This is a genomic window from Acinetobacter sp. YK3 (genome assembly GCF_001729365.1).
GTDB classification, from domain to species: Bacteria; Pseudomonadota; Gammaproteobacteria; order Pseudomonadales; family Moraxellaceae; genus Acinetobacter; species Acinetobacter vivianii.
The window spans coordinates 1-57,671 of sequence record NZ_LZPJ01000076.1 but is presented as its reverse complement, the minus strand read 5'-3'; the positions used below and the strand labels follow the sequence as shown (position 1 = coordinate 57,671).

At 40.8% G+C, this 57,671-nt stretch carries 55 protein-coding genes and 1 pseudogene (1 of these 56 running past the window's edge); 33 read left to right on the top strand and 23 right to left on the bottom strand.

All coding sequences use genetic code 11. The annotated features are described in order from the left end of the window. Positions 1–1,581 carry the 5' portion of an AAA family ATPase gene (locus tag A9Z07_RS07375; RefSeq protein ID WP_069577811.1) on the bottom strand. 132 nt of this gene lie to the left of the window's left edge, so 1,581 of the gene's 1,713 nt are visible here — the first part of the coding sequence; it begins with the start codon at positions 1,579–1,581; its stop codon lies beyond the left edge, outside the window. Between the two features lie 195 nt (positions 1,582–1,776). On the opposite strand from A9Z07_RS07375, the gene A9Z07_RS07370 reads away from it, so the two are divergent. After that, entirely contained in the window at positions 1,777–2,742 is a 966-nt protein-coding gene (locus A9Z07_RS07370; protein WP_069577808.1) for an alpha/beta hydrolase, read from the top strand. A gap of 20 nt (positions 2,743–2,762) precedes the next feature. Here A9Z07_RS07370 and A9Z07_RS07365 read toward each other — a convergent pair whose 3' ends face one another. Further along, on the bottom strand, positions 2,763–3,941 hold the full coding sequence (locus A9Z07_RS07365; protein WP_069577807.1) for a transcriptional regulator: 1,179 nt from the start codon (positions 3,939–3,941) through the stop codon (positions 2,763–2,765). A gap of 122 nt (positions 3,942–4,063) precedes the next feature. Between A9Z07_RS07365 and A9Z07_RS07360 the strand changes: the two genes are divergently transcribed. From A9Z07_RS07360 to A9Z07_RS07340, 5 genes are all read left to right on the top strand, one after another. Then, positions 4,064–5,575, top strand: a complete 1,512-nt coding sequence (locus A9Z07_RS07360; protein WP_069577806.1) for an aldehyde dehydrogenase family protein — start codon at positions 4,064–4,066, stop codon at positions 5,573–5,575. Between the two features lie 262 nt (positions 5,576–5,837). Then, positions 5,838–7,268, top strand: a complete 1,431-nt coding sequence (gene eat / locus A9Z07_RS07355) for an ethanolamine permease (protein ID WP_069577805.1) — start codon at positions 5,838–5,840, stop codon at positions 7,266–7,268. 23 nt (positions 7,269–7,291) lie between these two features. Then, positions 7,292–8,677 (top strand): ethanolamine ammonia-lyase subunit EutB, encoded by a 1,386-nt coding sequence (locus tag A9Z07_RS07350; RefSeq protein ID WP_069577804.1) that lies wholly within the window; start codon positions 7,292–7,294, stop codon positions 8,675–8,677. Positions 8,678–8,687: 10 nt separating this feature from the next. Continuing rightward, the gene (gene eutC, locus A9Z07_RS07345; RefSeq protein WP_069577803.1) at positions 8,688–9,500 is read left to right on the top strand and encodes an ethanolamine ammonia-lyase subunit EutC; all 813 of its coding nucleotides are present in this window, start codon (positions 8,688–8,690) and stop codon (positions 9,498–9,500) included. 118 nt (positions 9,501–9,618) lie between these two features. Then, positions 9,619–10,332, top strand: coding sequence for a glutamine amidotransferase (locus tag A9Z07_RS07340; RefSeq protein WP_069577802.1), 714 nt, complete (start codon positions 9,619–9,621; stop codon positions 10,330–10,332). Positions 10,333–10,807: 475 nt separating this feature from the next. Here the strand turns inward: A9Z07_RS07340 and A9Z07_RS07335 are convergent, their stop codons facing one another. Continuing rightward, entirely contained in the window at positions 10,808–12,535 is a 1,728-nt protein-coding gene (locus A9Z07_RS07335) for a glutamine--tRNA ligase/YqeY domain fusion protein (protein ID WP_047432556.1), read from the bottom strand. A gap of 168 nt (positions 12,536–12,703) precedes the next feature. Between A9Z07_RS07335 and A9Z07_RS07330 the strand changes: the two genes are divergently transcribed. The 4 genes from A9Z07_RS07330 to nfsB all read left to right on the top strand — a co-directional run bounded on the left by A9Z07_RS07330 (position 12,704) and on the right by nfsB (position 15,515). Further along, positions 12,704–13,213, top strand: coding sequence for a peptidylprolyl isomerase (locus A9Z07_RS07330; protein ID WP_004771615.1), 510 nt, complete (start codon positions 12,704–12,706; stop codon positions 13,211–13,213). A 21-nt stretch (positions 13,214–13,234) separates the two neighbouring features. Continuing rightward, positions 13,235–13,951: a UDP-2,3-diacylglucosamine diphosphatase gene (locus A9Z07_RS07325; RefSeq protein ID WP_069577801.1), complete on the top strand. Its 717-nt coding sequence runs from the start codon at positions 13,235–13,237 to the stop codon at positions 13,949–13,951. Between the two features lie 332 nt (positions 13,952–14,283). Next, entirely contained in the window at positions 14,284–14,619 is a 336-nt protein-coding gene (locus A9Z07_RS07320) for a hypothetical protein (RefSeq protein WP_069577800.1), read from the top strand. A gap of 242 nt (positions 14,620–14,861) precedes the next feature. Beyond that, positions 14,862–15,515, top strand: coding sequence for an oxygen-insensitive NAD(P)H nitroreductase (gene nfsB, locus A9Z07_RS07315; RefSeq protein WP_069577799.1), 654 nt, complete (start codon positions 14,862–14,864; stop codon positions 15,513–15,515). Positions 15,516–15,549: 34 nt separating this feature from the next. Here nfsB and A9Z07_RS07310 read toward each other — a convergent pair whose 3' ends face one another. The 5 genes from A9Z07_RS07310 to tsaE all read right to left on the bottom strand — a co-directional run bounded on the left by A9Z07_RS07310 (position 15,550) and on the right by tsaE (position 20,367). Continuing rightward, positions 15,550–16,407 carry an EamA family transporter gene (locus A9Z07_RS07310; RefSeq protein ID WP_069577798.1) on the bottom strand — a complete coding sequence of 286 codons (858 nt, stop codon included), beginning with the start codon at positions 16,405–16,407 and terminating at the stop codon, positions 15,550–15,552. An 81-nt stretch (positions 16,408–16,488) separates the two neighbouring features. Beyond that, positions 16,489–16,911, bottom strand: coding sequence for an RNA chaperone Hfq (gene hfq / locus A9Z07_RS07305; protein WP_047432533.1), 423 nt, complete (start codon positions 16,909–16,911; stop codon positions 16,489–16,491). A gap of 92 nt (positions 16,912–17,003) precedes the next feature. Beyond that, positions 17,004–17,948 carry a tRNA (adenosine(37)-N6)-dimethylallyltransferase MiaA gene (gene miaA / locus A9Z07_RS07300; protein ID WP_069577797.1) on the bottom strand — a complete coding sequence of 315 codons (945 nt, stop codon included), beginning with the start codon at positions 17,946–17,948 and terminating at the stop codon, positions 17,004–17,006. Positions 17,949–17,954: 6 nt separating this feature from the next. Beyond that, positions 17,955–19,901 (bottom strand): DNA mismatch repair endonuclease MutL, encoded by a 1,947-nt coding sequence (gene mutL, locus A9Z07_RS07295; protein ID WP_047432528.1) that lies wholly within the window; start codon positions 19,899–19,901, stop codon positions 17,955–17,957. Further along, positions 19,891–20,367: a tRNA (adenosine(37)-N6)-threonylcarbamoyltransferase complex ATPase subunit type 1 TsaE gene (tsaE, locus tag A9Z07_RS07290; RefSeq protein ID WP_004771605.1), complete on the bottom strand. Its 477-nt coding sequence runs from the start codon at positions 20,365–20,367 to the stop codon at positions 19,891–19,893. Before tsaE ends, mutL begins: the two co-directional genes overlap by 11 nt. Positions 20,368–20,483: 116 nt before the next feature. On the opposite strand from tsaE, the gene A9Z07_RS07285 reads away from it, so the two are divergent. The 3 genes from A9Z07_RS07285 (at position 20,484) to A9Z07_RS07275 (ending at position 22,352) form a co-directional block, all read left to right on the top strand. Next, positions 20,484–21,392 carry a pseudouridine synthase gene (locus A9Z07_RS07285; RefSeq protein WP_069577796.1) on the top strand — a complete coding sequence of 303 codons (909 nt, stop codon included), beginning with the start codon at positions 20,484–20,486 and terminating at the stop codon, positions 21,390–21,392. 109 nt (positions 21,393–21,501) lie between these two features. Then, entirely contained in the window at positions 21,502–21,810 is a 309-nt protein-coding gene (locus tag A9Z07_RS07280; RefSeq protein ID WP_004771601.1) for a type II toxin-antitoxin system RelB/DinJ family antitoxin, read from the top strand. 98 nt (positions 21,811–21,908) lie between these two features. Next, positions 21,909–22,352, top strand: a complete 444-nt coding sequence (locus tag A9Z07_RS07275) for a GNAT family N-acetyltransferase (RefSeq protein WP_047432521.1) — start codon at positions 21,909–21,911, stop codon at positions 22,350–22,352. Here the strand turns inward: A9Z07_RS07275 and A9Z07_RS07270 are convergent, their stop codons facing one another. After that, the gene (locus A9Z07_RS07270) at positions 22,353–23,066 is read right to left on the bottom strand and encodes a pseudouridine synthase (RefSeq protein WP_069577795.1); all 714 of its coding nucleotides are present in this window, start codon (positions 23,064–23,066) and stop codon (positions 22,353–22,355) included. Positions 23,067–23,312: 246 nt separating this feature from the next. Between A9Z07_RS07270 and A9Z07_RS07265 the strand changes: the two genes are divergently transcribed. Further along, positions 23,313–23,810 carry a glycine zipper 2TM domain-containing protein gene (locus A9Z07_RS07265; protein WP_004771597.1) on the top strand — a complete coding sequence of 166 codons (498 nt, stop codon included), beginning with the start codon at positions 23,313–23,315 and terminating at the stop codon, positions 23,808–23,810. 144 nt (positions 23,811–23,954) lie between these two features. Then, on the top strand, positions 23,955–24,956 hold the full coding sequence (locus A9Z07_RS07260; RefSeq protein ID WP_171258956.1) for an LLM class flavin-dependent oxidoreductase: 1,002 nt from the start codon (positions 23,955–23,957) through the stop codon (positions 24,954–24,956). A 43-nt stretch (positions 24,957–24,999) separates the two neighbouring features. Here A9Z07_RS07260 and A9Z07_RS07255 read toward each other — a convergent pair whose 3' ends face one another. Together A9Z07_RS07255 and A9Z07_RS07250 are read right to left on the bottom strand one after the other, a co-directional pair. Continuing rightward, complete coding sequence (locus A9Z07_RS07255; RefSeq protein WP_069577793.1) at positions 25,000–25,716, bottom strand: hypothetical protein; 717 nt, start codon at positions 25,714–25,716, stop codon at positions 25,000–25,002. 77 nt (positions 25,717–25,793) lie between these two features. Then, positions 25,794–26,630 carry a pyruvate, water dikinase regulatory protein gene (locus tag A9Z07_RS07250; RefSeq protein WP_004771591.1) on the bottom strand — a complete coding sequence of 279 codons (837 nt, stop codon included), beginning with the start codon at positions 26,628–26,630 and terminating at the stop codon, positions 25,794–25,796. Between the two features lie 158 nt (positions 26,631–26,788). Between A9Z07_RS07250 and ppsA the strand changes: the two genes are divergently transcribed. From ppsA to alr, 13 genes are all read left to right on the top strand, one after another. Continuing rightward, on the top strand, positions 26,789–29,167 hold the full coding sequence (ppsA, locus tag A9Z07_RS07245) for a phosphoenolpyruvate synthase (protein WP_004771590.1): 2,379 nt from the start codon (positions 26,789–26,791) through the stop codon (positions 29,165–29,167). Positions 29,168–29,235: 68 nt separating this feature from the next. Then, on the top strand, positions 29,236–30,000 hold the full coding sequence (locus A9Z07_RS07240; protein ID WP_069577792.1) for an RDD family protein: 765 nt from the start codon (positions 29,236–29,238) through the stop codon (positions 29,998–30,000). Positions 30,001–30,298: 298 nt separating this feature from the next. Further along, entirely contained in the window at positions 30,299–31,366 is a 1,068-nt protein-coding gene (gene cyoA / locus A9Z07_RS07235; protein WP_004771588.1) for a ubiquinol oxidase subunit II, read from the top strand. Positions 31,367–31,369: 3 nt separating this feature from the next. Next, complete coding sequence (gene cyoB / locus A9Z07_RS07230; protein ID WP_004771587.1) at positions 31,370–33,361, top strand: cytochrome o ubiquinol oxidase subunit I; 1,992 nt, start codon at positions 31,370–31,372, stop codon at positions 33,359–33,361. A gap of 4 nt (positions 33,362–33,365) precedes the next feature. Then, positions 33,366–33,986, top strand: a complete 621-nt coding sequence (cyoC, locus tag A9Z07_RS07225; RefSeq protein ID WP_004771586.1) for a cytochrome o ubiquinol oxidase subunit III — start codon at positions 33,366–33,368, stop codon at positions 33,984–33,986. Next, on the top strand, positions 33,986–34,315 hold the full coding sequence (locus A9Z07_RS07220; protein ID WP_004771585.1) for a cytochrome o ubiquinol oxidase subunit IV: 330 nt from the start codon (positions 33,986–33,988) through the stop codon (positions 34,313–34,315). Before cyoC ends, A9Z07_RS07220 begins: the two co-directional genes overlap by 1 nt. Before the next feature lie 10 nt (positions 34,316–34,325). After that, positions 34,326–35,204, top strand: coding sequence for a heme o synthase (gene cyoE, locus A9Z07_RS07215; RefSeq protein WP_004771584.1), 879 nt, complete (start codon positions 34,326–34,328; stop codon positions 35,202–35,204). A 383-nt stretch (positions 35,205–35,587) separates the two neighbouring features. Continuing rightward, a complete protein-coding gene (rpsF, locus tag A9Z07_RS07210) occupies positions 35,588–35,971 on the top strand; it encodes a 30S ribosomal protein S6 (RefSeq protein ID WP_004638540.1) in 384 nt (127 codons plus the stop codon). Between the two features lie 11 nt (positions 35,972–35,982). Further along, entirely contained in the window at positions 35,983–36,210 is a 228-nt protein-coding gene (gene rpsR / locus A9Z07_RS07205; protein ID WP_000090661.1) for a 30S ribosomal protein S18, read from the top strand. Between the two features lie 12 nt (positions 36,211–36,222). Then, a complete protein-coding gene (rplI, locus tag A9Z07_RS07200) occupies positions 36,223–36,669 on the top strand; it encodes a 50S ribosomal protein L9 (protein WP_004771583.1) in 447 nt (148 codons plus the stop codon). A 115-nt stretch (positions 36,670–36,784) separates the two neighbouring features. After that, on the top strand, positions 36,785–37,084 hold the full coding sequence (locus A9Z07_RS07195) for a TM2 domain-containing protein (protein WP_069577791.1): 300 nt from the start codon (positions 36,785–36,787) through the stop codon (positions 37,082–37,084). Positions 37,085–37,268: 184 nt separating this feature from the next. Continuing rightward, positions 37,269–38,714 carry a replicative DNA helicase gene (dnaB, locus tag A9Z07_RS07190; protein ID WP_004771579.1) on the top strand — a complete coding sequence of 482 codons (1,446 nt, stop codon included), beginning with the start codon at positions 37,269–37,271 and terminating at the stop codon, positions 38,712–38,714. A 59-nt stretch (positions 38,715–38,773) separates the two neighbouring features. After that, a complete protein-coding gene (gene alr, locus A9Z07_RS07185) occupies positions 38,774–39,844 on the top strand; it encodes an alanine racemase (RefSeq protein ID WP_069577790.1) in 1,071 nt (356 codons plus the stop codon). A gap of 48 nt (positions 39,845–39,892) precedes the next feature. Here alr and A9Z07_RS07180 read toward each other — a convergent pair whose 3' ends face one another. Continuing rightward, positions 39,893–40,627 carry a proteasome-type protease gene (locus A9Z07_RS07180; protein ID WP_047432498.1) on the bottom strand — a complete coding sequence of 245 codons (735 nt, stop codon included), beginning with the start codon at positions 40,625–40,627 and terminating at the stop codon, positions 39,893–39,895. Between the two features lie 202 nt (positions 40,628–40,829). Here A9Z07_RS07180 and A9Z07_RS17950 point away from each other — a divergent pair, with 202 nt between their 5' ends. Then, positions 40,830–41,840, top strand: coding sequence for a helix-turn-helix transcriptional regulator (locus A9Z07_RS17950; protein ID WP_069577789.1), 1,011 nt, complete (start codon positions 40,830–40,832; stop codon positions 41,838–41,840). Between the two features lie 328 nt (positions 41,841–42,168). On the opposite strand, the gene A9Z07_RS07170 is transcribed toward A9Z07_RS17950, so the two are convergent. From A9Z07_RS07170 to A9Z07_RS07145, 6 genes are all read right to left on the bottom strand, one after another. Beyond that, positions 42,169–42,486 (bottom strand): putative quinol monooxygenase, encoded by a 318-nt coding sequence (locus A9Z07_RS07170; protein ID WP_069577788.1) that lies wholly within the window; start codon positions 42,484–42,486, stop codon positions 42,169–42,171. 78 nt (positions 42,487–42,564) lie between these two features. Continuing rightward, a complete protein-coding gene (locus A9Z07_RS07165) occupies positions 42,565–43,884 on the bottom strand; it encodes an adenylosuccinate synthase (RefSeq protein WP_069577787.1) in 1,320 nt (439 codons plus the stop codon). Between the two features lie 58 nt (positions 43,885–43,942). Continuing rightward, positions 43,943–45,109 (bottom strand): ATP phosphoribosyltransferase regulatory subunit, encoded by a 1,167-nt coding sequence (locus tag A9Z07_RS07160; protein ID WP_004771570.1) that lies wholly within the window; start codon positions 45,107–45,109, stop codon positions 43,943–43,945. Positions 45,110–45,286: 177 nt separating this feature from the next. After that, complete coding sequence (locus A9Z07_RS07155) at positions 45,287–46,381, bottom strand: hypothetical protein (protein WP_069577786.1); 1,095 nt, start codon at positions 46,379–46,381, stop codon at positions 45,287–45,289. Positions 46,382–46,450: 69 nt separating this feature from the next. Next, on the bottom strand, positions 46,451–46,768 hold the full coding sequence (locus A9Z07_RS07150; protein ID WP_069577785.1) for a hypothetical protein: 318 nt from the start codon (positions 46,766–46,768) through the stop codon (positions 46,451–46,453). A gap of 37 nt (positions 46,769–46,805) precedes the next feature. Beyond that, entirely contained in the window at positions 46,806–47,834 is a 1,029-nt protein-coding gene (locus A9Z07_RS07145) for a type I glyceraldehyde-3-phosphate dehydrogenase (RefSeq protein ID WP_069577784.1), read from the bottom strand. Between the two features lie 257 nt (positions 47,835–48,091). Here A9Z07_RS07145 and alaS point away from each other — a divergent pair, with 257 nt between their 5' ends. From alaS to csrA, 3 genes are all read left to right on the top strand, one after another. After that, entirely contained in the window at positions 48,092–50,782 is a 2,691-nt protein-coding gene (gene alaS, locus A9Z07_RS07140) for an alanine--tRNA ligase (protein WP_171258955.1), read from the top strand. Positions 50,783–50,848: 66 nt separating this feature from the next. After that, complete coding sequence (locus A9Z07_RS07135; RefSeq protein WP_004771564.1) at positions 50,849–52,129, top strand: aspartate kinase; 1,281 nt, start codon at positions 50,849–50,851, stop codon at positions 52,127–52,129. A gap of 237 nt (positions 52,130–52,366) precedes the next feature. Beyond that, positions 52,367–52,630 (top strand): carbon storage regulator CsrA, encoded by a 264-nt coding sequence (csrA, locus tag A9Z07_RS07130; protein ID WP_004771563.1) that lies wholly within the window; start codon positions 52,367–52,369, stop codon positions 52,628–52,630. Positions 52,631–52,686: 56 nt separating this feature from the next. Here the strand turns inward: csrA and rnhB are convergent. Further along, positions 52,687–53,259, bottom strand: a pseudogene (gene rnhB / locus A9Z07_RS07125) (ribonuclease HII); the annotation flags it as partial. A 36-nt stretch (positions 53,260–53,295) separates the two neighbouring features. Next, a complete protein-coding gene (locus tag A9Z07_RS07120) occupies positions 53,296–53,679 on the bottom strand; it encodes a hypothetical protein (protein ID WP_004771561.1) in 384 nt (127 codons plus the stop codon). Between the two features lie 226 nt (positions 53,680–53,905). Here A9Z07_RS07120 and A9Z07_RS07115 point away from each other — a divergent pair, with 226 nt between their 5' ends. Beyond that, complete coding sequence (locus tag A9Z07_RS07115) at positions 53,906–54,463, top strand: cytochrome b (protein ID WP_004771560.1); 558 nt, start codon at positions 53,906–53,908, stop codon at positions 54,461–54,463. A 45-nt stretch (positions 54,464–54,508) separates the two neighbouring features. Here A9Z07_RS07115 and A9Z07_RS07110 read toward each other — a convergent pair whose 3' ends face one another. From A9Z07_RS07110 to A9Z07_RS07100, 3 genes are all read right to left on the bottom strand, one after another. Continuing rightward, a complete protein-coding gene (locus A9Z07_RS07110) occupies positions 54,509–55,507 on the bottom strand; it encodes an adenosine deaminase (RefSeq protein WP_069577782.1) in 999 nt (332 codons plus the stop codon). 112 nt (positions 55,508–55,619) lie between these two features. Next, positions 55,620–56,939, bottom strand: a complete 1,320-nt coding sequence (locus A9Z07_RS07105) for an NCS2 family permease (RefSeq protein ID WP_004771558.1) — start codon at positions 56,937–56,939, stop codon at positions 55,620–55,622. Between the two features lie 329 nt (positions 56,940–57,268). Continuing rightward, positions 57,269–57,454 carry a hypothetical protein gene (locus A9Z07_RS07100; RefSeq protein ID WP_004771557.1) on the bottom strand — a complete coding sequence of 62 codons (186 nt, stop codon included), beginning with the start codon at positions 57,452–57,454 and terminating at the stop codon, positions 57,269–57,271. Positions 57,455–57,671 lie beyond the last annotated feature (217 nt).

The window sequence follows — 57,671 nt, the reverse complement described above, 5'->3', positions numbered from 1 at the left end:
CTTATAAATCTTGCGTACTTCTTCAACCACTTCCTCACCAGGATTAGCCACCGAAATATCCAGTCCCTGTTCTTTATGAAGTCGTGCCAGATGGTTGATAATCGTAGCTGGTGTTAAACCTCGCTCATGCGCAATGTCTTCAATTTCATAACCGCCTTCGAATAAAGCACGAGTTTCATCTAAAGTCGCAGCAGCGTAATTCTGTTTGCCACCTTTGGCAATTTTCTTCTCATTGCGTGCAATTTCAGTCGCGTTGAGCGTACCGCCGCAATGACGAATAAAGGCATTGTGCTGGGTGGTGAGATCGATATTTTCAAAGTTGACTTCCGCTTCGGCCGATAACTCCTGAAAACGACGATCTGCTTTAATAGCCAAGCTATCCAGTTCTAAGGCCTGCTCATTAAAGCCTAGTAATTTCAGTCCCGTCAGTGACTTTAATCGGGATAAAGCAACATAGCCCTGACCTTTCTCGAAGGTATGGCTTAAATTGATTTCTGCCGCCTCCAGCGTCATGCCCTGACTTTTATGAATGGTAATAGCCCAAGCTAAACGTAAAGGAATTTGCTGATAACTGGCAATCACCTTACCTGCTTCATTTTCGATTGACCATGTTTCAGGCTCAACCAGAAAAGTGGTGCCATCAGTCAGTTTTACTTTAGGTAAAATGCCTTGCTTATCATCTTCTTCAAAGCCAATGACTTCGCCCAAGCTGCCATTGATATAGCCCATATCAAAGTTATTTTTTACAAACATCACTTTGGCATGTTTTTTCAGGGTCAACTCTTCGGGGGCACGGACTGAAGATTTCAGTGTTTCAATTAACTTTTCATTACCATCTAACACTGCATTAAATTGATGGCTTTCATTGTCAATTTCATTGAGATGCTGATAATTAATATTATCTACATCCATATTATGTGTGTACAAACGGGTAAATGTTTCACCAATATCATGCTGGCGTGACTGATGTAATGCCGAGATATGATTATCCTGAATACTTTGCGCCCGAATCGCATTTAGGATCTGGTTGAGAATCTCATCATCCTGACGATGCTGTTCAGTTAAATAGCAAACACGGAATTTGGCTTCCACCCAAGCATCGGACATAAAACAGAATTTATCACGATTGTTTTCATCTTTTCTGCCCACAGGCGGTAACTGGAAAAAATCCCCTGCCACAATAACTTGAATGCCACCAAAGGCTTCATCACTTTCTTTAAAGTATTTTAAAACCTGATTCACCAGATTTAGTTGCTTAGCATGCAACATGGAAATCTCGTCAATAATCAGGACTTGGGCATTTTCCAAATGCTCTTTTAAATATTTACGCTCTTTCATACGCTTGAGGTCATCATCGCTCAAGCTGTCTTTAATGCCGATACCTGCCCACGTATGAATTGTCATCCCATTCATATGCGTCGCCGCAATACCAGTCGATGCCGTAATTGCAACGGGAACTTTGCGTGCTTTTAAATAATGAATGTACTGATTAAGCGTATAGGTTTTTCCTGCACCAGCTGAACCCGTCAAAAAAACATTTTCCCCAGCTTTAAGTAACTTCAGTGCAGTCTCTTGTTTCATAATTTCTTCAGTCAAAAACAACAGCACATAGCTTAACGATTTTTTGGCAAAAATAAAAATGCAATCCAGTACCAATCTGCTCTCTAACATCAAATGACGATCAGTGATTCAACTGGTGCGATCGTATATTTACGTTGACATCCAGATGTTTTCATTTAAGGTATTTATTAATGAATTCAGACTTGATCTATAAAAATGACTACTTCAAATCTTTATACTTATCAGCCAGATATACTAGGTGAAGATTATCAGCAACTGACCTTAAATTTCGCTGATGATTATGATGGAAAAGTTGTAGCCACTTTGGTACGAAAGAAGGCCGCTCAAACCACAAAAAAAGCAGTTTTATACATTCATGGTTTTGCAGATTATTTCTTCCAAAAAGAAATGGCAGAACAATTTAACCAGCATGGTTATGACTTTTATGCGCTCGACCTAAGAAAATATGGGCGTTCCAGACTGCCCCATCAGAAATTCTACTACGTGCTTGATTTACGCGAATACGATGCCGAAATCAGCAAAGCACTAGAAATTATTGGACAAGAAAATCATCAACAGGTTGTACTGGCTGGACATTCGACGGGCGGTTTGATTGCAACACTTTATGCTGCACATTATCCAGATCACCGTTTAATTAAAGCAGTTTGGGCCAACAGCCCTTTTTATGATTTCTACAAAAGTACCATCGAGAAAAAACTCGGCATTCCCTTGCTCAGTGAAGTTGGTAAACGACTACCAAAAGCGAAGTTCCCAAGTGGTCTCAATCAATGGTATACCCCAAGCTTACATAAGGATTTCTATGGGGAATGGGATTTCAATTTAGACTGGAAACCAAAAACCATGCCATTTGTGAATTTAAGTTTTGTGACGGCAATTCATGAAGCACAAAAAGAAATTCATCAAGGTGTGACCTTAAGTGTTCCCACCTTGATCATGCACTCACATCAATCCAACAATCCAAGAAAATGGGGTATTGATGCACAGCAAAGTGATGTCATTTTGGATGTAAAAGATATGACTCATAATGCTAAAAAAATGAAAGGTGATGTACAAACGCTAGCAATTCACAATGGTTTACATGACCTTGTGCTTTCAGCCCCACCCGTACGGAAAAAAGTTTATCAAGGACTTTTTGACTGGCTGGCAGAAAAACTTAAATAATCACCATGTCCTTTCGATGCTCAACCGTCTTGATAGCGTTTGAGCATCTGCTCGGCGGGATGATCTATAGGTAATAATTCCATCAACCTCTCCACAGCATCAATTGCTTCAGGGCTATATGCCAGATGCTTTAATAAAATATCACTTTCCTGCGCCTGAAAAATAGCATGACTCAACCGCGATTCGATGCAGTCACGCCATGTACACAAAAATGGACTCTCGGTTTTCGCTAGAAAAATGCCTGTATAACATTGTAAAGCGGTATTTAGATAACCCGCATCCAGTGCCTGCTCCAGTTGCAGAAAATCCGCTTCAACTGGAATTTTCAACTGATAAGGTCGTGAACCTAAGGCATTCCCTAATCTCTCTCTCAGATGGGACATCTCAGCCTTTAAAGTTCCAATACTGACTTTGCGCTCGCCATATAGGGCTTGATGCAGGTGATCGAGGCTCATACCTTGGGGACATAACGCTAAAATCGTCATAATTTCAATCTGCCTCGGGGTCAGCATCAGATTTTTACCATTCAATGTGGCTTGAGGAGCAGAAAAAGTACGTAAATAAAGCGATTGCTGTTGTAACTCCTGTATAGCCATTTGAATAATTGAGGCACAACGTTCAACAGCCAGTAGACCTAGACTATTATGATTTTTCCAAGTCGTTGATAAATCCACTACACCTAAAATCTGTTTGGAATGAGGATCAATCACAGGGGCGGCATAACAAACCCAGTCATGTACGGAAGCCATGTAATGCTCATTAGAAAATACACAACTGGATTGACGTGTTTTCAAAGACAATGCCAGTGCATTGGTTCCAACCAATTCTTCCTGCCACTGCCCACCTGCAACAAAATGCACCCGTTCAGCAGCATTGCGCATTTGCGCACTGGATGCCGTCCAGATAATGGTACTTCCCGCATCACCAACTGCCAGCACCATCGACGATTGTTCTGCAATATGCTTCAGATCTTCTTTGCAATATTCCAATGCCTGCATTAATGAACTTTTACTTTCAGCACTTTGATCTTGTAAAGGCGCAGCATCGCGCTCTTTCGGAATATTGGCTTGAGTTGAACGCTCCCAAGAGCTTGCAATGCTTTGTCCGAGTTTCTCTGCATGTTGCGGATTTAAAACACTTTGTGTACGACATTGCTCGACCAGCATCCGTTGCTGGATTAGCTCTTTTTTTGTGAACATTTGTAATTTCCTTGTTCATTCACAGGCGATTCCAACCTTTTCCCAACCTAGGGTTATTTAAGCTCTGTTCAATAACGTACTTGGTACTTTATTCAAAATTACACACATAAAGGAATATGTTTATGCGCTATATCGATCCTAACCAACCTGATTCCAAAATACACTTTAAAGCCCAATATGAAAACTTTATTGGTGGACAATGGGTGGCACCAGTCAAAGGAGTGTACTTTGACAATATTTCCCCTGTCGATGGCAAAAGCTTTACTCGCATTCCACGCTCAAGTGCAGAAGATATTGAACTGGCACTTGATGCTGCGCATAAAGCAAAAAAAGAATGGAATAAATCATCTCCAACCACCCGCTCAAATCTGTTACTGAAAATCGCAGACCGCATGGAAGCCAATCTGGAAATGCTGGCTGTTGCTGAAACGTGGGACAATGGCAAACCAGTCCGTGAAACACTTGCAGCAGATATCCCCTTAGCCATTGATCATTTCCGTTATTTTGCTGGCTGTATCCGTGCTCAAGAAGGTGGAATTTCTGAAATTGACGAAGATACCATTGCCTACCATTTCCATGAACCACTAGGCGTTGTTGGGCAAATCATTCCCTGGAATTTCCCTATTCTCATGGCCGCATGGAAGCTGGCTCCTGCTTTAGCAGCAGGTAACTGTGTAGTGATCAAACCTGCCGAGCAAACGCCTGTTGGCATATTACTGGTTGCAGAACTCATTCAGGATCTATTACCAGCTGGCGTATTAAATATTGTGAATGGCTACGGCGCCGAGGTGGGCCAGCCACTGGCAACCAATCTACGTATTGCCAAAATTGCTTTTACAGGTTCTACACAGGTGGGGCAACTGATCATGCGTTATGCGACTGAGAATATCATTCCAGTCACCTTAGAACTCGGTGGGAAATCACCAAATCTGTTCTTTGCCGATGTGATGGATCAGGATGACGATTTTCTGGATAAAACCCTTGAAGGTTTTGCCATGTTTGCCCTAAATCAGGGCGAAGTGTGTACCTGCCCGTCTCGTGCTTTGATTCAGGAAAGTATTGCTGATCAATTTATGGAAAAAGCCATCGAACGAGTGAAACGCATTAAACTTGGACATCCGCTTGATACAGAAACAATGGTGGGCGCGCAAGCGTCATTGGAACAGCAGCAAAAAATCTTACGTTGTATTGATACAGGTCGACAAGAAGGTGCCGAAGTACTGCTAGGTGGTCATGACCGTAAAGAGGTTGGTAATGGTTATTACATCGAACCAACGATTTTTAAAGGCCATAACAATATGCAGGTCTTTCAGGAAGAAATTTTTGGCCCTGTCCTCTCTGTAACGACATTTAAGGATTTCGATGAAGCCATTCAGATCGCCAACGACACCATGTATGGTTTAGGCGCTGGTGTCTGGTCACGCTCCACCCATACAGCCTATCGTGCTGGCCGTGCAATTGAAGCTGGTCGCGTCTGGACAAACTGCTACCACATTTATCCTGCCCATGCTGCTTTTGGCGGCTATAAAAAGTCAGGTGTAGGTCGAGAAAATCACAGAATGATGCTTGATCATTATCAACAAACGAAAAACCTTTTGGTGAGTTATTCAACCAAAGCAATGGGCTTTTTCTAAGCGATATATTCTTCATATCCACATAAAACAGCGAGCATAGGTTTCTTGTTAAAGACCTACGCTCGCTGCGGAAGTAAAAGTCACTTTGCCCAGACTTATCAATCCCTTTTTCTTAAACAAGCATCTTTTGAAACAGAGAATTCCCTTTGATTGATATGACAACAGATTAAAACACAAACATTCACAATCGAGTTTTGCACAGGGTGTGTAAATCGGCATTGCTTTTGCATCTTGCTGATTAAACGAATACATGGAGCTTTGTATGAACAATCAAGAACCCATTTCTGCATTGTCAGCATCCCCAACCTCTTCTGAGGATTATTTTGCCCAAAGACAGCTCAAGCAAGGTGCAGTTAGCTGGTTATTACTCATCGGGCTGGGTGTGGCCTATGTAATTTCTGGCGATTTTGCAGGCTGGAATTTCGGTATCACTCAAGGTGGCTGGGGCGGTATGTTTGTCGCGACCACGATTGTCGCCTTTATGTATTTATGTTTATGCCTTTCTATGTCGGAAATGGCGACCATGTTGCCAACAGCCGGTGGCGGCTATAGTTTTGCCCGTACGGCATTTGGCCCTTTGGGTGGCTATTTAACAGGTACGGCAATTTTGATCGAATATGCAATTGCTCCTGCTGCAATCGCCACCTTTATTGGTGCTTATTGTGAATCACTATTTGGCATCGGTGGCTGGCAGGTCTATTTGGGATGCTATCTCATTTTTATGGGTATTCACCTTAAAGGTGCTGGAGAAGCACTTAAAATTATCTTTGGTATTACACTGGTTGCAGCCATTGCACTGGCTGTTTTTATTGTTGCCATGTTTCCGCATTTTAGTCTACAGAACCTGTTTGATATTCCCGCGGGTCAACAACGCGGCGCCAGTGCTTTTCTACCGCACGGGTATCTCGGAATTTGGGCTGCTGTTCCCTACGCAATTTGGTTTTTTCTGGCTGTTGAGGGTGTCCCTCTTGCTGCCGAAGAGGCCAAAGATCCAGCCAAGTCACTACCTCGCGGCCTGATCGGTTCCATGTTGATTTTAACAGCCTTTGCCATGCTGATTTTATTCTTGGGTGCAGGAGCTGCTGGTGCAAGTTCATTGCAACATTCTGGCGCACCACTGGTCGATGCCTTAGTAAAAGTTTACGGTCAAGGCACATGGCTCGCCAACTTTGTAAATTTTGTGGGACTTGCAGGACTGGTAGCCAGCTTCTTCTCGATTATCTATGCCTATTCAAGACAGATCTTTGCCTTATCCCGTGCTGGTTATTTGCCAACTTCACTCTCACTCACCAATCAGAATAAAGCCCCTTATTTGGCCATTATTATTCCAGGCATTATCGGTTTCTTACTGTCTTTAACTAAGGAAGGTGATTTACTGATTTTAATTGCTGTATTTGGAGCAACCATTTCCTATGTATTGATGATGCTTTCACATATCAAATTACGTCTATCCCGCCCACTTATGCATCGTCCTTATAAAACGCCTGGTGGCATTTTCACTTCAAGCATTGCTTTGATACTTGCTGCAATCGCTGTGATTGCTGGCTTTCTAGTCAACCCTAAAGTCTGGTGCATAGCCGCAGCAATCTATGCACTATTTATTGGCTATTTCATGTTTTACAGTCGTCATCATTTGATACAAGGCACCCCAGAGGAAGAATTTGCTCATCTTAAAGCCGATGAACAGAAATAAATCATCAGATTAAGGAGAATCTAATGCGCTATCGTCAAATCGTGGCTCAACAACAATACAATTTTGCCGACTTGAAAACCTTAATGGCTAAAGCCACCCCTTTACGCTCTGGTGATCAGTTGGCGGGTGTTGCAGCACAAGATGCCACTGAACGCGTCGCTGCACAAATGACACTTGCGGAAGTACCACTCAAGAATTTTTTAAACGAAACGGTCGTGGACTATGAAACGGATGAGATTACCCGACTGATTATGGATGAACACCGGTCAGATCTCTTTGCACCTGTTGCACATTTTACTATAGGTGACTTCAGGAACTGGCTCTTAAGTGAAGATGCAACAACAGAAAAACTGCAACAGCTTGCTGCTGGTTTAACACCTGAAATGGTTGCTGCTGTCAGTAAAATCATGCGCAATCAGGATTTGATTTATGTTGCCAGTAAATGTGAAGTGATTACCCAATTTCGCAATACCATTGGTTTAAAAGGTCATTTATCCACCCGCCTGCAACCTAATCATCCAACAGATGATGTACTCGGTATTTCTGCCAGTATTCTGGATGGATTAATGTATGGCAATGGTGATGCTGTCATCGGTATTAATCCAGCAACAGACAACCTGCATAACTTATCTGAACTGCTCAAACTCATCGATCATGTTATTCAGGAATATCAAATTCCTACCCAGTCTTGCGTCCTGACTCATATCAGTTCAGGTATCCAACTGGCAGAAAGAAATGTCCCGATTGACCTGATGTTTCAATCCATTGCTGGTACACAAAAAGCCAATGAAGGTTTTGGTATTTCTTTAGCCATGTTGCAAGAAGGCTATGAAGCCACGTTGGCTTTAAATCGAGGCAGCATTGGAAATAACGTGATGTACTTTGAAACGGGTCAAGGCAGTGCTCTGTCTAGCAATGCACATCATGGTGTTGATCAACAGACTATCGAGACACGTGCTTACGCCGTTGCACGTAAATATAATCCTTTACTGGTGAATACGGTCGTCGGCTTTATTGGCCCCGAATATCTTTACGATGGCAAACAGATTATTCGTGCAGGCTTAGAAGATCATTTTTGTGGAAAATTACTTGGCGTTCCGATGGGTTGTGATATTTGCTATACCAACCATGCCGATGCTGATCAAAATGATATGGATGTGCTGTTAACCTTATTTGGAACAGCAGGCATTAATTTTATTATGGGAATTCCAGGTTCAGATGATGTCATGTTGAATTATCAAACCACCTCTTTTCATGATGCGCTTTATCTGCGTCAACTACTTGGACTAAAACCTGCACCTGAATTTTCACACTGGTTAGAACAACAAGGGATCCTACGACAACAGCAGCATCATATTCATTGGGCAGAGCAAGTGCCCGCCCAATTTTCTAAACTGTTTATGCACTAAGGAAGGCCGAATGAAACTTTCTAAAGATATTCAATATCCTGCTCAGTCTCATCAAGATCAGTGGGAAACGCTAAAACAGTTTACTGATGCCCGCATTGCGATTGGACGTGCAGGATGCAGTATTCCGACTCGTGCATTGCTCGATTTTCAATTGAGCCATGCTCAAGCAAAAGATGCAGTTTTCCAGTCTTTAAATGTCGAATTGCTGGCTGAGCAGCTACAACAACTGGGATTAAATCCAATCCATGTAAAAAGTCAGGCTGAGCATAAAGAGCTTTATTTAAAGCGGCCTGATTTAGGTCGTCTACTCTGTAGTCACTCTATTGAACAACTTCAGAAAATTAAAACAGATCAACAGCACTATGATGTCTGTATCGTGATTGGCGATGGTCTATCGGCCCGCGCCATTGAAGAAAATGCTCTCCCTTTTATTCAGGCACTTATTCAGCCCTTTGCAGAGCAACAATGGTCTGTAGCACCTATTGCAATCGCTACAGGTAGTCGGGTTGCCTTGGGAGATAAAATTGCTGAGATTTTTAAAGCACGCATGCTCATTATGCTAATTGGAGAACGTCCTGGACTGAGCTCTCCTGACAGTATGGGACTTTATTACACATGGGAAGCCCATAGTGATTGTCTGGACTCACAACGTAACTGTATTTCAAATATTCGTCCTGCAGGTTTAAGTATTCCTATCGCAACCCAACGCTTAATGGCGTTAATGCATAATTCCAAGCAATTGGGTCGTTCGGGTGTCGATCTCAAAGATGAGCATGTCGTCCCTGTATTAGAAGAGTCTCAAAACCGTAAGCTACTATTTTAAAATGATTTTTAAACAATAACGTGCTCTTCTTTATTCAACTTAGGTCAGGATTAAGACATTGACTGTATAAATGCTTTAAGATGCGGTATTTTCCTATATCAATCATGGGTACACGATAATGACAAAGTCCACCTTTATGAAAACAGTCAATGTTATTCAACACCTTGCTTTTGAAGATCTGGGTTCTTTAGAAGATGTTTTTTATCAGCTCGGTTTTCGCGTACGTTATTTTGAAGCTGGTGTCGATGATCTGAGTCCCGCCCTGAATTATGAAGGGCTCACAGTGATATTAGGTGGGCCTATTGGCGTATATGAAACAGAGGACTATCCATTTCTCGTAGATGAAATTGCTGGACTTAAACAACGCCTTAAAGCCAATAAACCAACCATCGGCATTTGTTTAGGTGCACAATTGATTGCACATACATTAGGTGCAAAAGTCTATGCAGGACACCAAAAGGAAATTGGCTGGAGTCAGTTAGAGATTAAAGCAGTTGAAAATAATCCATTAGCAGCCCTCGAAAATGTAGAGGTTTTACACTGGCACGGCGATACTTTTGATCTGCCAAGCAATGCCACCTTACTTGCCAGTTCAGCCATTTACCCAAATCAGGCCTTTTCTATAGGAAACAATATTCTTGCCTTACAGTTCCATCTTGAAATCACTGAACAAAGCTTTGAGAAATGGTTAATTGGTCATACCTGTGAAATACGTCATGCAGGGCTGTCGATTCCGCAGTTAAGAGCGGATAATTTAGCTTACGCAACGCAACTGGAAGATCAGACTGCAAAAGTCATCCAACATTTCCTTGCGCATTTAGAGCAAGAATAATTTTCAAAGACTTAAAAGAAATTCTTATTTCCTGTGCTTTAATGATTTAAAGCACTTCTTTCTACGCCTAAAAATAAGACAATATGAATGAGAACGCATAAAGAAATACACTTTAGGTAGCAAAGGAATACGCTTTAGGACAAATACTGTCATCCAATCACTGAAATATTGAAAGAAAATCTAATTCATTCTACTGTTCAAAGAATGTGCAGCACATTGCAAAGTGATTAATAATATTTTTGTGATTGAGAAAAATGGTTATTTTAAAATTTATCAAAAGTTTTCATACGCTGAATACGTATTTAGTTCTGTCTGCTCTTGTACTGATGGTTCTCTTAATCTATTTCTATCAAATCAATCCTCTTTAACTGGAAAATATGAAAATTCCATCATAAGAGAATCATAGTCTATGATTTTTCTAATTGTATTTTTATTTAAAGAAAAAGGGCCTAATTTATATTAGGCCCTTTTCGTATTACTTCTTGTCTGCTTTAAAGCTGTCTTTCAGATCAAGGATACGGTTAAACACAGGTTTTTCCGCTTGATGATCATACTGATCCGCAACAAAATAACCTTCACGTTCAAACTGGAAACGATCTTCAGGTTTTGCTTGAGCCAAAGCAGGTTCAATCACCGCTTGAACGATTTTTAATGATTCTGGATTCAGATGTGCAAGGAAATCATCATCTGCATCAGGCGCAGCTTCATTAAATAAACGGTCATAGATACGAACTTCAGCAGGTACGCCCTTGCTCGCCGATACCCAATGCACAACTCCTTTCACTTTACGCCCTTCAGGGTTCTTACCTAAAGTTTCAGGATCAATTGAACATTTAAGCTCAATCACTTCACCATTGGCATCTTTAATTACTTCATCGCATTTGATGACATAGGCATGGCGTAAACGCACTTCACCATCAGGAATCAGACGTTTAAAGCCTTTAGGGGGCACTTCTTCGAAATCTTTACGATCAATATAAAGCTCACGCGTTAAAGGAATAATACGCTCGCCCATATCAACGTTTGGATGACGTGCATGGGTTAAATCTAATTCTTCAGGTAAGTTGGTGAGCGTGACTTTAAGTGGATTTAATACCGCCATGCCACGTGCTGCTGCATTCTCCAATGACTGACGAATACAGAACTCAAGCATAGCTACATCGACAATACCATCAGTCTTTGAAACACCAACACGCTTGCAGAAATCGCGTAAACCTTCAGGTGTAAAACCACGTCGACGCATACCGACTACAGTTGGCATACGTGGATCATCCCACCCCTGTACATAGTTGCCTTCAACCAATTTACGCAATTTACGTTTAGAGGTAATCGTATAATCAACATTTAAACGTGAAGACTCGTACTGACGCGGTACTGCTTGCGAGTGAACTTTCTCTACAATCCAGTCATAGAATGGACGGTGATCCTGAAATTCTAAGGTACAGAGTGAATGGGTAATGCCCTCGATCGCATCTGACAATGGATGAGCATAGTCATACATTGGGTACATTTTCCATTTATCACCAGTTTGGTGATGCTCTGAATGCAATACACGATAAAGAATCGGATCACGCATATGGACATTCGGGCTAGCCATATCAATTTTGGCACGTAGAACAGCACCGCCTTCCTGAATTTCACCATTACGCATTTGTTCAAAGCGCGCTAGGTTCTCGGCAACCGTTGCATCACGGTATGGCGAGTTTTTACCAGGTTCAACGAAATTACCGCGATTCAGCTTAATTTCTTCTGGGGTTTGCAAATCAACATACGCATCACCTTGTTCAATCAACTGAACTGCCCATGCATAAAGTTGATCAAAATAACCAGATGCATAACGCGGCTCGCCATTCCAGTTAAAGCCTAACCATTTTACGTCGTTGGCAATACCATCAACATATTCTTGTTCTTCAGCATCCGGGTTGGTATCGTCAAAACGTAAATTACATAAACCATCGAATTCTTCGGCAATACCAAAGTTCAAACAAATCGCTTTAACATGACCAATATGCAAGTAACCATTTGGCTCAGGCGGGAAGCGTGTGACAACTTTTTGGGTACGACCTTCTTTTAAATCATCAGTAATGACTTGACGAACAAAATCTAAGCCTGCCTGTTGTTCTTGCTGCGCAGCATCGACAGAGGCTTGAGTATTCGGCGTCGGGGTCTTTGGCAGTTCTGAAACAACATCATTTGGCTTCATAGGGTGTAAATCACTTCTTACAGTTAAAAAATAGGAAATAAAAACGCAATCTTTACTTTTTCTGAAAGATTTTAACGTTTTTTACTTGCCTTGTAGTTTACAGTTTGCTTATGCTTCTCTCAACCAAAAACCCATGGTCAATTTGCCCATGTTTAGGAGATTAATGTAATGAGTTTTCCTCAAGTCGAATTAAACACCAACAAAGGTCGTATTGTTCTTGAGCTTAACGCTGAAAAAGCACCAAAAACGGTTGCAAATTTCTTAGAATATGTACGTGACGGTTTCTATGACGGCGTAATTTTCCACCGTGTGATTGATGGTTTTATGATCCAGGGCGGTGGCATGGACGAAAACTTCAAAGAGAAAGCAACTCGTGATTCAATCGAAAACGAAGCTGACAACGGCTTAAGCAACGATGAAGGCACAATTGCAATGGCGCGTACTCAAGCTCCGCACTCTGCTTCTGCTCAATTCTTCATTAACGTTAAAAACAACTCTTTCTTAAACCATACTGGTAAAACAGCTCAAGGCTGGGGTTATGCAGTATTTGGTAAAGTTGTTGAAGGTCTTGACGTTGTAAATGCAATTAAAGGCGTTCGTACAGGTAACCGTGGTTACCACGCAGACGTTCCTTTAGAGAATGTTGTGATTGAATCTGCTAAAATTATTTCTGAATAATTTTATCCAGCAGGATTCTTTGTGACTTATCTGTTTATTTCAGATTTACACTTGTCACCTGATCACCCTCGACTCGTTCGAGGGTTTTTGGCTTTATTAGATGAATACAAGAATAAAAATACCCAGCTCTATATTTTAGGTGACTGGTTTAATGCCTGGATTGGTGATGATTATACAGCACCTTGGCTAGATGAAATTATCACCGCCCTACAATCCTTTTCTGCCGCAGGTAATCAGATCTACTTCCAAGTGGGTAATCGTGATTTTGCCTTAGGTCAAAAGTTTTTAGATCAATTCAACGGTACTCTACTACCCGATGTTTATGCACTTGAAATTGGTCAAAAGAAATTTCGACTGGAACATGGCGATGCCTTATGTACAGACGATGTGGCTTACCAACGTTTCCGCAAAGTGATTCGTAATCCTGTTCTATTGGGGCTAATAAAACGAACGCCGCTCAGTTTTAGACAAAAACTTGCCAATGGTTTCCGTAAAAAGAGTAGTGCAACCAAACAACTGAAAAGTTATGACATCATGGATGTGAATGCTCAAGCAGTAGAATCCGTGATTGAACATGTTGATTATTTAATTCATGGTCATACTCATCGACCTGAAATCCATCAGCTGCAAAATAAGCAGCGTATTGTATTAGGCGACTGGCGCGAAGATTCTGCATGGATATTAGAGCTGAATGAGCAAGAAAATTATCAATTAGATTTTAAACAGTGGAGCTATTAACGGTAAAAAATAATTCTAACAAAATCAATAAGCTTAGTTCTTATGTTAACTCAAGCGAATAAAACTAAATTCTATGCAGATTCAAACATCAATTTTTAAAAAATTAACAGCGACAAAGCCTTGGTTTGCATTAACTACTGGATATGGAATTATGCATGCCTGTTTTTGGAAGGGTCAAGATTCAACAAGTCCAGTAGATATCTCGATCTATACCAGTCTAGACTATTTAAATTCGATAGGTACTAGCATTGTTACTCAATAAATACCATAACCTTTTTATTATGCTCCTGACTTTCACCATGTTAATCGGATGTCATTCAAAAGAGATCATTATGAATACTACTCAATTTGAACCTGAAATTGATCTAGTGACTTATAAAAAAATAAATATGGGCTCCAGACTTGGCATCGCGGGAGGAACCATTCGAGTCATTAATAACTGTGTTTATCTCTCGACAACGAATAACCTTATTCCAATTATTTTCCCAAGTGAATTCCAATGGGAAAATGGAATGATTACCAATGGGAATATTCAAATAAAGCCTGAACAAGACGTGAGAATGAATGGTGATATGCTGGAATTAAATGATAAAACAATCACCTCTTATAATATATCAAATAATCATTGCCTAAATGGAGTAAGTCGGGCTTTGATTTATATGCAATAGTTCATATTGATAAATACTTTCCCTACAAAAGCCTGATCGCTTTGGCTTGTGATCAGGCTCCACTTTACTTTCTTAGAACTCACCCTTCTGTCGATTAATTCCTTGCAGTACATCAGCGCTTTAGCCATTTTACTTAGCTCAAGCACATACGACTTAAATCTATATAGAAATCACATTTAGCTACTTTCAGCGGCAGTTAGATCAAGTAAAATAAATTAAATTTTTAATTGAGTGAATGACGGATGGATACCTTAGCTACAGCAAAAACACGTTATGCAACCAAAGCTTATGATGCAGAGAAAAAAATTCCAAAAGAACAATTTGAAAAGCTTTTAGAAATTTTACGTTTCAGCCCTTCTTCTGTGAATATCCAGCCATGGCATTTTTTGATTGCCGAAACAGATGAAGCCAAACAACGTATTGCATCAGGCTTGACTGGCAACTATGTATATAACGCAGCTAAAGTACTTCACTCTTCGCATACTTTAATCTTTTGTACGCGTACCGATATCTCAGCTGAGTATTTAGAACAGTTATTACAACAAGATGATCTCAGTGGTCGTTTTAAAGATGAGACTGCAAAACAGGGACAACGCGCCACACGCGAAGGCTATGTGGAGTTTTATCGCAATGAACTCAAAAATCTTTCAGCATGGATGGAAAATCAGACCTATCTTGCATTAGGACAACTCCTCTTTGCTGCTGGTCTGGAAGGAATTGACGCAACACCGATGGAAGGCTTTGACCGTAACATCATCAATCAGGAATTTGGATTAACTGAAAAAGGTCTAAAAGCCTCGGTCATCGTGGCCTTAGGATATCACAGTGAAAGTGATTTTAATGCCAAACTGCCTAAATCACGTCTCCCTGACGACGTGATTTTCACTCGTTTATAAGCATTCAAAAAAGGGAGTATTGGTTACTCCCTTTTTACATCATGGCTTTTGCCAGACAAAGTACCGCAACAATACCACTGACCAAACCAATCCACGTATAAGCCTGTAAACGCTCTTTAAAGAAAATCACACCGCTCAACACACCTAGTACCACCACAAGAATATTCATACCAGCAAAAACGATAGCAGGCGTTTCCTTGAACATCATATGTGCTTTTACATATAAAGCGATATTGGCGAAATTCAGTACACCAAGTACTAAACCCGTAAAAATATTTTTAGGTTGCCAATTCGGTTGTGTAACCGCGATATAAGCAATTGAAAGTATAAAAGCACCTATAAAAGCGAGATTGAGGGTAACAGCGGATTGTAATCCCAGACTACTGCTATATTTAAGTAGAACATCAATTGCAGCATAACCCGCCCAGACACTAAATAGAAATAAGGCGGACTTTAAGTTTAATCCTTTGCTGGCTTTCTCGGTTGCCTGTCCAATAATAATCGCTAAAATTGCGATGATTCCTAAACCCACACCCAGTAGCTTTATCTGGCTGAACTGCTCCCCAAAAATAAAATAAGCCGCCAGCAAGGACAAAATCACTGCTAGGCGCTGTGCAATTTCAGTTTTAAGAATCCCTGCAAATTGCAATGATTTTGCCAGACACAGAAAAATACTCGGCAATAAAATGGCAAGAATTAAAATCAACCACCAAGGCGTGTGATTGAAAGAAATATGGGTAATATCGGTCTTGAACCAGTAAAAACATAAAATGCTTGCACTCAAATAATTCCATGCAATCATTTGAAAAACATCAAATCCCTTTGCCTTCAGGTATTTCAATACAATCGAGACGAGAACACTACAACATGCCGCAGCAACAATCATTTCCATAATATTTATTCTAGCTTTTTAAAACACAAAAAAATGCCAGTCGATTAAAAGACTGGCATTTTCTTAAAGATCATCAATCAATTAACGATTATTTTCGTCTTCTTGACCATCTTCAAATTTAGTTTCGCCATCGAAGCCACCTTGATGACCGCCACCGAAGCCGCCTTGACCACCGAAGCCGCCTTGACCGCCGAAGCCACCTTGACCACCGAAGCCACCAGTAGAACCTTGACCACCGAAGCCGCCAGTCGCGCCTTGAGCTGGGAAGCCACCTGCAGCGCCTTGAGCACCAGCTGGACGTGGGTTACGCGCAGGAACAACTGTAGAAATCGCGTGTTTGTAAACCATTTGGCTTACAGTGTTTTTCAATAAAACGACATATTGGTCAAATGACTCAATGTGTCCCTGCAATTTGATACCGTTTACAAGGAAAATAGAAACTGGAATACGTTCTTTACGGAGAGAATTTAAGAACGGATCTTGTAAAGTTTGACCTTTAGACATTTTTAACTCCAAAAAATTTTTAAATCAGCGCAAAAAAACTATCTTTATTTTTCAACTAAAAATTATTAAAAAGACAGCTTGCGAATTTTGCTTTATCCAAAGAAGTTTCGCAAGTCTTCTTTCGCCTGCTTTATCGTCACGTAAGTTTTAAAATCGTGTATTTCTTGCAAAGAACGTAACCAAGTGTATTGACGTTTTGCTAATTGCCTTGTAGCAAATAGCGCTTTGTTCTCCATTTCTACTTTATTTTCGAGACTCAAGTCACTTTTTAATAAAAATTCTAAAGCTTGACGATAACCGACAGACCGCATAGATGGCAAATCATCATTTAAATCGTATTTTTCAATCAGTTCCTCTACTTCATTCAAAAAACCCATATCCCACATATTGCGCAATCTTTGCTCAATACGTTGATGTAATTCTAACCGATCAGGCATTAATGCGTAGTTATGAAATGTGTAACGATATGGTTGATTTTTAGGTTGTTCAGCTTGTAATTTTGTTATTGGCTCGCCCGTAATTCGATAAACTTCCAATGCCCGAATAATTCGTTGTTTGTCTGACACTTTAAATTTCTGCCCAGCAATTGGATCCACTGCGACCAATTCGTCATAAACCACCTGCCAGCCTTCTTGTTCTGCTTTTAAATTAATGGCATCCCGAATATTTTGATCTGCATTAGGTAAATTATCAGCCAGTCCTTCTAACAGAGACTTAAAGTACAGCATGGTTCCCCCCACCAAAATCGGAGTTTTACCGCGTGCGTGCATATCATCAATCAGTGGACAGACATCTTCTACAAATTGCGCCGCTGAATACACTTCTAATGGCGTAATAATATCAATTAAGTGGTGCGGATACTGTTCCTGCTCTTCTTTGGTCGGCTTAGCAGTTCCAATATCCATATCTTTATAAACTAAAGCCGAATCCACAGAAATCAGTTCATAATTACCACGCTCGTAAAGTTCACATGCCAATGCTGTTTTACCACTTGCGGTAGGCCCCATTAAATTGATGACGGGCAATTGATTTGACATGTAAAACTACTCTCCTCGAGCAAATAATTTATCTAGTTGATGCAATGGAAAAGCGCGCCAGGTTGGGCGACCATGATTACACTGACTGGCGAATTCAGTCTGTTCCATTTGACGTAATAAGGCATTCATTTCTGAAAGGCTTAATTGACGATGAGCACGTACCGCACCATGACATGCCATTCCTGCTAAAAGCTCATCACGTTTTTGTAATAAACCTCTGGCTTCATCATTTGGATCCAAATCATTTAATAGCTCTGGAATCAGATTACCAAAATCAGCCTTGTGCAAAATGGCAGGAACGCCACGTACAATCACCTGCTCATCGCCATATTGATCAATTTCCAAACCTAAACGTTGCAATTGTGGCTGTAAATCCTCAATTCGCGTCGCCTGCATGCGGGTGATAGACACCACTTTCGGAATCAGCAATTGCTGTGAGGTCCAGAACTCAGGCTTATCCCATGCCGATTTCATTTGTTGTAACAGAATCCTCTCATGAGCAGCATGCATGTCCACAATAATCAGGCCTTCAGTATTCTGAGCCAGAATGTAGATGCCATGTAACTGTGCAATCGCAATACCCAACGGAAACTCATCTACTCGGGACGGCGCATTGTCTTCTTCAGTCGTTGTCTCAGACTCTTCACGTAAAGGTGCCAAATAGGTTTTCAAGGCATTATTTAATTGTGCCGAACCGTTATATTTGGGTTGCTGAGTCTGAGCTGAATTATACTGTACCGCCTGTGGGCGACTCTGATTAAACTCGGTTAATAAATCTGTCGACACTGCAGCGGGCTGATTAGATTGCGGTTCTGTTTCTACTGCTGCACGATGCAGATTAAATTGTTCCTGATATTTGGGTTGAGGTTGATAATTAAATTGATCATCCGCCTCAGCTGTTTTCATGGCCTGTGCCAGATCAGCAGTTGCCGTCTGGAACTGCGACAAGGTTGCTTTAGCATAATGACGCACAAATTCATGCACTTCACGTTGATTCAAGAAGCGAATTTCATGCTTGGTTGGATGCACATTGACATCAATATTTTCAGGATCAACTTCTAAAAATAACAAATAAGAAGAATGTTGATGCCCATGCAAAATACCGTCATAGGCCATACGCAAGGCATGCGAAATGGTTTTATCTTTAACAATACGACCATTCACATAAACATATTGCAAATCTGCTTGAGCACGCGCATCGGATGGGTGCCCCAACCAGCCAGACAAACGCATATTGATACTATCCGAATCAATCCAGTAGGCATTTTGGATAAATTGCTGCCCCAATAATTGTTGCACACGCTGATAACGTAATTCGCCACTATCCGCGATCGGCAGGTTTAAACGAATATTATCGTTATGTTCCAAAACAAAACGGATATCGAAATGGGTTAAAGCCAGACGACGAACAATCTCTTCAATATGATTAAATTCTGTGGTCGGTTTTTTTAAGAATTTACGGCGTGCTGGGACATTAAAAAATAAATCCTGTACACGAATATGCGTACCTTTCTGGGCGGCCACTGCCTGAATCTGCTGATGATCAAAAGCCGTCCCGTTCACTTCAACCTGATAGCCAACACCCTGTTCATCCTGACTGCTGGTTAAAGTTAAACGTGATACAGCTGCGATAGACGCTAAGGCTTCGCCACGAAAGCCCAGACTCACAATGGCATGTAAATCATCTGCGGTTTGAATTTTGCTAGTGGCATGTCGCATCACCGCCAAGGGTAAATCTTCTGGATGAATCCCGTTCCCATTATCAATGATTTCAATCAGGGTAGAACCGCCCTGCGCCACCCGAATAATCAGTTCAGTTGCGCCCGCATCAATCGAGTTTTCTAATAATTCTTTGACCACTGATGAGGGACGTTCAATGACCTCACCCGCTGCGATCTGGTTGGCTAAAGCAGCATCAAGGGTATGAATACGACGAGTTGCATCATGCGCCATTCAATTGTTCCTGCAAAATTTGAATTAAAGGTTCTGATTCTGTGGTTAAGGTGACAGATCGGGTCAATTCATCCTCTGATTTTTGAATATCAATCACGATATCTGGCTTTGGAATCTCATCGCCACCTTTAGATGGCCATTCAAACAGAAATAAGGCATCGGGCGTTTCCAGATAATCACGAATACCCATCAATTCCAATTCATAAGGATCATCTAAGCGATAAAGATCGAAATGGAAAATTTCTTTACCCTGAATGGTATACGGTTCAACCAGCGTATAAGTCGGGCTTTTTACCGAACCTTGATGACCGAGGTTTTGTAAAAAATAACGGGTAAAGGTGGTCTTGCCAGCACCTAAATCACCAATCAAGTAAATAATGCCTGAATGCACGTGCTGAGACAGGATGCGTGCAAACTGTTGAGTGTCTTGTTCATGATTTAAGTTGAATTTCACTGAATATGACATGGCAAATAGAACAAAATTGGGATGCTGGCTATGATAACATTGCCCTGCTTCAAAGCCTAATAAACTCCTTTTAAACTGGCTTTTTTTACATCGTTTATACTGAGTCGTATCGCTGCATGACCTCTATTATTGAATTTACTCCACCACTGATCGACGGCGTGAGTGCCAGTAAAGTCTTTTTACCTCATGATGCTTCTGCAAACACCATTTTTGACTATCTCTGTCAGCATTTCCCTCACATACAACAAGAAGAATGGCAACAACGCTTTGCCGATGGGCTGATCTATGCAGCAGATGGTGCAAGACTCAATATAGAAAGTAGTTACACGCCCAATACTCACATTTTTTATTATCGTTTTCTCGCGCATGAAATTCATGTTCCTTTTCAACATGAAATTTTGTTTGAAAATGAAGATTTGCTAGTGGTCGATAAACCCCACTTTCTGACCATGACTCCAACTGGACAATATGTTCAGGAAACGCTTTTGGTGAGATTAAAGAAACAAACAGGATATGCCGACCTCACGCCAATTCATCGACTGGATCGGGAAACGGCGGGTGTGGTTTTATTCTGTAAGACACCTGCGACTCGCGGCATTTATCAGCAACTTTTTGCCGAACGTAAAGTCAAAAAGACTTACCACGCTATTGCTGCCCATAGACCAGAACTCAACTTTCCGCAAATCTTGCAATTGCATCTGGAAAAAGGAAATCCTTTTTACACCATGCAAATTAATCCTGAAAAAGCTGAGAATACGCAAACACTAATTGAGTTGTTGGAACACAACCAACAGTACGCAAAATACCAGCTCAAACCCAAAACAGGGAAGCAACACCAGTTACGTGTGCATTTAAATTATCTCGGCATTCCGATTTTAAATGACCCTTTTTATCCAGTTGTCGCACATAAAGCAGACGATGATTTCAGCCATCCATTACAGCTATTGGCGAAGGACATTCATTTCATAGATCCTATTCTAAAACAGGAAATGGCCTTTAAATCCAACTTTGAACTGACACTGTAGTTACATCGTAATGACAAAAATTCTATTTTTTCACCTCAAAAATATTGAAATTACATTGCAATGGTTTAAAATAGATGACGATAACTAAAAATATGTGGTTACATTCTTAATGCGTAAAACAGAAGTTTATCAGGTTCGCCTCGATTCTCAGGAAAAGAAACAGGCCTTTGCCGTTTTTAAGCAGTTGGGTATCTCCCCTGCTCAAGCCGTTCGCCTTTTCTTTAAACAAGTCGTACTGACCAAGTCGATTCCTTTTGCAATTGAAAACCAGAACATCAATATGGAACAACTGCTTAAGTTACGTAAATCGAAAGCCGCAGCATCTGCCGAGAATCCTTCAGCAGTTGAAATTGAGGACGATCACGAAGATCTATTTGAAGAATTGAATGCGCTGTTAGGTGAAAGTGACAAAACTTAACAATGTTGCATTTATAAACAAGTTTTTATTTTTTAAGCTGAATTTTTTTCGCTATTCTGACAGTCCAAATAAAATTATAAGTGTAAGGATGGGCTGGAATGATTGTTAAGCGAGCAACAAAGGAAGATCTTCATCAACTTGCTGTCTTGTTTGACGAATACCGTCAATTCTACGGTGCATCATCAAATCTTGAACAATCCTATCAATTTCTGAATCATCGTTTTGACAATAAAGACAGTGTTATTTTCATCCACGTAAAAGATGATGTATTTACAGGTTTTGTTCTACTCTACCTAGCCTTTTCTTCAGTTGCCTGTGAAACCTATTACATATTAGATGATGTCTATGTCACCCCAAGTTATCGCAAACAGGGTTCCGCTAAACAGTTGATTGATACCGCCATACTTTTTGCCCGTCATGAAAATGCTCAACGGATTAGTCTGGAAACCCAAAAAAATAATTATCAATCCCATCGCCTCTATGAACAAATGGGATTTATTCAGGACAGTGAGTTTAAGACCTATCATTGCTTCCTGAAGTAATTAAGCTTCTACAGCGATATTTTGGCTCAACTGTTTTTGTTCATCACTTAAATACATCCATTCACCTTCAGGTAAGTCTGGAAGTTCAAGCAAACCGACTTGATGTCGATGTAAAGCTTCCACTTTATTCCCGACAGCAGCCAACATACGCTTAACTTGATGATAAACGCCTTGATGAATGGTCATGCTCAACTGATGTTCCGAAAATAATTGAATATCTGTTGCAGCATAAATCCCCTTTTCATTTCTAAGTTCAACACCTTGCTGCAAGCCCTGAATTTGCTCAGGTGTGATCGGATCTGCTGTCGTGACATGATAAACCTTAGGCACATGTTTACGCGGATGGGTCAATGCTTGTAAAAATTGCCCATTATCGGTGAGGAGCAATAAACCTGTGGTGTCCTGATCCAGCCGCCCCACGCATTGGATACCACGATGCAGTAAAATCTCAGGAAACAAGCTAAATACACTTTTATGATGCGTAGCCTGATGTGAACATTCATAGCCTTTCGGTTTGTTTAAGACAATATAGACATGCTCGCGATATTGATATTCTTCACCAAAGACCTGAAATACAAGCTGATCAGTATTGATATTCTGTTTGGGATTATCACAAATCTGATTTTCAATCTGGACAGAACCATTTTTAATTAACTGCTGGCAATATTTACGTGAACCAAAGCCTTGAGATTGCAAAATTTTTTCCAGCAGCATATATAAATCCTAAACGAAACTTTTTCTATTGTACCCGATTAGCGTAAAGCCCGTTGTTCATTGCGCATTCATTCTTTATTTTTATAATTTATTCACAATTTCTTCACTTGTAATAGAACTCAAACAAAACCCTCGTGAAACTCTCTCAATCCAGATATTGCACTCCATAATTTCACTAAAAAGTCTTGTTACATTTGTCACAAGCAAAAAGAATACTGTCCAAAAGAATGGATAAGGAGTTTCATCATGAAATCAAATATGTGGTTATGTGGCGTTATCTTGGCAGCCTCGTCAATGGTCACTGTTGCACATGCAGACAACACGACTCGTGTTGCAGCAACCTCGGCTCTAGGCAGCGTAGTCGGTACAGCTATAGGTAAACAACTGGGCGGTAATACGGGTGCCATGATTGGTTCAGCAATTGGTGGCGCTGGCGGTGCAGCTGCATCAAGTAATCGACGTGACCGTACTGAAGCTGCGATTGGTGGTGGTTTAGGTGGTGTCGGTGGTTATACTGTCGGTCGTAACATGGGCGGAACCAATGGTGGCTATATCGGTGCGGCATTAGGTGCTGCTGGTGGTGCCGCTTTAGGTCAAAAAGTAGGTCAGGATCGTGATGATGACCGTCGCTATGATCGCCGTTATGACAACCGCCGCTCTTATGATGACCGTCGTTATTACAATTCACGTCATAACTACCGTCATGACAATGGTCGCCATCGCGGTTGGTACAAAAACCGTTAATCCAGTCGATTGAATATTCGTTTTACCCTTTATAGCACCTTCGGGTGCTTTTTTTATGGGATTGAAACAACATATCGAACAAATTCGATATACAAACTCAAACTTATATCGTAGTATTTCGATATATGGTTTTGAGATGTAATGATGAAAACACTACAAGATATAAAGTTCTCTATTCTGGAATTGGCTCCTGTTAGAGATGATAAGACTATTGAATTTTCACTACGCCATGCTTTAGAGCTCGCACAGCATGCTGAAAAGTTAGGCTATGAACGCTTTTGGCTGGCAGAACATCACAACATGGATGGTATTGCCAGTTCTGCTACAGCGGTCTTATTGGGTTTTATTGCTGCAAATACGCAAAAGATCCGCTTGGGTTCAGGCGGTATCATGTTGCCAAACCATGCGCCACTGGTTGTTGCTGAACAATTCGGAACATTAGCAACCCTGTATCCAGATCGTTTTGAACTGGGCTTAGGTCGTGCACCTGGTACAGATCAGATGACCATGCGTGCGTTACGCCGAGGTCGTCAGGAAACTGAAGATCAATTCCCACAAGATGTGCTGGAAATTTTACAATATTTCAAAGACCCACAGCCTAATCAGCGCATTATTGCTACACCTGGTCAAAACACCCACGTTCCAGTCTGGTTATTAGGCTCAAGTTTATTTAGTGCGCAGCTGGCAGCCAAGCTTGGACTGCCTTATTCATTTGCTTCGCATTTTGCTCCACGAATGTTAGGTCAAGCAATCGAAATCTATAGAGATAATTTCCAGCCTTCTGAATATCTGGATAAGCCTTATATTTCAATGGGCGTCCCTACTGTGGTCGCCGAGACAGACAAAGAAGCACAATATCTGGCAACCAGTTCGTATCAACGTATCTTGAATTTAATCCGTGGTCACAGCTTGAAACTCAAGCCACCGATTGAATCTACCCAAGGTCTGGCAACCAGTGCTGAGCAGCTTGCCATTCAGAATTTCTATGCTATGGCTCAAATCGGTTCGGCTGAAACCGTTAAAGCGGGTTTAAATAAAATCGCCAGCCAATATGAGGTTGATGAATTTATTTTCACCTGTGATATTTACGATACAGAGAAACGTTTAGAAAACTTTAGCCTGTTGATGGATCTTAAGAACAGCTAAATGCCGCTATCTGAAAGTAAGCATTATTTTTCGCAAATGATGCTTACTTCACGACACCGATATATTGATAAACCGTATTGGTTTTGCGATAACGCAAATACTTGGCTTGTGGTTTTCCATTTTTATCCAGCAGCATAATATCAATATGATTCAGATTTTTATCACTACGAATATAGTCAGGAGCATCATTCGGACCTTCATGATTGTTACAGTCAAAATCGACCTGTATGCGATCCAGTAATTTGGTTTTGGTCTGGAATATTTTTACTGTCTGAATCAGTCCCGTTTGAGTCGGCTGCAAAGCATCAATCGTATAAGCGCCAATACAACTGCTACCTTTATAATAACTATTCACCAAATAAACACGTTTTTCCGTTAATACAGTTTGTTTAACATCAAAAATCAAACCCGTCTCGACAGGTGTTAAATGAGTTTTCCCACTCTTTTGAGTTTGCACATAAGATGAGTATTCCCCCATCGTTCCGCCACCGCCCACATCAAAAGTATAAAACTTTAAATGTTTATCTGGTGAAAACTGAATACGCACATGGTAATGGTCTTCAAAAGCGGGAAAGGAATAATTGAAGCTGGCAGGGTCATTCTCTATTTTATTGACGATATCAGACTCGATTGTCTGATTGACCTGATAAAAATCTTTATTCGCATATTTTTGAATTATCTTTTTCTCAAACTGCTCTAATGTTTCTGCATGGATTTGGGAAACCACCAGAAGCGGTAGAAGAAGTACCAGTCTTTTCATTATATTTTCCTGTTCTTGTCATTCGGGAAATAAAAAAGCGCAGCACTTCGACCACGCTTTTCGATTGAAACGCCTATTTAACCAATACGACGTTTTAAACCAGTCATCTGTAAAACACGTGTTGAAATTTCTTCAATCGACATCTCGGTAACATTGAGATATTTAATCCCTTCCGAGATATAAATGCCTTCAACTGCACGTAGTTCCATCTGACACTGACTAAAGCTTGAATAGCGGCTATTGGCCTTACGCTCATTGCGAATTGCCACCAGACGCTCTGCATCAATCATCAAACCAAACAGTTTATGCTTATGTTCACGTAGCACTTTTGGCAAACGGTTATCGTCAAGATCTTCCTCGGTTAAAGGATAGTTTGCAACACGAATACCAAATTGCAATGACAAATAAATCGAGGTTGGCGTTTTACCAGAACGAGACACACCAATTAAAATGATATCGGCTTTGTCATAATGACGTGTTCTCGCACCGTCATCATTATCCAGTGCGAAATGTACCGCATCGATACGGGCCTTATAATATTCAGAATCTGTTACGGCATGCGTTTGTCCAACCAATGTCGTTGGCGGAACCCCTATTTCTTGTTCTAATTTACTGATTAAACCTTCAAACACATCCAGATTGACTGCTTTGGCCGTATTGATAATTTCACGGACATGCGGATCGACCAGCGTATCAAAAACCAACGGTAAAGAGCCATCCCGAGACTGACACGCATTGATCTCTGCCACAGCGACCATTGCTGCCTCTTCTGTCGCAATATAAGGCATGATATGGATATCAAAATCCACGTTTGGAAATTGCGCAAGTAGTGAATGTCCAAGGGTTTCTGCGGTAATCGCGGTGCCATCCGAAATAAAAAAAACGCTCCGTTTAATTTCTTTACTTACGGGCATCAAAATTCTCCTTAAACATTTGTCTTAGTGCTCTATAATCTTTATAGTAAACTCATCTAACATGACTGTCGCTTAGTAAAATACTAAATCTAGGCACTTTTGTATAATTTCATACCAATGATGGTCATTCATACTGCAAAAAAAGTGGAGTAAATACTTTGGAAGCGCGCGTAATCGGTCTGGAAAAATTAGGAAAACACGATGTCGAACTCGTAGGTGGGAAAAACTCATCTCTGGGTGAAATGATCAGCCATTTATCCAATGCTGGTGTATCGGTACCGGGTGGTTTTGCAACAACTGCTGCTGCCTATCGTGAGTTCTTGGATCAAAGCGGCTTAAATGCTCGAATTCAGGCTGAACTTACCCAACTCAATGTTGATGATGTCATTGCACTTGCTGAGACTGGTGCGAAAATCCGTAAATGGATTGTTGACACTCCGCTTACTGCGACATTAGAACAAGAAATTCGTGATGCTTTTGCAGCACTTTCAAACGGCAACCCAGACATTGCCGTTGCTGTACGTTCTTCGGCAACTGCTGAAGACTTACCTGACGCTTCATTTGCAGGGCAACAAGAAACTTTCTTAAATATCCGTGGTATTGATAATATTCTTATCGCGATTAAAGAAGTATTTGCTTCTCTTTATAATGACCGCGCAATTGCTTACCGTGTACACCAAGGTTTTGAACATAGTGTTGTTGCCCTTTCTGCTGGTGTACAACGTATGGTTCGTTCTGAAACAGGCGCTGCTGGTGTAATGTTTACACTAGATACAGAATCTGGTTTCCGTGATGTCGTATTTATTACTGCATCTTACGGCTTGGGCGAGATGGTTGTACAAGGTGCTGTTAACCCTGACGAATTCTATTTATCAAAACCATTATTAAATGCGGGTAAACATTCTGTTTTACGTCGTAACCTCGGTTCTAAACACCAGAAAATGATTTATGGTGAAGAAGGTGCGGCGGGTAAATCAGTTGTGATCGTTGATGTTGAAAAACAGGAACGCCAACAGTTTGCATTAAATGATCATGAGCTTCACGAATTAGCGAAGCAAGCTTTGATCATTGAACAGCATTATGGTTCTCCAATGGACATCGAATGGGCGAAAGATGGCGATGACGGCCAAATCTATATCGTTCAAGCACGTCCAGAAACAGTAAAAAGTCGCCAGAATGTCGGCACAATGGAACGTTACCTGTTAAAGCAACGTGGTACTGTTATTTGTGAAGGTCGTTCAATCGGTCAACGTATCGGTTCTGGTAAAGTCCGTGTTGTCACGTCGATTAAAGAAATGGACAAGGTACAGGACGGTGATGTACTTGTATCTGACATGACTGACCCAGATTGGGAACCAGTGATGAAGCGTGCCGCTGCCATTGTGACCAACCGTGGTGGTCGTACTTGTCACGCAGCAATTATTGCACGTGAATTAGGTGTTCCTGCGATTGTCGGTTGTGGTAATGCAACAGAAGTTCTTGCTGATGGTCAGGAAGTGACTGTTTCATGTGCTGAAGGTGATACAGGCTTCATTTATGAAGGTGCGCTAGACTTTGAAGTGCAACGCAACTCAATTCACTCTATGCCACAATTACCGTTCAAAATCATGATGAACGTGGGTAACCCTGACCGCGCATTTGACTTTGCTCAGATTCCAAACGAAGGGATCGGCCTTGCACGTCTTGAGTTCATCATTAACCGTATGATTGGCGTACACCCGAAAGCATTATTGAACATTGACAGCTTACCACGCGAAACACGTGCTGCTGTTATGGCGCGTACTGCGGGCTACTCTTCTCCAATCGAATTCTATGTTGAGAAATTGGTTGAAGGTATTTCTACACTTGCAGCAGCATTTGCAGACAAGCCAGTGATCGTTCGTATGTCTGATTTCAAGTCAAACGAATATGCAAACTTGATCGGCGGTAAACTTTACGAGCCAGAAGAAGAAAACCCGATGTTGGGCTTCCGTGGTGCAAGCCGTTATGTTTCGGATAACTTCCGTGACTGCTTCGAACTTGAATGTCGTGCATTGAAAAAAGTTCGTGATGAAATGGGCTTAACCAACATTCAAATCATGATCCCATTCGTACGTACGGTTTCTGAAGCAAAACGTGTGATTGAATTACTTGCTCAAAACGGCTTAAAACGTGGTGAGAATGGTCTAAAAGTGATCATGATGTGTGAACTTCCAACCAATGCATTATTGGCTGAACAGTTCCTTGAACACTTCGATGGCTTCTCGATTGGTTCAAACGACTTAACCCAGTTAACACTCGGTCTTGACCGTGACTCTGGTATCGTTTCTCACCTGTTCGACGAACGTGATCCAGCAGTTAAAGCGCTTCTTTCTATGGCAATTCATGCATGCCGCAAAGCAGGCAAATACGTTGGTATTTGCGGTCAAGGTCCTTCGGATCATCCTGACCTTGCGAAGTGGCTCATGGAACAAGGCATTGAATCTGTGTCATTGAACCCTGACTCAGTGCTTGATACTTGGTTCTTCCTCGCTGAAGAACAGATCAAGAAAGCTTAATCTTTTTTAGAAAAAGACCCTCTTTCGTAGGGTCTTTTTTCATCTTTCGTAATTGAGATTTTTAAATTATGCAAATTTACTTGGCTCGTAACAATCAACAAGCTGGTCCCTATAGTTTAGAACAAGTGAACCAAATGCTTGCCAGTCAACAAGTTTTATTGACGGATCTGGCTTGGCACGAAGGTATGACTGAATGGAAAACACTTGGTGAACTTACTCAAGGTAAACTTGTATACGAACCTGTAGGTTACACACCTTTTAGTGCTCCGATTAAAACAGAAACAGAGAACGCTTCTTTTAAAATCAAGGTTGAGCAAAAAGCCAAACCAGAATTAGCACCCTTCCACTCTCGTGCGCTTGCAAAAGTACTGGACTTGATTCTTTGGTTGCCAATGGCAGCTATTCCTTCTTTTTTCTTTAACGAAAGCCAATATAAAGAATTGTTTGAAATTCAAAAGCAATTACAGGCAGCTCAAGTTGCATCAAGTAAGGCTGTAGAATTACAGCAGCAGCTCATGCACCTTATTCCGAATGAAGCATGGATGAGTATTTTTGCTTATTTGATTATTATGCTCATAATTCAGGCTTTTTTTATTGCAAAATCAGGTCAGAGTATTGGTAAGAAAATTGCGAAAATTAAAATTGTAGATGCTGAAACATTTACTCAAGTCAGCTCAATTCGCGCTTTTTGGTTACGCAGTATTTTGTTCATTATTTTAAATCTGCTGTTTATGCCATTTATTACAATTGTTGATTATGCTTTCTTCGCATTGAACAAAAATCGTCAAACTCTGCACGATAAATTGGCAAAAACCAAGGTAATTAAACAGTAATCACAAATCAATAAAGAAAAGAGGATTTATTCCTCTTTTCTTTTATATTAAATTGATATCTATACAAAAAGAACTTAACTCAACCTTAATTCCTACAAGATAAATCGGGTTTTAAAACAAGCATTTCAGGCCACTTTATCAGTAGCTTAGTTCTTCAATATGAGGCATAATGCCCAACAACGTAGCGGTGTCGCGTGATTGCTAAGCATTTTTTAAACAATTCTTATCAATCACGCGACACTTTAATCGCTATCCCATAATTTAATTAGGGAATGGGACTCTTCACCGAGGTTGTAAAATGAGACAAACGATTTTAGCTGTATTGTCTTTATCTGCGATGGCCGCGCTCTTAACTGGGTGTGGCGGTGATATGGTACTTCTAAACAATAAAGGTCCAGTTGGTCAAGGTCAAAGTAACTTGATGATGACTGCGATCTATTTAATGCTATTGGTGGTAATTCCATCAATTGTTATGGCATTGTGGTTTGGTTGGAAATATCGCGCGTCGAATAAAGATGCAGACTATAAACCTACTTGGGCACACTCTACGACAATTGAGATCGTTGTTTGGGGTGTTCCTGTCATTATTATTGGTATTTTAGCTTGGTTAACTTGGTGGGGTTCCCACAAGTACGACCCTTACCGTCCGTTAGAATCTGATAAAGCACCATTAACTATTCAAGCTGTCGCTGAACAGTTCAAGTGGATTTTTATCTATCCTGAGCAAAACATTGCAACGGTAAATGAAGTACGCTTCCCAGAGCAAACACCAGTAAGCTTTAAGATCACTTCTAACTTTACGATGAACTCTTTCTTCATCCCACAGTTAGGTGGCCAGATCTACGCAATGGCTGGTATGCAAACTCACCTGCACCTATTAGCAGATGAACCAGGTATTTTCCGTGGTTTCTCAGCAAACTATTCAGGTTACGGTTTCTCACAAATGCGCTTTAAAGCACACAGTGTGACTGAACCAGAATTTGCACAATGGGTAGCAGACATCAAAGCTGGTAAAGGCGACACAATCGTTGTTGATGAGCATGGTACAAAAGCCATTCAAAAACCGATCCTTGACCAAGCCGAGTTAGCAACGCTGAAAGATGGCGATCGTTCTAAGCATCAGATCGAGCATTTAGTGAATCGTGCTAAAGCTGCTGGTGATGAAGAAGCGCTTGCTAAAGCTGAAGCGATGACACCGTTCCCGACTAAGCCACACCCAGTGACTTATTACTCATCAGTTGAACCAAAATTGTTTGAAACAATCATCAACCACTATATGAGTAACTATCACGGTGCTGACCATTCTGCTGGACATGCAACAGCAGAAACTCATGCTGCAGCAGAACACGCTGCTCAAGGGGAATAAGACATGGATATGATTTTTGGTAAACTTGGGTGGGATTCGATCCCGACAGAACCCCTTGTACTTGTCACCATGGTCTTTATGGCACTTGGTGCAATTGCTGTTTTAGGCGGTATCACCTATTTCAAAAAATGGGGATATTTGTGGAATGAGTGGTTTATTACTGTAGACCATAAAAAGATTGGTATCATGTATATCATCGTATCTGTTGTCATGCTTTTGCGTGGTTTCGCCGATGCGATCATGATGCGTCTACAACTTTTCCTCGCTAAAGGCGGCGGTGAAGGTTACTTACATCCTGACCACTACGACCAGATCTTCACCGCGCACGGTGTTATCATGATCTTCTTCGTGGCAATGGGTCTCGTTGTCGGTATGATGAACATCTCTGTACCTTTACAGATTGGTGCTCGTGACGTTGCTTTCCCATTATTGAACTCTTTAAGCTTCTGGTTATTCGCTGGTGCTGCTGGTTTGATGATGCTTTCACTTGTATTAGGTGAATTTGCTGCGACTGGTTGGATGGCTTACCCTCCTCTATCTGGCATTCAATATTCTCCTGGTGTTGGTGTTGACTACTATATCTGGGCACTTCAGGTTTCTGGTCTAGGTACGCTTTTATCTGGTGTTAACTTCTTTGTTACCATCATCAAAATGCGTGCACCTGGCATGAAATTGATGGATATGCCTATTTTCACGTGGACTTCACTTTGTACGGCTGTATTAATCATTGCATCATTCCCTGTATTAACAGGTACACTTGCAATGCTTACGCTTGACCGTTACTTCGGCTTCCATTTCTTCACCAATGAGCTTGGCGGTAGCCCAATGCTTTACGTGAACTTGATCTGGACTTGGGGTCACCCTGAAGTATATATCTTGGTATTACCAGCATTTGGTCTATACTCAGAAATCGTTGCAACCTTCTCTCGTAAAGCGTTGTTCGGTTATAAGTCTATGGTGTATGCAACTATCGCGATTACTGTTCTTGCGTTCGTTGTATGGCTTCACCACTTCTTCACCATGGGTGCTGGTGCGAACGTTAACGCGTTCTTCGGTATCATGACCATGGTTATTGCGATTCCTACAGGTGTGAAAATCTTCTCTTGGTTATTCACAATGTATAAAGGTCGCATCACCTTCACTACCCCTATGTTATGGACGCTTGGCTTCCTTGTAACATTCGGTATTGGTGGTTTAACTGGTGTACTTATGGCTGTTCCACCTGCGGACTTCCTTGTACACAACTCATTATTCTTGATCGCTCACTTCCATAACGTAATTATCGGTGGTGTGGTGTTTGGTATGTTTGCCGGCATCATCTTCTACTGGCCGAAAATGTTTGGTTGGAAGCTCAATGAAGCATGGGGTAAAGCTGCGTTCTGGTTCTGGTTCTTCGGTTTCTATTTTGCATTCATGCCACTTTATATCCTTGGTTTCATGGGTATGACACGTCGTTTGAATACATATGACAACCCAGAATGGGATCCGTACTTGGCTATCGCTTTATTCGGTGCTGTTCTTGTTGCGATCGGTATTGCATGCTTCTTGATGCAAATCATCGTTGGTTTCTTACAACGTAAGGACAACATGGACCATACTGGCGATCCATGGGATAGCCGTACCCTTGAATGGGCAACGTCATCTCCTGCTCCATTCTATAACTTTGCACATGTACCAGAAGCTAGCGGTGTTGACCGTTTCTGGACTGACAAAGAAAATGGTGTAGCATACGCACGTAACACTAAATATGAAGACATCCACATGCCGACTGATCGTGCTGCTGGTTTTGTCATTGCAATGTTCATTACATTACTTGGCTTTGCACTTATCTGGCATATTTGGTGGCTTGTTGTTGTTTCATTCGTTTCAGCTGTTGTTAGCTTGATCGTAAGCTCATTCACCAAGAATGTTGACTACTACGTTCCTGCTGCTGAAGTTGAGCGTATTGAAAACGAACGCTATGCTTTACTTGAAAAACACTTGAAGAAGGACTAAGGAAATGGCTGAAGTACTTCATCACGACAACCACGGCCACGATGGTCATCATGAACATGATGATACGGACTTAACGGTCTTTGGTTTCTGGACATACTTGATGAGTGACTTGATTCTTTTCGGATCACTCTTCATTGCGTTCGCTGTATTAAGCAGTCATATCCCGCCAGGAACCCCAAGTGCATATGACCTGTTCCATGATTCATTAGGTTTCGTTTTAACTGAAACATTTGCCTTATTGATCTCATCGGTAACATTTGGTTTTGCTGTACTTGCATCTTATAAAAAGAATGTAAATCAAGTGATCACTTGGTTATTCATTACATTCCTTTTTGGTGCATCGTTCATTGGTATGGAAATCTATGAATTCCATCACCTTGTACACGAAGGCCACGGTCCTACTCACAGTGCATTCTTATCATCGTTCTTTACTTTGGTTGGTACACACGGTATCCACGTAACTTCTGGTTTAGTCTGGATGCTGGTATTGATGTATCAAATCAAAAAGAATGGTTTGACTTTACCGAATACACGTCGTCTTGCTTGCTTAAGCTTGTTCTGGCACTTCCTTGACATCGTTTGGATCTGTGTATTCAGCGTCGTTTACTTACTGGGAGTTCTCTAATGAGTAGTCATGACCATAATGCTGCAGGTGCGTCACACGGTAACTTTAAGCAATACACTGTTGGATTTATCCTATCTGTTATCCTCACCATCATCCCGTTCGGGATGGTGATGGCTGGCGGTTTCAGTCGTGGCGTTTTAGTTACAGTAATTGCAATTACTGCTGTTGCTCAGGTACTTGTACAACTTGTGTACTTCCTACACATGAATACATCGTCTGATCAACGTTGGAACCTTATTGCATTTATCTACACAATCTTATGTATCGCTGTACTTTTAGTCGGCTCTGTGTGGATTATGAATTACTTACACTACAACATGATGATCTAAACTGATTGTCATGTGGAAAAAGTATTTATTCCTGACTAAACCAGGAATTCTCTTCGGTAATTTTATTACCACCTTGGGCGGCTTCTTCTTAGCCGCCCAAGGCTCTATAGACTTCCTCTTATTATTATTGACCTTGATTGGAACAACACTTGTAGTTGCTTCTGGTTGTGTGGTGAATAATGTAATTGATCAAGACATCGATCAAAAAATGCAGCGCACCATGAACCGAGCGCTTGTGACTAAAACGATTTCCCCTACTGTTGCCATGTTATATGCATTGGTTTTAGGCGTTATTGGCTTTAGCATTCTCTGGTTCTATGTCAATGCCTATGCATTTTTATTTGCTGTGATTGGTTTTGTGGTCTATGTCGGTTTTTATAGTTTGTGGACGAAACGTACCACAATCCATCAAACTGTCATTGGTAGTATTTCTGGAGCGAGTCCTCCTGTTATTGGTTATACGGCTGTAAGTCATCAGTTCGATATGGCGGCCTTATTGATTTTCGTTGCATATGCTTTATGGCAAATGCCGCATTCATGGGCAATCGCAATTTATCGTTTTGACGACTACAAAAATGCAGGCGTTCCTATTTTACCTGTGGCACGTTCAATTTTAAGAACGAAGATTGAATCACTGATTTATGTGGTTTTATTTACCGTTGCAATGAATGCTTTATTTGTATATGGATACACCAACATCATTTTTCTGGTGATCTGTAATGCACTTTGTATTTATTGGTTCTACATTGGTATTTTAGGATTTAAGGCTAAAGACGATCAACTTTGGGCTAAACGCTTTTTCCTTTTTTCAGTAATTCTCGTTACTGTCATTAGTTTAAGCTTTAGTTTTACCTTTAAAAGCCCTGCACCATTCTTCCCTATTTTTTAAAAAGATAGAGGATTCTCTATCTTTTTATTCTCCCTGTATAGTTCTTCATTTCGTGCAATAAAAACATTTGCTTCTTTATTGCCTAAATGAGACGTTCACCTTACGTTATCTTAAACTCGATCCTACGATAGAATTGATGATCAAGTTTGCTCGCACCTTTTATTTTTTTAAAGCCCCCTTCTCATTTCACCCAAGATCAATGTTCATTCTATTTTTAACTTTTTTATCAAAAAATAAAAACTAAAAAAACCAAGCAGATTTGCTTTATCGCTCTGATTTGAATATAATCCCCGCTTCGCAATTTGCGACATAACTTTTTAAGTTATGACTCCTTGCTTCTGATTTTTATAATTAGGGGCTGCTTAAACCGTAAGGAGCTGACAATGCGTCACTACGAAATCGTACTATTGGTACATCCAGACCAAAGCGATCAAGTTGTAGGTATGGTTGAACGCTATATCTCTCAGATCAAAGAAGCTGAAGGTCAAATTCACCGTTTAGAAGATTGGGGCCGCCGCCAATTGGCTTACCCGATTAACAAAATTCACAAAGCACACTACATTCTTATGAATGTTGAATGTGGTCAAACGACTCTTGATGAATTAGAAGAATTGTTCCGTTATAACGACGCGATCATTCGTAACATCATCATCCGTCGTGAACACGCAATTACTGAAGAATCTTTACTTGCTAAGAGTGCTGAAGAAAAACGTGCGCGTAAAGCTCAACGTGAAGAAGCACAACAAGCAGTTCAAGAAGCTGAATAAGGAGAACATCAATGGCACGTTTTTACCGTCGTCGCAAGTTCTGCCGCTTTACAGCTGAGAATGTTGCGTACATCGACTACAAAGATATCGACACTTTAAAACAGTACATCACTGAAAACGGCAAGATTGTTCCTAGCCGTATTACAGGTACTAAAGCTCGTTATCAACGTCAATTAGCGTTAGCTATTAAACAAGCTCGCTATTTGTCTTTGATTCCGTACACTGACAACCATAAGTAAGTGAGGTGAGCTGTGGACGTTATCTTATTACAACGCATTAAAAACCTTGGTAAATTAGGCGACAAAGTATCAGTTAAAGCTGGTTACGGTCGTAACTTCTTGATCCCTCAAGGTAAAGCTGTAGCTGCAACTGAAGCAAACACTGCTGCTTTTGAAGCTCGTCGTGCTGAACTTGAGAAACAAGAAGCTGAAGTATTAGCTGCTGCGAATGCACGTGCTGAACAATTGAACGAAGTTAACATCGTTATCACTGCGAAAGCTGGTGACGAAGGTAAACTCTTCGGTTCTATCGGTACTCGTGACATCGCTGATGCTTTAACTAATGCTGGTCTTGCTGTAGACCGTGCAGAAGTTCGTTTACCAAACGGTGCGCTTCGTCACACTGGTGAATTCAACATCGCAATCCAATTGCACCATGATGTTGTTGCTGAAGTTCTCGTTACTATCGTATCTGAGTAATTTCTGCAAAGAAAAAGAGCATGTTTTACATGCTCTTTTTTTATGTCTAAAAAATACAAAAAGACTTCGAATTAAGTTTTAAATTTTTATAATTCTCATCTCTATAGGGCCTCATATGCAAAAGAAGAATCGTATCATCGCTTTGGTACTCGCAATGTTTTTAGGTTTTTTCGGAATAGATCGTTTCTATCTCGGCAAAAAGACCAGTGGTATTTTAAAATTAATCACATTTGGTGGCTTAGGTTTCTGGTGGTTTATTGATGCCATCCTACTTCTGCTTGATGCCTTCCTTTATTCCTTGGGCAAAGATACAGGTTTTGTCAAAGATGCTCAAAAGAATGATCTTCGCTACGGTCTTTCTGCTTACCGCTTAAAAAATGGAAAGTTCGTACAAGACTGGTTTGCAAAACCTTAATGTAAAATCGCTCATTTTTATCTTTACACCAACCTGACCACACTGGATGTAATAGCAGAAATGACTATCTATTATGCTATTGCATCACTTACACAATTTTCCCTGAATTAAATTGTCCAGATCAGCTTCATTTGGATTAAGATAGTCACTCGGTCGTGTTTCATCTTTTTTATTAGGTCTTGTTATGTCACAGGCGAATGCCAATTTTACAAAAAATTCTCCAAACACAGAGAGTAAAGTGAGTGACTCAGGTCAACTAAAAGAATTCCGTACTCCACCTCACAATCTTGCAATTGAACAAGCTGTTTTAGCTGCTTTGATGACGGTAGCTGAATCATTTGAACAAGTCAGTGACTTACTGAAAGAAAATGATTTCTATGCAACACGTCACAAATATATTTATCGTGCCATTGAAAAACTGGCACAAGAAAACTCACCTTACGATGCTGTTTTGGTGAATGACTGGTTGCTCAAACAAAACTTGCTTGATGCCATTGGTGGTGAAGAATATCTAATGCAATTGATGGCAGACTCTCCATCAAGCTTCTACAACCTTGAAATTTATGCAAATAAAATCAAGGAATTCTCAACTCTGCGTAACATGATCAAGATCAGCAGTGATATTTTACAAAATGCCTATGACACCAAGGGTCGACCAGTCAGCGAAATTCTTGATTTAGCAGAAACCAGTATTTTCTCTTTGGCAGAACAGCATAACAACAATAAAAAAGATTCTGGGCCAAAATCAATCAGCTCTGTAACTGCTGACGTTATCACAAAATTAGATGAACTCTCTAAACTCGATGGCAACATTACTGGTTTAACCACCGGATTCTTAGAGCTGGACAATAAAACTTCAGGGATGCAACCGGGTGACTTGATTATTGTTGCAGCACGTCCATCGATGGGTAAAACCACATTCGCGATGAACCTGGTTGAAAGTGTACTGCAATATAACCGCTTACCAGCGCTCGTATTCTCAATGGAGATGCCAGCCGACTCCATTGCCATGCGTTTGATCTCAGCAATGGGTAAAGTCCATCAAGGACATTTGCGTTCGGGTAATCTGGATGCGGATGAATGGACCAAAGTGACCGGTACGATTCTGCAATTACAAGAAATGCATCTCTATATCGATGACTCATCAGCCCTACCGCCAACCGAACTTCGTGCCCGTGCGCGTCGTGTGGCCAAAATGCATGATGGCAAAATCGGCTGTATCATGGTCGATTACTTACAGTTGATGAAAGTACCAGGTATGGGCGATAACCGTGTGGGTGAGATCTCGGAAATTTCCCGAAGCTTGAAAGCGCTTGCCAAAGAAATGCAATGTCCTGTTATCGCACTATCACAGCTTAACCGTAGTTTGGAGAACCGACCAAACAAGCGTCCAGTGATGTCCGACTTACGTGAATCGGGTGCGATCGAGCAGGATGCCGACTTAATCATGTTTATTTATCGTGATGAAGTCTATAACAAAGAGTCAAAAGAAGCAGGCACCGCCGAAATCATCATCGGTAAACAGCGTAACGGTCCAATTGGTAGCGTACGCCTTGCCTTTGAAGGTCAATACACCCGTTTTAGTAACCTCTCACCTGAGTTCTATGCCCAGTATGATGATGAGGAATAATTTTTACCCGATTTAATTGCTTTATCTACTTTCCAAGTCGTCCCAAAGGAGAAATCAGGGTGCGCCAAGCAACAGTTTATATTGATAGTGATGCACTACAATATAATTTCAACCGCGTTAAACAACTTGCTCCACATTCAAAAATTGTCAGTATGGTCAAAGCCAATGCTTACGGACACGGAGTTAAAGATTGTTTAGCCGCCTTGGATGCCACAGACGCCTTTGGTGTCGCCTGTTTAGAAGAAGCGCTAGAAATCAGGCAACTGGGATATACTCAACCGATCACACTGATTGAAGGTATTTTCTCTGCAGATGAAATGACCCATGTCATTGAGCAAAAGCTTGAATGTATCGTTCACCATACCCATCAAGTTGAATGGCTGATCCAGCATAAACAAGCCTACAATGCATTGGGTTTAAAAGTTTGGGTAAAGCTGAATAGCGGAATGAACCGTTTAGGCTTTAAAGTCACTGAAATTATTGATGTTATTCAACGTTTAAAAGTAGAAGGTTTTACCTGTGTGCTCGCCATGCATTTCGCCAATGCCGATGTAGATCACCCACTGAATGAACAGCAAATAGAACAATTCTTACAGGTTAAAGAGGCATGTGCACCGATTTTGGCCTCATGCTGCAATTCAGCGGCAATTTATAAATATCCTGAACTGCATTTTGATTTTGTCCGTCCTGGCATCATGCTATACGGCGCCTCCCCATTTGTAGATAAAAATATACATGATCTCGATCTCAAGGCTGTAATGACCTTTAGTGCAGAAATCATTGCTTTGAATGAAATCCAGCAAGGTGAATGTGTGGGCTATGGTTCAACCTATGCAGCAACCTGCCCTTCAAAAATTGCCATTGTTTCGATTGGTTATGGAGATGGCTATCCACGTGCCTATACGCAGCAGAATTTTGTGGCCATTGACCAACAGCTCGTTCCCGTCGTTGGACGTGTCAGCATGGATATGATGGCAATTGATATCACCAATATCAAAGCTGAACTTGGCACGAAAGTGGAGCTTTGGGGAACCAATCGTCTCGTAGATGATGTTGCAAAAGCAAACGGAACCATTGGCTATGAATTATTGTGTCGTTTAAGCAATCGACCACGACGTAAAGTCATTTAAGTGCACAAAAAATCCAGACCAATGTCTGGATTTTTTATTTATACCTAATTAAAGATCATAATCTGCTGTCGGCTTTGGTAACTCTTGTAAACCACGGCGTAATGTCTCCGACCATTGCTTACTAATCTGGGTAAAGTAAGGATCATTTTCACTAATCCGCTTGCCCGTGGGGATCTTGAAGCTATCTTTATGATAAACCAGCGCATCCAATGGTAAACCTACAGATACATTTGAACGTAATGTCGAGTCAAAGGAAATAAGCGCACAACGCAATGCATCATCTAAAGGCATTTTGTAATACAAAGCGCGATCCAGAATCGGTTTTCCGTATTTACTTTCACCAATCTGGAAATAGGGCGTATCCGTGGTTGCGCAAATAAAATTACCCTGCGGATAGACATTATACAGCTGCATTTTGTCGCCCTGAATTTGGCCTGCCACCAAGATACTGCAAGAATAATTTATCTGTTCATGTGGATCTGCAGTGATATCTCCAAGTACCTTGCGTAAGGTTTTACCAATCAGTTCGGCCACCTCAAACATAGTATTGACTGTATTCAGATTAGGTTCCTGTCGTAACACCAGCGCATTTTGCAAATGTCCAATCACCGCTTGGGTTGTCGCTAAATTGCCTGAGGTTTGCAAGGCTATAAAGCGCTCGCCTTCGACCCCAAAAGTGTGCAATTTCCGAAACACAGAAATATGATCAACCCCAGCATTAGTACGGGTATCACTAATCAGTACCAGACCCTGTTCTAATCTTAAAGCACAACAATACGTCATCTTTTTCTCTCTACATTTGACAAGTCAAAACCTGAACCGTAGACACCTTTTAAATGAACATTTTTTACTCTTATTTAAAATATTTAAGCAAAAGCGTGCTCATTTCAGTCGTAAATACGTAATCTGGATAGGATGGACTTGCTAATTAGGTATAGTTTTTTTATTGTGTGTGCTTTAGACCATTGAATTACGTATTACGCTTATGTCATCCGTACAAGAAAAAGAAACTTCAAATAGCCTTTATCGCCAGTGGCAAATTTTATCCCGTCTTTCTACAGGGAAATGGATGGGTACCCGAGAATTACAAGAAATTTTAGAACGTGAAGGCATTGATATTAGCTTGAGAACGATTCAGCGCGATTTAAATCAGATTGCGCAGCGTTTCCCTATTGAAAGTAATAAAACCGTCCCTCAAGGGTGGCGCTGGCGTTCTGACGCACCTATTCAAAGCTTGCCACACATGACCAGTTCGCAAGCGGTAACGTTCATGATGGTTGAAGAGCATTTACGTCACTTGCTTCCACCCAGCTTATTAGAAGAAATGACCCCTTGGTTTGATCTTGCCAAACGTAGCCTTTCTACCCAAAACAACGTGAGACAATGGATTAACCGCGTTCGAATCGTACCTGCGACCCAGCCACTCATCCCACCAGTAGTAGACAAGCATGCTCAGCAAGCGATTTATGAAGGTTTATTACAAGATAAACAGATTGAATGTATTTACCGTGCCAGAACTCATCAAGGTGAAGATAAAACCTATATCCTGAACCCATTGGCATTGGTACAAAAAGGTGCAGTGATTTACTTGATCTGTACCCGTAACGATAAAACTGAGGTTCAGACCTTTGCCTTACATCGTTTTAAATCTGCGACCGTACTAGATAATCGCGCATTACATCCTGTGAATTTTGATATTGATAATTATATTGAATCGGGCGCTCTCGGTTTCCGTGTGGACTATAACAAGCCAACTGAACAAATTCAGTTAAAACTGACGATGAGCGAAAGTACAGCACGAAGTTTTTATGAAAGTCAGCTCAGCAAGGATCAAGTCATTCAGCCGTTGGAAGAGAATATTGTTGAAGTTTCTGCAACAGTTCCCTTTACCTCACAACTGGTCTGGTGGCTCAGAAGTTTTGGTAAAAAGATTCTAAATATTGAACCTGCCGCTGTTTATAACGCAGTGAAAGAAATTGAAGAGAGTGAGCAATAAAAAAGAGAACCTTTCGGTTCTCTTAGACTTTTTATAATTTTTATTATTCAATCATCAGTTTTTTATTATTCTTGTTTTAAATGTCAAACCAACCTCTCTCCCCGCCTTGATCAAAATTGGTTTGCACCTTTTTTAGCGCTGTGATGCAAAACAACATCGGCACGCCAATTCATAGCCGTTGTAGCGGATTCTCTTTTTCGTCATAGTTAAAACCCTCTTTGTTTGAACGTAAAGCTAATATAACGAGGATTTTTGAGGCTGTGAAATAACAAAGTCTGGAATCCAAAGCTGATTTTTTGCTATCACAATTTTCTAGACCAAAGACATATTATTGATCATCTTGATGCTCAAACAAGGTCTCAAAACGATGTAAATGCGTAAAACACCCAATTTGTGTTTGATATTGATCAATTTGAGGCACTAAGCGCTGAAAATGCTCAGACTGTACATGTAAATCCAGTGCTGCCCGATCGACCCATTCCTCAATAAAAACAAAATGCCCTTTTTGCTTATGGTCATGGTAAAGGTCGTAAGCGATACATCCTGCTTCCGTTCTGGTCTTTTCGACAAGCTCTTGATACAGCGGTAAAACTGCATCAGTGTGTTCGGGTTGGATAAAGTCTTCTGCAATTAGTTTTAAAGTCATATTGGCTCTTATTCTTCTGAAATTTTTCCATAAAAAAAGCTCTCAAATTCATGAGAGCTTTTTTGTCACCAACTCAGCTTATGCTGAAAATGGATGACGTAATACGATTGTTTCTGCACGGTCAGGACCTGTTGAAACGATATCAATTGGGCAACCAATTAACGTTTCAATGCGGCGTACATAAGCCAATGCATTTGCAGGAAGTTGATCGATTTGAGTCAAACCTACAGTAGACTCGCTCCAACCTGGCATTGTTTCATAAATCGGCTTCAAGCTTTCGAATGAAATCGCATCAGAAGAACCTGCACAGCCTGAATCTACATCTTCATAACCCACACAGATTTTCACTTCTTCTAAACCATCTAATACATCAAGTTTAGTCAAGCAAATACCAGACAATGAGTTTACTTCAACTGAACGACGTAGAATTTCTGCATCGAACCAACCACAACGACGTTGACGGCCAGTAGACGCACCAAATTCATGACCTACAGTACCTAAATGACGACCAATCGCATCACCTGTATCGGTTGCAGCATCATAGTGCAATTCAGTTGGGAATGGACCAGCACCAACGCGTGTTGTGTATGCTTTGGTAATACCCAATACATAGTCTAAATGAAGTGGGCCCATACCTGAACCAGAGCTTACACCACCAGCAGTGGTATTCGAGCTAGTTACGTATGGATATGTACCATGATCGATGTCAAGTAATGAACCTTGTGCACCTTCAAACATGATTGCCTTACCTTCTTTACGGTAATCATGTAACACTTTAGTCACGTCAATCACTAACGGTTCAAGCACTTCACGCCATTGGTTGCAAAGCGCAAGTACATCTTCAAACTTAACTTCTTCAACGCCATAGAATTGAGAAAGCTGGAAGTTATGAAGTTCAAGCATTTCCTGAAGTTTTTCTTCAAGCAATGCACCGCCACGGATCAAGTCAGCTACGCGTACAGCGCGACGTGCAACTTTATCTTCGTAAGCTGGACCAATACCACGACCTGTCGTACCGATTTTTGCGTTACCACGTTTTTTCTCACGTGCTTGGTCAAGCGCAATGTGGTTTGGCAAAATTAATGGACAGTTTGGAGAAATACGTAAACGTTCTTTAACAGGTACGCCTTCTTCTTCCAGAATCGCCATTTCTTTAATTAGGGCTTCAGGAGAAAGAACAACACCATTACCGATTAAGCACAATACGTTTTCACGTAAAATACCTGATGGAATGAGGTGCAATACAGTCTTCTTACCACCTACCACAAGAGTATGACCTGCGTTGTGTCCGCCTTGATAGCGTACTACCGCAGCCGCTTGATCTGTGAGCAGGTCGACGATTTTACCTTTTCCTTCGTCGCCCCATTGGGTACCAAGTACCACAACATTTTTGCCCATAATAGCCTCATTACATCATGCTGTTAAAATTGGAAACCAAGTCTTAAATACTTGGCAATTAAATCTTTTCAATTACCCACTGACCATTTTGAGACACCATCTGATGGGTCGCATATGGCACTGAGCTTAAATCATCATTACCTAACAATTGCACCACACGTAAACCTTGGCTACGCGCATCTACAATTGCATTCAATAAATCTTGTTGATTGCCTTTTGGCGCGACGACAGTTTCGATTTCGACAAACTGTGTTGCACCTAAAGCATATAAGTCACAACTGAAACCTGTTGCTGGACGCGCACGACCAAAGTGTTCACCAATACCATCATAACGTCCACCTTGAGCCAGTGGCGCAGCACGATTTGGTGCATAAATGGCATACATCAAGCCCGTGTGATAGTGGTAACTACGTAGTTCAACCACGTCAACACCCACATTCAGATTTGGCCAGCTTGACTGGATTTGCGCTAATGTTGTTTTCAATGCATCAAACGCAATCTTGAAATCAACATCATTTAAAATTTCTTGGCTTAAATGTGCTTGTAATGCATCCAAATCACTTGCATAGCGACCTAATGCATAAAAGTCCGTACCCATCGCTAAATCTTGGGTAAATTCTTCAAGCTCAGGTAATGCCTTACGCTGATATAAATCAGAAAGTTCACTTTCGGTGTTTTTATTCAGACCCGCATGTTTCACCAGACTACGGAATAAACCGACATGGCCCAGATCTAAATGCGCACCTTCAAGCGTATGTGTGTGCTGAATTAAAGCCAGCATCACATTGACCATTTCAACATCAGCTTCGATGCTGTCATGACCATACAACTCTGCACCTAACTGTAAAGGCGCACGTGTTGCATTAAAATTCTGTGGTTTAGTATGCAAGACTGAACCTGCATAGCAATAACGTGCCACACCTTCAACCGGGCGTACATGGGCATCGATACGTGCAACTTGCGGTGTCATATCCGCACGAACGCCGAGTAAACGGCCAGACAGTTGGTCAATTACTTTGAAAGTAACTAAATCTAAATCTTGATTCGATTCTGAAAGTAAAGACAACGATTCAATGTATTCAATAAATGGCGTATACACCAATTGATAACCTCGAACTGCGAGGAAATCTAACGCTTCTCGACGCAACGTTTCAACAACTTGCGCTTGTTCGGGCAATACATCTGCTACCCCGTCAGGGAGCAACCATGTCTCTGAAATGGTCATGTTCCAAACCTAAAATCTGTTCAATGTGGAGGCATCCACACAAAAAGCAACCACATAAAAAAATCGGGTGAATGCCCGATTCAGCGTAGTGTAGCACGAAGATTTATGTGATGCACCTTCGAATTTGCATAAATCTTTATAGTTTTATAATCCGTCCACCTCAACTCGAATATAAAATTAATGATTATATTCAATAGATTGAGTGATTACATTTGAAAGCCTTGTCCATGTTTTTAACCCCAAGAACTGTCCAACATCTGAACTATCGCCTTGCTTCCAGTTGATCAAATTCAATTTTTTGATTGCATCAACAGCCTGAGTATTGAATGCAAAACAGCCGTTCTCTAATTTGGCATTATTTAAACGTTGATTTTGCTTCATCCATAAATCAATTGGAGAATCTCCACCTTGATAAGGATGACTTTTCTCATAGGCTAAATGCTTATCAGCATCCCATAACTGGCCTGAAATGAATTGGCTATTTGTACTTTGATTTTGGCTATTCCCTAATCTACTGTATGTTTCAAGCGTCTCTAAATTTTCTAATGCAATGACGTTATAGCCATGCCACTGTGTATCTAAAAGTCTAAAATATTTTTTATCTTCATCCAGATCATTATATAGATCGACAATTTGCCGCTTCTGTTCATTAAAAGATGAAAAATCAGAAAATGAAAAATCAGACTCAAGATAGGCTTGATTCCACTGGGTCTGTTCTAGGCGGTAACAATAACTACCTTTAGGAAATACGGCGTTTTTATAGGTCAAATAAAATTTAATTAAATTCTGGTCAAGTCGATCAGGATTCGCTGTTAAATCAAAATGATCTCTATAACCCGGCATTACGCGATCAAAAATATTTTGACCTTCTAATTTTACCAGTTGAAAGTTTAAATTCTGCTTAAGTTCAGGTGTCCGTTCATAAAGCCATTGGGTAGAAGATAGTCGTTTAACGACATTTGATTGTGGCGTACCTTTTTCTATCACTTTTGTTTCAGTCAATATCTTCTGGTCTAAAGGCTCATTATGTGACTTATTGAAATTAATCTGATTATTTAATATTGAATACTTGGTAATTTCAAATTCATCCAAATATCGTTCCAAAGAAACATTTGGAGATTGATAATAAACTTGGTAAAGCACATCTTCCTGAGTTGGTTTTTCTTCAACTTTAGATTCGTCACTATGACCTGAGCCCCCACCGCCACAAGCCGATAACACCAGACCCGTTGCGATAATACAAATACTCTTCTTTTTAAAATCCCACTTCATAAAATTACTTCATCTTATTTTTTATAAAAATCATATTATATAAATCAACCATATAATACAAAATGTATTTTAATGGTTCTTGTTACTACCTTTAACCATCATTTCTAACACATTCACCAATTCAACATTCTGCTTTTCTAATGCAGCAATATTTGCCACCGTTCGATCAAGCACTTCCTGTTGTACATGCATTTTTTTGGCAATATCCTGCATGATTTCCAGACTTTTTTTGAGATGCAACTCCAGATGCACTACTTTTTCCTCAAGTTGTACGATCTGAATATCAGCAGGTTGTTGAACTTCGGTATTTTTAAACTGAAACCAGAATAAAAATATCACTGCCCCTAATAAAAGCAGCAGAAAACCCCAAATCAATATAAATGTCATCCGTTGCTCCGAATTATTTATTATCTGTTCTTAAATGTTATTCATCACAAAATGATTCACACAAATCCAGTAAACGATTTGCATAACCCCACTCGTTATCATACCACGCAAAAACTTTCGCTTGGTGTCCCACCACCATCGTCTGCGTTAAATCAACAATTAAAGAATAAGGTGAATGATTAAAGTCACTCGAAACCAAATCCTCATCTGTTACTTGCATAATCTGCGCATAATCAAACTGAGCCGCCTTAGTGAGGACTTCGTTAACTTTATGCACGGTAATGGGTGAGTGCGAAACAAAAGTTAAATCAATCGCTGCGACATTAATGGTCGGTACACGAATTGAATAACCATCAATACGGTCTTCCATTTTTGGCATGACCTGTTTTAACGCGCCTAAAGCACTCGATGTGGTTGGAATAATATTTTGCCCAGAGGCACGCGCACGACGTAAATCCCGATGCGCATGATCCAATACTGATTGATCGGCTGTGACTGCATGGATTTCAGTCATTAATGCCGTATCAATACCAAAGGCATCATCAATGATTTTAACCAGCGGAACTAAAGCTTGAGTGGTACACGACACGCTGGAAATAATCTGATCGCTTGCTTTGACGTCATTATGGTTCACACCATAGACAATCGCAGCATCAACTGAGTCAAAAGGCGCAGCACCAATAATGACTCGCTTCGCACCTGCTTCGACATGGCGGGTTGCATCGGCACGTGAACGGAATAGACCTGTACATTCCAGTACTACATCAATATTTAAATCCGCCCAAGGCAGTAATTCGGGTTGCTCTTGTTTCAGAACTTGTAGTTTTAATTGGCGTTGATTGGACTCAATGTTCAAAAAAATACATTCATTTTCAATCAGAATTTCAACTTGCCCAACAAAGCGACCATGCGTAGTATCGTACTTAAATAAATGTACCAGCGTCTGGACATCAGCCACATCATTAATCGCAACGATTTCAAATTGAAACTGTTTAGGACTTTCAAACCATGCACGTAATACATTCCGACCAATTCGACCAAATCCATTGATAGCGATACGTTGCATGTAGCGTCCTTATTCATAAAAACATCATCTTTTCTGTGCTATATGGTAAAACATCAGTTGCCCTATTGAATATAGATTTTTAGCTTAAACACAGTTTTATATGATATTGCTTGTAAAATCGTTGGTGAGGCGGGTATTTTCCGTTATAATTTAGCACTTTTAAAATCTATGCCACGCAATGGGTTCGATTGTAAAACGTTAAAAACAACGTACCTTATTGCATATAGCCAAATTCAAAATTATGGAGTGTCTTGGTTGTGAGTACTCGCTTTATGACATCAGCTGAAATCCGTGAAGCATTTTTGCGTTATTTCGAATCGCAAGGGCATACACGTGTCGCTTCGAGTTCTCTCGTTCCCGCCAACGACCCAACTTTGCTGTTTACCAATGCTGGTATGAACCAGTTTAAAGATTGTTTCTTAGGTCTAGAAAAGCGCGATTATGTACGTGCCGTTTCATCACAAAAGTGTGTCCGCGCTGGCGGTAAACACAATGACCTCGACAACGTAGGCTATACCGCGCGTCACCATACCTTCTTTGAAATGTTAGGTAACTTCTCTTTCGGTGATTATTTCAAACAAAACGCGCTTAAATTTGCGTGGGAATTCTTGACCAGTGAGCAATGGTTAGGTTTACCGAAAGATCGTTTATATGTCACGGTTTATCACACTGATGATGAAGCGTTTGATATCTGGAATAAAGAAATCGGTCTAGACGCAGATCGTATTATCCGTATTGGTGACAATAAAGGCGGACAATACGCATCAGACAACTTCTGGGCAATGGGTGATACAGGCCCATGTGGTCCTTGTTCTGAAATCTTCTATGATCATGGCGATCATATCTGGGGTGGCTTACCGGGTTCACCTGAAGAAGATGGCGATCGTTTCATCGAAATCTGGAACAACGTTTTCATGCAGTTCAACCGTACTGCGGATGGTGTAATGCACCCTCTTCCAGCACCATCTGTAGATACAGGTATGGGCTTGGAGCGTATTTCTGCGGTATTGCAACACGTTAATTCAAACTATGAAATTGACCTGTTCCAACACTTATTAAAAGCAGCAGCTGAAATCATTGGTTTAGATACCACTGCAATTGAAGCTGAAGCGAAAGCTCAAAATAAACCAGTTGAATACCCTGCTTCTTTAAAAGTGATTGCTGATCATGCACGTTCATGCTCATTCCTGATTGCTGACGGTGTTAATCCTTCAAATGAAGGTCGTGGTTATGTATTGCGTCGTATCATTCGTCGTGCAGTACGTCATGGTAACAAGCTTGGTGCGACTGGTTCATTCTTCTACAAGATGTTGCAACCACTGATCGAAGTGATGGGCGATGCTTATCCAGAACTTGCTGCACAGCAAGCACGTATCGAAGCACAGCTTCTTAAAGAAGAAGAGCAATTTGCGAAAACACTTGAGCAAGGCCTGAAATTACTTGAAGGTGAATTGGCTCAACTGAAAGGCAATGTGATTCCTGGTGAAACTGTATTTAAACTTTATGATACTTATGGTTTCCCAACAGATTTAACTGCGGATATCGCACGTGAGCGTGATCTTACGATTGATGAAGCTGGTTTCGAAGTTGAAATGGCTGCACAGCGTCAACGCGCACGTGATGCAGGTAAATTCGCAGTTGACTATAACAGCATTGTAAAAGTTGAAGGCGAAACTCAATTTGATGGCTACGATGCAACTCAAGGCCAAGGTCAAATTGTTGCGATTTACAAAGATGGCGTTCAGGTTGATGAAATCAACGAAGGTGATGAAGCACTTATCGTTCTAAACCAAACCCCTTTCTATGCAGAAAGCGGTGGTCAGATTGGTGACACTGGTATCTTCAAAAACGATACAGGTATCTTCGAAGTACAAGATACTAAAAAATCTGGTGGTGCTTTTGTCCATCAAGGTATCGTGACCATGGGTAGCCTAAAAGCAGCTCAAAATGTTGAAGCGACTGTTAAAGCAGATATCCGTGCTGCAACAGCGCGTAACCACTCAGCGACTCACCTCTTACATGCAGCTTTACGCCAGATTCTTGGTGAGCATGTTCAACAAAAAGGTTCTTTGGTTGCAAGTGACGTTTTACGTTTTGACTTTGCCAATGACCAACCTGTTTCATTTGAACAATTGCAACAGATTGAACGTTTAGTCAATGCTGAAGTGATTGCAAATACTGCAGTAACTACTGAACTGCTTGATATCGACACAGCAAAAGCCAAAGGCGCAATGATGCTGTTCGGTGAAAAGTATGGTGAAGAAGTTCGTGTATTGTCGATGGGTTCAGTCATTGAAGAGAAAAACTTCTCGATCGAACTTTGTGGCGGTATTCACGTTAAGCGCACAGGTGATATTGGCTTATTCAAAATCACTTCTGAAGGTGGCGTAGCTGCAGGCGTTCGTCGTATTGAAGCCGTGACTGGCACTAAAGCACTTGAAGTGGTTCAAAAATCTGAAACTGATATCCAGACGATCAATGGCTTGTTGAAAGCGCAAAAAGACCAAACTGTAGAGAAAGTTGAAGCGATTGTCGAAACCGCTTCTAGCTTACAAAAGCAAATCGAACAATTGAATCAGAAATTAGCAAGCTTCCAGGCTGCTGACTTACTTGATCAAGTGAAAGAAATTGCTGGTCGTCAAACGTTAATTACAGCTGTACAAGGTTTGGATGCCAAATCGTTACGCAATCTACATGACAGCGTAAAATCAAAATTGGAAGATGCAGTCATTATTTTAGCTGGTGTTGATGGCGATAAAGTGAGTTTAATCGCCTCTGTCGCTAAACAATATGCTGCAACTCTAAAAGCAGGTGACATCATCAAACACTTGGCTCAAGAGCTGGGTGGTAAAGGTGGTGGTAAACCTGACTTAGCACAAGGTGGCGCGCCACTTAACGAGAAGTTTGATCAAGTCATCGCAGCATTACCTGCTTGGCTTGAGCAATAAACAAAACTTCACTTTTGTGTAACTGACCCTGATGCCTCTCAGGGTCATGGCTTATATGGAACAACTATGGCATTAATCGTTCAAAAATATGGCGGTACCTCTATGGGTACTCCTGAGCGCATTTTAAATGTTGCTCGTCGTGTCAAGCGCTGGCATGATCACGGTCACAAGGTGGTCGTGGTTGTATCTGCAATGAGTGGTGAAACCAACCGCTTACTTGCGCTTGCCAAAGCCATTACCAGCACCCCTGACCCACGTGAATTAGATCAAATGGTGTCAACGGGTGAACAAGTAACGATTTCCATGTTAGCTATGGCACTTAATTCAATTGGTGTAGAAGCTAAATCATATACAGGTCGTCAGGTTGGTATCAAAACAGACAGCGCGTTTACCAAAGCACGTATTGAGTCAATTGATACTGATGTGATGACGGCTGATTTAGATGCAGGTCGTGTAATCGTTGTTGCTGGCTTCCAGGGTTATGATGCCAATGGCAATATCACAACGCTAGGTCGCGGTGGTTCTGATACTTCTGGTGTTGCGCTTGCAGCCGCACTAAAAGCAGATGAATGCCAAATCTATACCGATGTGGATGGTGTTTATACCACTGACCCACGTGTAGCGCCTAAAGCGAAAAAAGTCGACCGTATCTCTTTTGAAGAAATGCTTGAAATGGCATCTTTAGGTTCAAAAGTTTTACAAATTCGCTCTGTTGAATTCGCAGGCAAATATCAAGTTCCATTACGCGTATTATCAAGCTTTGATAATGAAAATGATGGCGCATTTGATGAAGATTTCAAACAAAACGTAGGCACACTAATTACGACTGAGGCAGAAGACGATATGGAACAACCAATCATTGCAGGTATTGCATTTAACCGTGACGAAGCAAAATTAACAATTTTGGGTGTTCCTGATGAGCCAGGTATTGCATCTAAAATCTTGTCGCCAATCAGTAATGCGAACATTGAAGTGGATATGATTATCCAGAATGTTGAAGAAGATGGTACAACTGATTTCACTTTCACTGTAAACCGCAATGACTTGGCAAAAGCGAAAGCGATTTTAGACCAAACGGCAAACAGCATTGAAGGTTGTGAAGTTGTAACGCGTGATGACATCGTAAAAGTATCAATCGTGGGTGTTGGCATGCGCTCTCACGCAGGTGTAGCGAGCAAAATGTTCACTGCATTGGCTGAAGAAAGCATTAATATTCTCATGATTTCTACATCAGAAATTAAGGTTTCTGTCATCATTGAAGAAAACTACCTTGAGTTGGCAGTTCGTTGTTTACATACAGCTTTTGGCCTAGACCGTGAACACGGCGAAAGCAGTGCTCGTGCTTAATTAATAGCTGCTTAAACATATTTACTTGTGAGTAAATAAGAAAAAAAACAGAGCCACTATAGTTTTTTTTATAGTGGCTCTGTTATATTAGCCTTGAGGTTTTTAAGAAGATTCTCACAGAACTTACGAAAAAGAATGTTTTTTACATATTTCTGTTAGAATTTTCTGTATATTAGGCTGTGCTTTCGAACAATGAATTCCCTGTCGCAAGTTTAAGCGTTTAGCAAGGAGATAAACATGCTGATTCTGACCCGTCGTGTCGGAGAAACATTAATGATTGGGGATCAAGTCAGTGTTACTGTGCTTGGCGTAAAAGGCAATCAGGTGCGTATTGGTGTAAATGCTCCAAAAGAAGTTTCTGTGCATCGTGAGGAAATTTACCAACGTATCCAACATGAACGTGCCATGCATGAGCATCTGCAACATCTTGATCAAGATTATCAACATTCTTATGAAGAAGATAATAACGAGTTCCCTCGTCATAATAACTTCAACCGTTAATGTGCAGAATTCTTTTCTGAACAATTAAAGCGACTATTTATAGTCGCTTTAATTGTTTATAGACCTAGTGCTTTTTTAACCGGTCCATAACTGCGGCGGTGTTCATCAATCACACCATGGGCCGCAATCGCTTCAAAATGAGCCTTGGTTGGATATCCTTTATGTTTGGCAAAGCCATATTCAGGATATTGCTGATCAAGCACCTGCATCTGGCGATCACGTGTGACCTTTGCCAGAATACTTGCTGCACTGATCTCAGCATGACTCGCATCTCCCCCTACAATTGCTTCACATGCAATCGTAATTCCTTTTGGAATCTGATTACCGTCCACAATCACCTTTAAAGGCTGAGTATGCAAGTTTTCGACCGCACGACGCATTGCCAGAAAAGTTGCCTGTAAAATATTAAACTCATCAATTTCAGCATGGGTCGCTTCAGCAATTGACCATGCCAAAGCCTTTTCCTGAATTTCCAAGAATAATTTTTCGCGCTTCTTTTCTGTTAGCTTTTTAGAATCATTTAAACCTTCAATCGGATTATCTGGATCTAAAATGACGGCAGCGGCAACAACAGAACCTACAAGTGGCCCACGTCCCGCTTCATCTACACCCGCAATTGTCATACTACTTCTCTCAAAATAGGCTGATGACTCAGCCTGATCTTATTAACCTGCTTTTTTAAACGTTTCCGCCACACATGCATTTACAGTTTGTGAAACCACTTGAGTCACAATTGTTGCACGAGCAGTAGGATCAATGGCAGCTGTCGCTAATTCAACTGCTGTTACGCTGTTTGGCGCTTTTTCGCTAACACAACCACAAACTTCAGTCTGGATATTTTCACGTTGTTCAGCAGTCATTACGCGTGTTGCTGTTTTCCATGCTGGTAATGTATTAATCTCATTAATACATTTTGCATTTACCGCAACTTTTAATGCCGCCATACCCAATTGTTGAGAAGTCGCGCCAGCCGAGTTGCTGCCATCTGGTGTTACACATCCTGTTAGGGCTAAAACAACAGGGGCAACAATAAGTACCAACTTTTTCATGATTTCTTACCTGTATCTAAATTTTTGGCAGGCGTATTGTGCCTAAACAGCAAGTTTTATGATATGACTCAATGCAATCTTTACATAATATAACAATTATAACTTAACAATATCTTGATGACCGTTCTAAGCATAAAACGCTCCGTTACATTTCCATTGTATGAGAAAGAACCAAGCCTAATTAAAATTAAAAAAATCCCATCTACAACAATGCCAGGATGTTGCAATGCCAACCTCAGCACAATACTACACGCGTACGGCACAAGTTATTCATTGGCTCATGGCTGCAATTTTTATCACTGCCTGGTTGATTGGCTTTTACAGTGGTAACTTTCTTAGCTATGACGTTGATGGTAGCTTTAAAGGTAATGTCATCACACTTCATAAGAATATTGCCACGACCATTATTTTCTTAGTGATAATCCGAATTTTTTGGCGCTACACCCACCCTGTTCCGCAACTGCCAGATACCATGTCACCGATGATGAAAACACTGGCTCATGTCGGACATTTTTTCCTGTATCTAATGTTATTAGCTTTACCTATAACAGGCTGTTTATTTAGCTGGAGTGCTGGGCATCCTGCACCCGTTTTATATTTATTCGAAATTCCACGTTTAGTTCAAGATAATCCTGACCTACTGGCGATTGTTAAACCATTGCACATTTATCTTTCTTGGTTTGCAGGTTTACTGGTTGCGGGACATATCTTGGCTGCGATTAAACATCATGTTGTTGATAAAGATAATGTCTTACTCAGCATGTTACGCCAGCCAAAAAAGTAGAACATTCAGATATAAAAAAACCGCTTTACGCGGTTTTTTTATTTTTTAAAGCTGATTAACTTCAGTAATCCACTTTTGCTTTTCTTCATCAGAAATAAATGAAGCCTCAAAAGAGTTAATCGCAAGTTGCTTTAATTCTTCATTGCTCAGATCCAGCGCCTGATGAATGGCAACAAAGTTATCATTCATATAGCCACCGAAGTATGAAGGATCATCCGAGTTCACCGTCACATGAACGCCTTTTTGCAACAAACGGCGAATATTATGCTCACCCATGTCTTTTACGACACAAAGCTTTAAATTACTCAAAGGACAAACCGTCAAAGGCATCTTTTCTGCAATCAGACGCGCCATCAGACGCTCATCTTCTTCAGAACGCACACCATGGTCAATACGATTGACTTTAAGCAAATCCAGCGCTTCCCAGATGTATTCTGGTGGACCTTCTTCACCTGCATGTGCAACGATTAAGAAACCTGCGTCACGGGCTTTAGCAAATACACGCTCAAATTTCGAAGGAGGATGCCCTACTTCACTTGAGTCTAGACCAATCGCAATAATGTCATCTTTGAAAGGCAATGCCTGTTCAAGCGTTTCAAAGGCTTTTTCTTCGCTCAAATGGCGCAGGAAGCACATGATCAATTGGGAACTAATACCCAACTTCTCTTGTGCATCTTTACAGGCACGTTTAAGACCAGCCAATACCGTTGCAAACGCCACCCCACGCTCTGTATGCGTTTGTGGATCAAAGAACATTTCGGTGTGAACAACACGATCTTCAGCACATTTTTCAAAATATGCCCAAGCAAGGTCATAAAAATCCTGCTCATGCACAAGCACATTCGCGCCTGCATAATAAATATCGAGAAAAGATTGAAGATTATGAAAGTTGTACGCCTGCTTCACTTCTTCAACAGATTGATAAGGAATCTGAATCTGATTACGCTGTGCAATAGCAAACATCAGTTCCGGTTCAAAAGTCCCTTCAATATGCACATGCAATTCGGCTTTGGGTAAAGCACGAATCAGCTCGATTTGATTCATATTAACTCCACGTCTAAAGAAAAAAGGGTGTTACCAAATGGACACCCTTTTCGGGTTCTTTGCCTGAACAACCATTCAAACAAAGAATTATTTAAAAATAATAAATCTTGGATTAACCGCCAAATGCCGCGAACTTAAACACCCAAAGCGCAGCAATGATCCAGACCATATATGGTACAGTTTTCGCCTTACCTGTGAATAATTTAACCAGTGCATAGCTAATAAAGCCCATTGCAATACCATCAGCAATTGAATACGCAAATGGCATAAATACAATCGTTAAAAATGCAGGAACGGCTTCAGTAATATCATCCCAGTCGATATTGGTGATCCCCTGGATCATCAACACACCAATGAACAACAATGCAGGTGCAGTTGCAAAACCTGGTACAGATTGAGCCAATGGCGCCAAGAATAAACAGCCCACAAATAAGAATGCCACAACAACAGCGGTCAAGCCTGTACGACCACCCGCTGCCACACCTGATGCAGACTCAATATAAGGAGTTGTTGATGATGTACCTAAAGCAGCGCCAGCAACGATCGCAGTTGAGTCAGCAAATAATGCTTTTTTCAAACGCGGCAATTTACCATCCTGCAATAAACCTGCACGATGCGACACACCAACCAACGTCCCTGTACTGTCAAATAAATCGACAATAAAGAAAACAAAAATCACGCCCACCATACTGGCTGTAAACAGACCTTCAAAGTCCATTTGCATGAATGTCGGCGCAATCGAAGGAATCTCACCGACTACGCCCTTAAATTCATTTAAGCCCAGCAATGTCGCAATAGCAGTCACAGCCAAGATACTGATAATGATTGCGCCACGCACTTTGAATTGATGTAACAATACGATCAACAGGAAGCCAAATAATGCAAGCAATACCGTCGGCTGTTTAATATCTCCCAGCCCAACTAAAGTTGCCTGATTTGCAACAATAATGCCTGAGTTCTTTAAAGCAACCAAAGCTAGGAACAAACCAATACCACCACCAATGGCAAATTTAAGTGACATTGGAATCGCATTGACAATTGCTTCACGGATTTTGAAGAAGCTGATTGCAAGGAAAATAATCCCTGAAACAAAAACAGCAGCCAAGGCAGTTTGCCAAGGCACACCCATGCCTAAGCAGACAGAATAGGTAAAATAAGCATTTAAGCCCATACCAGGTGCTAATGCGATTGGATAATTCGCAATAATCCCCATGACTAAACAGCCGATTGCAGCAGCCAGACAGGTCGCAACAAACACCGCTCCGTGATCCATTCCTGTTTCAGAAAGAATGAGCGGATTTACAATAATGATGTAACACATGGTTAAGAATGTGGTTACACCTGCCAAAACTTCTGTTCTAAAGTTAGTTTTGTTATCGCTTAATTTAAATAAGCGTTCTAACAAACCAGCTGAAGCATTAGGCGTTGTCATAACATAGCACCTGTTAAAATCTAAGATCGTAGGACGTGAAATCTATACTCTTGTGCGACAATCTTTTTTGAATTTGCACAAAAGAGTACTCGAAGCTAGAAAGCAATCTATATGCCAGCTTGGTACTTGTTACATAGACAACATGTATAAATTTAATTTCGCTATCAAAACGTAAAAAGCCGCATATCTTCATGCAGCTTTTTATTTAGTGGTAAATATTTTAACAGATTCTATTTAAAACTTGCGCATCGCAAAGTAAAAAAAGACCACTTAATCGACAATCTCAAGTAAACAATTGAGTCATCTACCCTGTGTGAAGCGGTACACTTCTAATTACTGCGTTTATACGAGGATAAATGGCTACGAGGGTCTTGCTGAATATTATCAAGGCTATGTTCTGCATCTTGGACAATTTTCATGAGCTCTTGGCGCTTTTTCATCTGCGCGTCGGTATAGGCCACATAACCTAAAACGACGATGGCAAAACTCACAAGCAAAGTCAGTGTAATCTTCATTATTATTATCTCTATTTTAATGTTTTCTTTAATACTAGCAAAAAAGTATTAAACAGAGTAAAAATAAGCATAATAAAACCAAAAATGAGAACTACATCACAATTATACAGTTATTCTTAAGGTTTTATTGCTTATTTTTCATACAATTAAATATTAGAATATTACCGTATTTTAAGCAATGGCATTTTATATAATTCTATAAGATAGATATAAATTA

What these genes read in the sequence shown, in the direction of transcription:
- A9Z07_RS07275 (WP_047432521.1), top strand. Translation starts at nt 21,909, where the DNA reads ATGATTGTTAAGCGAGCAACAAAGGAAGATCTTCATCAACTTGCTGTC.
- A9Z07_RS07365 (WP_069577807.1), bottom strand. Translation starts at nt 3,941, where the DNA reads ATGTTCACAAAAAAAGAGCTAATCCAGCAACGGATGCTGGTCGAGCAA.
- A9Z07_RS07135 (WP_004771564.1), top strand. Translation starts at nt 50,849, where the DNA reads ATGGCATTAATCGTTCAAAAATATGGCGGTACCTCTATGGGTACTCCT.
- A9Z07_RS07115 (WP_004771560.1), top strand. Translation starts at nt 53,906, where the DNA reads ATGCCAACCTCAGCACAATACTACACGCGTACGGCACAAGTTATTCAT.
- A9Z07_RS07310 (WP_069577798.1), bottom strand. Translation starts at nt 16,407, where the DNA reads ATGGAAATGATTGTTGCTGCGGCATGTTGTAGTGTTCTCGTCTCGATT.
- A9Z07_RS07260 (WP_171258956.1), top strand. Translation starts at nt 23,955, where the DNA reads ATGAAAACACTACAAGATATAAAGTTCTCTATTCTGGAATTGGCTCCT.
- A9Z07_RS07335 (WP_047432556.1), bottom strand. Translation starts at nt 12,535, where the DNA reads ATGAAGCCAAATGATGTTGTTTCAGAACTGCCAAAGACCCCGACGCCG.
- A9Z07_RS07370 (WP_069577808.1), top strand. Translation starts at nt 1,777, where the DNA reads ATGACTACTTCAAATCTTTATACTTATCAGCCAGATATACTAGGTGAA.
- A9Z07_RS07350 (WP_069577804.1), top strand. Translation starts at nt 7,292, where the DNA reads ATGCGCTATCGTCAAATCGTGGCTCAACAACAATACAATTTTGCCGAC.
- cyoA (WP_004771588.1), top strand. Translation starts at nt 30,299, where the DNA reads ATGAGACAAACGATTTTAGCTGTATTGTCTTTATCTGCGATGGCCGCG.
- cyoE (WP_004771584.1), top strand. Translation starts at nt 34,326, where the DNA reads ATGTGGAAAAAGTATTTATTCCTGACTAAACCAGGAATTCTCTTCGGT.
- A9Z07_RS07240 (WP_069577792.1), top strand. Translation starts at nt 29,236, where the DNA reads ATGCAAATTTACTTGGCTCGTAACAATCAACAAGCTGGTCCCTATAGT.
- A9Z07_RS07360 (WP_069577806.1), top strand. Translation starts at nt 4,064, where the DNA reads ATGCGCTATATCGATCCTAACCAACCTGATTCCAAAATACACTTTAAA.
- A9Z07_RS07150 (WP_069577785.1), bottom strand. Translation starts at nt 46,768, where the DNA reads ATGACATTTATATTGATTTGGGGTTTTCTGCTGCTTTTATTAGGGGCA.
- dnaB (WP_004771579.1), top strand. Translation starts at nt 37,269, where the DNA reads ATGTCACAGGCGAATGCCAATTTTACAAAAAATTCTCCAAACACAGAG.
- A9Z07_RS07285 (WP_069577796.1), top strand. Translation starts at nt 20,484, where the DNA reads ATGACCTCTATTATTGAATTTACTCCACCACTGATCGACGGCGTGAGT.
- tsaE (WP_004771605.1), bottom strand. Translation starts at nt 20,367, where the DNA reads ATGTCATATTCAGTGAAATTCAACTTAAATCATGAACAAGACACTCAA.
- A9Z07_RS07160 (WP_004771570.1), bottom strand. Translation starts at nt 45,109, where the DNA reads ATGACCATTTCAGAGACATGGTTGCTCCCTGACGGGGTAGCAGATGTA.
- eat (WP_069577805.1), top strand. Translation starts at nt 5,838, where the DNA reads ATGAACAATCAAGAACCCATTTCTGCATTGTCAGCATCCCCAACCTCT.
- A9Z07_RS17950 (WP_069577789.1), top strand. Translation starts at nt 40,830, where the DNA reads ATGTCATCCGTACAAGAAAAAGAAACTTCAAATAGCCTTTATCGCCAG.
- A9Z07_RS07195 (WP_069577791.1), top strand. Translation starts at nt 36,785, where the DNA reads ATGCAAAAGAAGAATCGTATCATCGCTTTGGTACTCGCAATGTTTTTA.
- eutC (WP_069577803.1), top strand. Translation starts at nt 8,688, where the DNA reads ATGAAACTTTCTAAAGATATTCAATATCCTGCTCAGTCTCATCAAGAT.
- A9Z07_RS07270 (WP_069577795.1), bottom strand. Translation starts at nt 23,066, where the DNA reads ATGCTGCTGGAAAAAATTTTGCAATCTCAAGGCTTTGGTTCACGTAAA.
- A9Z07_RS07110 (WP_069577782.1), bottom strand. Translation starts at nt 55,507, where the DNA reads ATGAATCAAATCGAGCTGATTCGTGCTTTACCCAAAGCCGAATTGCAT.
- rpsF (WP_004638540.1), top strand. Translation starts at nt 35,588, where the DNA reads ATGCGTCACTACGAAATCGTACTATTGGTACATCCAGACCAAAGCGAT.
- nfsB (WP_069577799.1), top strand. Translation starts at nt 14,862, where the DNA reads ATGGATACCTTAGCTACAGCAAAAACACGTTATGCAACCAAAGCTTAT.
- A9Z07_RS07265 (WP_004771597.1), top strand. Translation starts at nt 23,313, where the DNA reads ATGAAATCAAATATGTGGTTATGTGGCGTTATCTTGGCAGCCTCGTCA.
- A9Z07_RS07105 (WP_004771558.1), bottom strand. Translation starts at nt 56,939, where the DNA reads ATGACAACGCCTAATGCTTCAGCTGGTTTGTTAGAACGCTTATTTAAA.
- A9Z07_RS07320 (WP_069577800.1), top strand. Translation starts at nt 14,284, where the DNA reads ATGAATACTACTCAATTTGAACCTGAAATTGATCTAGTGACTTATAAA.
- mutL (WP_047432528.1), bottom strand. Translation starts at nt 19,901, where the DNA reads ATGGCGCATGATGCAACTCGTCGTATTCATACCCTTGATGCTGCTTTA.
- csrA (WP_004771563.1), top strand. Translation starts at nt 52,367, where the DNA reads ATGCTGATTCTGACCCGTCGTGTCGGAGAAACATTAATGATTGGGGAT.
- cyoB (WP_004771587.1), top strand. Translation starts at nt 31,370, where the DNA reads ATGGATATGATTTTTGGTAAACTTGGGTGGGATTCGATCCCGACAGAA.
- A9Z07_RS07145 (WP_069577784.1), bottom strand. Translation starts at nt 47,834, where the DNA reads ATGCAACGTATCGCTATCAATGGATTTGGTCGAATTGGTCGGAATGTA.
- A9Z07_RS07100 (WP_004771557.1), bottom strand. Translation starts at nt 57,454, where the DNA reads ATGAAGATTACACTGACTTTGCTTGTGAGTTTTGCCATCGTCGTTTTA.
- A9Z07_RS07180 (WP_047432498.1), bottom strand. Translation starts at nt 40,627, where the DNA reads ATGACGTATTGTTGTGCTTTAAGATTAGAACAGGGTCTGGTACTGATT.
- A9Z07_RS07220 (WP_004771585.1), top strand. Translation starts at nt 33,986, where the DNA reads ATGAGTAGTCATGACCATAATGCTGCAGGTGCGTCACACGGTAACTTT.
- A9Z07_RS07170 (WP_069577788.1), bottom strand. Translation starts at nt 42,486, where the DNA reads ATGACTTTAAAACTAATTGCAGAAGACTTTATCCAACCCGAACACACT.
- miaA (WP_069577797.1), bottom strand. Translation starts at nt 17,948, where the DNA reads ATGTCAAATCAATTGCCCGTCATCAATTTAATGGGGCCTACCGCAAGT.
- A9Z07_RS07250 (WP_004771591.1), bottom strand. Translation starts at nt 26,630, where the DNA reads ATGCCCGTAAGTAAAGAAATTAAACGGAGCGTTTTTTTTATTTCGGAT.
- A9Z07_RS07165 (WP_069577787.1), bottom strand. Translation starts at nt 43,884, where the DNA reads ATGGGCAAAAATGTTGTGGTACTTGGTACCCAATGGGGCGACGAAGGA.
- A9Z07_RS07120 (WP_004771561.1), bottom strand. Translation starts at nt 53,679, where the DNA reads ATGAAAAAGTTGGTACTTATTGTTGCCCCTGTTGTTTTAGCCCTAACA.
- A9Z07_RS07255 (WP_069577793.1), bottom strand. Translation starts at nt 25,716, where the DNA reads ATGAAAAGACTGGTACTTCTTCTACCGCTTCTGGTGGTTTCCCAAATC.
- rpsR (WP_000090661.1), top strand. Translation starts at nt 35,983, where the DNA reads ATGGCACGTTTTTACCGTCGTCGCAAGTTCTGCCGCTTTACAGCTGAG.
- A9Z07_RS07155 (WP_069577786.1), bottom strand. Translation starts at nt 46,381, where the DNA reads ATGAAGTGGGATTTTAAAAAGAAGAGTATTTGTATTATCGCAACGGGT.
- A9Z07_RS07340 (WP_069577802.1), top strand. Translation starts at nt 9,619, where the DNA reads ATGACAAAGTCCACCTTTATGAAAACAGTCAATGTTATTCAACACCTT.
- cyoC (WP_004771586.1), top strand. Translation starts at nt 33,366, where the DNA reads ATGGCTGAAGTACTTCATCACGACAACCACGGCCACGATGGTCATCAT.
- A9Z07_RS07330 (WP_004771615.1), top strand. Translation starts at nt 12,704, where the DNA reads ATGAGTTTTCCTCAAGTCGAATTAAACACCAACAAAGGTCGTATTGTT.
- A9Z07_RS07280 (WP_004771601.1), top strand. Translation starts at nt 21,502, where the DNA reads ATGCGTAAAACAGAAGTTTATCAGGTTCGCCTCGATTCTCAGGAAAAG.
- hfq (WP_047432533.1), bottom strand. Translation starts at nt 16,911, where the DNA reads ATGTCTAAAGGTCAAACTTTACAAGATCCGTTCTTAAATTCTCTCCGT.